Below are 56,938 nucleotides of genomic sequence, written 5' to 3'. Positions count from 1 at the left end.
GGTCAGCAATATCCGCGCGATGGGCCCGTGGGTCAACGTGCTCGATCCCGGCTTCAATCTGCATCTGCGTGGCGACCTGATCGCCAGCGCGTGGGTGGTGCGCAAGCCGACCAGCGACGGCATCGTCACCTCGCTCGAACTGTTCGACGCGAACGGCGAGAACATCGCGATGCTGTTCGGCGCACGCAAACCGGGTCAGCCGGAACTCGCCGGCTGGCGCGAACTGATCGACGGCGTCGCGCGTCTCGACGACGGGGCGGCAGCGTGAACGCCGCCCGCCTGAACGGGCAGCGGCGGCGCCTGATGCTCGGCGGCGGCGCCTTTTTGCTCGGCGCGTTGGCGCCGCGCGCATTCGCGCAGCCGCCGCGGCGCGTGATCGTGGTCGGCGGCGCGCTTGCCGAGATCATTTACGCGCTCGGCGCCCAGGGCAACGCAACCGGCACGGCCAGCGTGCTGGTCGGCGCGGATACGACCTGCAGCTATCCGGCCGCCGCGCGCGCCTTGCCGAAGGTCGGCTATCAGCGCGCGTTGTCGGCGGAGGGTCTGCTGTCATTGCGGCCCGACCTGATCCTCGCGTCGGCGGAAGCGGGGCCGACCAACGTGCTCGCGCAGGTCAAACAGGCGGGGGTGTCGGTCGTGTCGTTCGCTGAACAGCACAACGTGGACAGCGTGCGCGACAAGATCACCGGCATCGCCAAGGCGCTCGACGCGAAGCCGCAGGGCGACGCGCTGCTGAGCCGCTTCGATGGCGAATGGCAACGCGCGCGCGAGGCCGTCGCGGCCTCGCCGCTCGCGCGCCGGGCGCAGCCGCCGCGCGTGCTGTTCGTGCTGAATCACACGGGCAATGGCGCGATGGTCGCCGGCCAGCACACCGCCGCCGACGCGATGCTCGCCTATGCCGGCGCGCGCAACGCGATGCAGGGCTTCAACGGTTACCGGCCGCTGTCGGCGGAAGCACTGATAACGGCAGCGCCCGATCTGATCCTGACTACCGACGAAGGCCTGAGCGCGGTCGGCGGCGCAGCGGCGATGCTGGCGAGCCCCGGCTTCGCGGCAACGCCAGCGGGACAGAACAAGCGCGTCGTCGCGCTCGACGCCTTATTCCTGCTCGGCTTCGGCCCGCGCCTGCCCGGTGCGGTGACCATGCTGAACCAGAAGCTGCAGGAGGCGTGATGGAGTCGGACCTCGCGGCGTCCTCACCAGGGCCGGGGCCAGCATCGGCAGACCGCTATCGACCGAACTCTGCCACGCTGGCGGAGCGGCGCCGGCGTACCGCCCGTCTGCTGCTCGGGGCGCTGGGCATCTCGCTCGGTTTGGCGACGCTCGCCGCGATCTGCATCGGCGCGTATCGCATCGGCCCCGCGCTGGTGTGGTCCGCCTTGCTCGCGACACCCGCCGAGCTGGCCAACGATCCGGCGCTTCAGCAGGCGCGCGCGGTCCTGCTGCAAATCCGTGTGCCGCGCGTCGTGCTGGCGCTGCTGGTCGGTGCTGGTTTCGGCTCGGCTGGCAGTGCGCTGCAGGCGCTGTTTCGCAATCCGCTCGCCGACCCTGGGTTGATCGGCATTTCGAGCGGCGCGGCACTGGGTGCGTCCACGCTGATCGTGCTCGGCCCGATGGCCGGCGCACTGAGTCTCGTCTGGCTGCCGGCCGCCGCCTTTCTCGGCGCGCTGACCGTGGCGGCGCTGGTCTACCGCCTCGCCGCCGCGCGCGGCCGGCTCGCGCTGCCGCTGCTGCTGCTCGCCGGCATCGCCATCAATGCGCTGGCCGGCGCCGCGATCGGCCTGCTCACCTATCTCGCCGACGACGCGCAATTGCGTTCGCTGACCTTCTGGAGTCTCGGCAGTCTCGGCGGTGCGCAGTGGCCGGTGCTCGGCGCGGTCGCGCCCTTCGTGGCGATCGGTGCGCTGGTGATCGCGCGCAACGGCCACGCGCTGAACGCGTTGCAACTCGGCGAGACCGAAGCGCAGCATCTCGGCGTGCCGGCTCAGGCGGTCAAACGCACGGTGCTGGTGGCGTCGGCGTTGGGGGTCGGCGCGCTGGTGTCGTGTACCGGCGTGATCGGTTTTATCGGTCTCGTCGCGCCGCATTGCGTGCGGCTCGCCTGCGGTCCCGATCAACGCGTGGTGATGCCCGGCGCGATGCTGCTCGGCGCGACGCTGACCGTGCTCGCCGATCTCGCGGCACGTACCGTCGCCGCGCCTGCCGAAGTGCCGCTCGGCATTCTGACCGCACTGCTCGGTGCGCCCTTCTTCCTCGCGTTGCTGTGGCGCAGCCGCAGTCAACTCGGTCTGTGAGCGATCCAGACTTCCCGACGGAGAGCATCCCATGCTCATGACCAGCCATCTCTCGATCACCCGTGGCGACCGGCCGATTCTGCGCGATCTCTCGCTGACGGTTCAACCCGGTTGCCTGACCACGCTGCTCGGTTGTAACGGGGCCGGCAAGAGCACCTTGCTGAAAGCGCTGGCGGGCGAGTTTCATGGCAGCGGGTCGACGCGTACGCCGCAGTTGCGCGGCACGACGACGCTCAATGGCGAGTCGCTCGACGGCATGTCGTCGAAGCGTCTCGCGCGCTTGCGCGCGGTGTTGCCGCAAGCGTCCAACCCGGTGTTTCCCTTCACGGTCGAAGAGATCGTGCTGCTCGGCCGCTATCCGCACGCGGCGAGCGGGTCCGTGTCTCGTCACGATCGGTGCATCGTCGACGAAGCGTTGACGTTGGCGGGTGCCGAAACGCTCGCCGGCCGTGACATCACCACGCTGTCCGGCGGCGAGTTGGCGAGGGTGCAGTTTGCCCGCGTGCTGGCGCAGATCTGGCCGCGGCAAGACGACGCGGCCGAGACGCGCGATGCATCGGCTCAACCGACCCGCTATCTGCTGCTCGATGAGCCGACTGCCGCGTTGGATCTGGCCCATCAGCATCGTTTGCTGGAGACCGTCAGGGCGTTGACGCGTGATTGGAAAATCGGCGCGCTGGCTATCGTGCACGATCCGAATCTGGCCGCGCGTTATGCCGATGCGATTGCGTTGCTGGCGGACGGCACCATCATCGCGCAAGGCACGCCACGGGAGATCATGCAGCCGGCGTTGATCGAGCGATGCTTCGGGTTTGCGGTGCGGATGCTGGATGCGGGGGATGGGTCGGCGCCGGTGGCGGTGCCGGCTTGAAATTGACGAAATATAAATAATTAAATCCACCTCGCATAAATCATTTAACAACTTGCAATTGCCGATCGTTTTTTAATTGCCTTCACATAATCGAAATACGTAATATCCTCGATATTCTTCAAGCGATTGAATAGGGATTTCATGGTGCGGATCAAACTAACTATCTGACTTCGCGTCGAGATTCAGACAGATCGAAACCCTACGTGCCGCCTGAAATCAAAAAAATCATCAATATCGAGGATAAAGAATGCCCGGAACCCCACGTATGACTGCCCGATGGACCACCCGTCTGATCTGCTGTCTCGCCGCACTATCCCTGATCGTCGTCGCACAGCACGCGCGCGCGGACACCGAATGGCAAACGAACCAGCATCTACGCACCGACTGGGTATTCGCAACGTTAAAAGAGAAGGACATTGGACCCACGCTCGACCACGCGCTACAAGATCAGTCGCGTTGGGCCAATCTGCCCGAGAACGCACCCGGCACATTCCGCTGCAAGAAGCTCGAGCTTGCTCCGCCCTCCCCAGCCGCGGTTGCCGCATTCGACGCAGCGCCCACAACGCGCGGCCCCGAGGCGGACAAGGCCTACGCGAAAGCCGCTTCGCTCGGATACTGGCGCGCGGCGGCGCGACTCGTGAGCAGCAACCTCGACGACGAAAACTGGGAAGGCGCCGCGCCGATCGTCGCATGGTTGCTCGCGCATCATGTGCCGGCCGGCTACAACAAGCTCGCGGACATTCTGCAGGCGCAGTCGGGCTACGACGGCGAAACGCCGGGCGACAGCACGCTCAGCATGATCGCGTCGCTGCGCTGGCGCGCGGCGCGCGAAGGTGATCCAGTTGCGCAGGCGCAGATGGCCGATATTTTCGACAAGCTCAACAAGCCTGCCATCGCTGCATCGTTGCGCGCTTGCGCGACCGAGCAGAACCCAGGTCTGGCGCGCTAACGCAAAGATAGCGGGGAGCGGCTGATCCATCGCGACTACTCCCCGCTCCCCAGAAACCCCACCAACGCCGCCGCGCTCGCACTCAACTGCTCGCGTGCTTTAAAAATCACGATCAACCGGCGCACCGCCCACGCATCGCGCAACGACAGTAACCGCACGTCGAGCGCATTCACGTAAAGCAGGCCCACCTGCTCCGGCACGATCGCGATGCCGAGCCCCGCGTGCACCATCCGGCACAACGCATCGAGACTGCTTACGCGGATCTTCACATCGAGTTGCCTGGCCTCCGCGGCCGCCTGGCGCGCGAGCATCTGCGTCAGCGCGCTCTCGCTGCGCAGGCCGACAAAACTATCGCCGAGCAAACCGTTGAACGTCACGCGCGCCATCCCGGCGAGACGATGACCGCCCGGCACCAGCACCGCCAACCGGTCTTGCCGGTACGGCACCTGCTCGAACGCTTCGCTGCCCGCCACCGCATTGCAGATGCCAAAGTCCGCCGCGTGCTCGCCGACCAGACGCAGCACGTCGGCGCTGTTCTCTTCTTCGAGTTCGATCGACACCTCCGGAAACGCGCGCCCGAACGCGGCCACATCTTCCGGCAGAAACTGCACGATCGACGACAGATTCGCCACCACCCGCACACGGCCTTTCGCGCCCGACGAAAAGCGCGACAACTCCGCGCTCATCTGTTCGATGTTGCCGATGATCGCCAGCGCATAGCGCAGCACGGTCTCGCCGACCGGCGTCACCGTAATGCCGCGCGATTGACGCTGGATCACCGGCAGGCCGATCACCGTCTCGATTTCGGCGATGCGCCGGCTCACCGCCGACGGCGCGATGAACTCGCGTTCGGCCGCCCGCGCGATATTGCGCTCCTGGCAAACGGCGACGAACAATCGCAGCGAAGTCAGGTCGAGTTTCTTGAGCAGGTTTTCCATTGAGCTTCCGTCACCGTAACGCCAAACCGGCCCGAACCGACCGGCCCCGACCCGACCGCCTCGCCGGCATCCGCGAGCGTCAATCGGTCGAATTCATCCTCGGCGCGCGCGCTTTGTTTTCGCGGCGTTATCCGCTATCTTTCCGCACGCCGCTTGCCGCGCGCTGCACGCTGCACTCCGTACGCCGCGCAGTGCACACCGCACCAAAGCGCAGCCACTCATCGCCGACTGGAGACCCATGACCACCGTTCGACTCAGCCGCGCAAGCCGCGCCGATGCCGCCGACCTGATCGCCGCCAACCGCGCGAATCAGCACTACCACTTGCCGTGGGTCGCCTCCTTCACCGATCAGGCCGGTTTCGACGGCTGGTTCTCACGCACCCTGACCGGACCCAACGTCGGACTGGTCGCGCGGGAAATCGCGTCGAACGAGATTGTCGGCATTATCAACGTCAACGAAATCGTCGCGGGAGTTTTTCAGAGCGCTTATCTCGGCTACTACGGCATGTCGCGTTTCGCGCGCCAGGGACGGATGACCGACGCGCTGCGCGCGGCGGTGAGCCATGCGTTCGAGGAAATGGGATTACATCGGCTGGAAGCCAACATTCAACCGGGCAACGAGGCGTCGATCGCGCTGGTGCGGCGGTTGGGCTTTCAGAAGGAAGGGTATTCGCCGCGCTATCTGCGCATCGACGGCGAATGGCGTGATCACGAGCGGTGGGCGCTGCTGGCCGACAGCCCCGCCAGCAACGCGAGCTGAGCCCCTAGCGCGGGCTATGCACTGTCGCGCTGCGCGGCGGCCAGCGAAGCGCGCCGGTTCGACACCCGAGCCATCGACTTGCGGGCCGGCGAATGCCGCGCGCCGTCCGGCACGAACACATAGCCATGACTGCGCACGGTCTGGATGAACCGCGGCGCGGACGGGTCGGCCTCGAGAATTCGCCGCAACCGCCACACCTGCACGTCGACACCGCGATCCGTCCGCTCGTCTTCCGTGCCGTACAGCAACTCGAGCAGGCGCACCCGCGTCAGCGTCCGCATCGGGTTCTCGACGAACACCTTCAGCAAGGCGAACTCCGCCGCGGACAGAAAGAACGCGCCGCTGTCCATCTCCAGGGTGCGCAAGCGCAGGTCCAACGTGAACGGACCAAACACGACCGCACGCTCCGCTTCCCGGGCGGCGGCCGGCAGGCCCGTATTGCAACGCCGCAGCACCGCGCGCACGCGCGCGAGCAGTTCGCGCGGATTGAAGGGTTTGCCGAGGCAGTCGTCCGCACCCATTTCGAGGCCGATGATGCGGTCGACGTCGGTCGGTCTGGCCGTGAGAATCACCGGCACCTCGTTGCCCGCCGCGCGCAGTCTGCTCAGCGCGTCCAGACCTTCGGCGCCGAACCGGATCTGATCGAGCACGACCAGATCGGGCGACGTCTGTTCGATCTTTTCCGCGAGCAAACTCGCGTCGCGCAGGACGGACACTCCCATGCCGGCCCGTTCCAGCAGAGCGGTGAGCACCTCGACGAGTTCGACGTCGTCGTCGACGATCAGTATTTGTGCATTCATATCAAAGAGTCTGACGCGCAAGATGGCAAGCGGGTTTGCAATCACGCTAGCGGTCGGCTCGCAGTGACCGGACCTTGAAATTGGCTTTCACCGCCACTTTCAAAACCGCCAGTCAGGTGCAATCGCTACGCCAACGTGCTGCCCAGATCTCTTGAACGGAGCGAACGGAGAGAATCCGTCGCTGACTGACTAATTATTTGAGTGGCGTCGCGCTGCTCTATACAGTAAGGCGCGCTATGGTCGCTCGAAAGCCGTCGGTAAGGGTGGCCGACAAGCGTGGTCAATAAGCCTTGCCGATAAGCGTATTGTCAGGCGGCGAGCAGGTCGGCCGAAGCAGCGACCGTGATCGCATCGCGTTCGTCATGCGCGTCGATCAGGGCCGCCACGAAGCGGGCATGACGCGACGCGATCTGCCGCACGTCTTCCGTCCCGCGCAGTTTGTCCGCAGCGTAAGCGCGGGTGGATTCGAACAGCCGGTAGACGGCTTCCGACCCATCCAGGCTCACGTTGACCAGCGATTTCGCCACCAGTTCGCCGATGCCGTCGATCACGTCGTCTTCCGTCAGCGCCGCGTCGCAAACCACGGCGCGCATCGAGTCGAACGTGAACGGCGTGTTGAAAATGGCGAGCCGCTGAAACAGGCAGCGTGCGACGTCGCCCAGCAACGTGAAGCTCGCGTCGAAGGTGGCGCGCAGCGTCTGATGGCGCGGCATCGCGGTCCGATAGCCGCCGGTCAGAATCGCCAGACGATCGTCGAGGCGGCGGCGCACGCCTTCCACGCCCAGCACGTCGACACGGGCCGCGGCCAGTTCGATCGCGAGCGGGATGCCATCCAGACGGCGGCAAATTTCGCCGATCAGCCGGATCTCGTGATTCTCCGCGCCGACGCCGGCCGGCAACGCATTCGCGCGTTGCCGGAATAACTCGACGGCGGGACTTTGCAGCATCTCGGCATCGCTGGCCTGCGCCGTCGGGGTCGCGAGCGGATCGACTTTGAACAGCGCCTCCGGGCGAATGCGCAGCGGTTCGCGGCTCGTGACCAGCACGCGCAACGTGGCGCTCGCCGCGAGCAACGGTTCGACGATCTCGGCGACAGCGCCGATCACATGCTCGGCGCTGTCCAGCAGAAGCAGGCGCGGCGTGCGGGCAAGTTCGGTCGTCAGAGCGGCAAGCCCGGGGGTTTCGTTTTCGGCGGGCAGACCGCAGCACGTCATGATCGCCTGGAGCACCGCTTCCCGGGTGTTCAGCGTGGCCAGTTCGACGAACGCGACACGATTGTCGAACTCGCCCGCCATCCGGTGCGCCACTTCGATCGCGAGACTGGTCTTGCCGACGCCGCCCGTGCCGGTCAGCGTCAGCACCGGCGCGTCGGCCAATGCCGCGCAGAGCTGGCCGATCACGGCCTCGCGTCCCACCAGCGACACGCGCCGGGCCGGCAGGCCGACGCGGACCACGGACCGCGCGGGCAGCGGCTTCACCGGCACTTGCGCCAGTTGATAACCGCGGCCGGGCACGGTGATGATGAGATCACGGTCTGGGCCGAGCGCTTTGCGCAGCGCCGACAGGTTCACGTCGATATTGCCTTCTTCGACAATGGAACCCGGCCAGACGGTTTTCATCAGCTCGTCGCGCGTCACGAGGCGGCCACCGGCGGCCGCGATGGCGGCAAGAATGTCGAAAGCGCGGGAGCCCACCCGCACGGCTTCACCGTCGCGGAGCAAACGCCGCATGCCCAGATCGAGTTCGAAACGGCCCAGTTCCATCATGTTGTATCCCCAGTAAGCAGAGTGAAGCGCGTGGCGACTAGCGAATCGAACGGCCCGCGCAATGGCAACGCCTGACGTACGCGGTCCGGTCGGATTACGCGTTGCGTGCGCCGCATTGGCTGCGTGGACGGCCCGATTTGCGCAGCGCGGCCTTCAAGGCAGCGCAAGCTTGAGCGAGCGCCGCTGTCGTGGGAAAGGTATGCGCGAGCCCATCGAATACGACAAAGTCATGGATCGTGCCAAGGTAACGTGTCGCGCTGACCTCGACGCCCGCACGCATGAGCTTGCGTGCGTAAGCCTCGGCGTCGTCCCGCACCACGTCGTTTTCCGCGGTGACGATCAACGCGGATGGCAGACCTTCGAGGTCGTCCGTGGTGGCATTGAGCGGCATCGCCAGTTTGTCGGCCACGCATCCGGCGGGAAATTGCGCGTGAATGGACGCCTGCACGGCGCTAGCCGTCAAACCGGGGCCGTCGGCGTATTGCGCGTAGGACCGGGAATGCGCACCGGCCGAGAGAATCGGGCACAACAGCACCTGAAGCGCGATACGCGGTCCATGCCGCTGCTTCGCCAGCAGCGTGACGGCGGCGGCCATGTTGCCGCCCGCGCCGTCGCCGGCCACCGCGATCGCAGACGGCTCGACGCCGAGCGCCTCGGCGTGCTCCACGACGTACGTCAACGCCGCGTAGGCCTGTTCGTTCTGCACCGGGTACCGTGCGTGCGGCGTCAGCGTGTAGTCGACGAACACGACCGCGACTTCGGCTTGCACCGCGAGCTTGCGGATCAGGCGGCCATGCGTGATGCGGTCGCCCATGCGCCAGCCGCCGCCATGAAAGTACATCACGACCGGCAGGGGCACCGAAACGCCAGCCGGACGAACGATTCGAACGGCAACCGAGCCGGTGGGACCAACGGCGAGCGTCAGATCGTCCGTGACGACAGCGAGGCCGTCAGCAGGCGTCGCGGTTTGCTCGGACCCGTCGATGGTCGGCGGGTCGTTCAGAAGCAGGTCATCCGGATGCAGACCGGCTTCGGCGATCACGTCGAGAAACTGCTGGGTCTCGGCGTCGAGAACCGGGTGTGCCGAGGACGGGGTCACCAGGTTCGCTGCGCAATGCCGCGGTTCGCCAGGGCGGGTGAGTGGATTCATGAGGCCAGGTTCCGATGGAGTCAGCAGGAGAGATACGTTCGTCGCCGGCACCGCGCTGCGTGGCAAGCGGCGTGGTCAGGCTCGTGTCACGAACATTCCGTTGCTGCCAATTCTCGGGGAGACCCGGCCAAAGGCGTCAGTTAAGCTTTGCTAAGAACCGTTAGCGCCCCGCCTGGCGGGCCTTGGCAAGGATGGCGGGGACTTCGCGAGCGCGCCGGTCCCGCCCGGCTTCAGGAGAATTCGCGCGGCGTGGCCGCCGCCGCGTTGCTGGCGTCGTGCCGCTCGGCCAGCAGGTCGCGACACCACGAAGGCTGATCCAGCCGTCCCGCCGCAATCAGTGCGTTGACGCAGGACGGCGACCCGGCGCTGGCGAAGACCTCCAGTTGCATGAGGGTGGCGCCGTGCGGCGCCACGGGTCGCGCATTGGCCAGCGCCGCGAAACTTTCGGCCCATTTATCCCAGTACGACAAACCGCGCTGGCGAGTCCGCTCGCGCAACCTGCCGGTCAGTTCGCGCGCCATCGCAAGGTCGTTGGCCCAGATCGCAACCGGAATCGAGCCGATCGAGAGGCCGTAGCAGATCGACAGATCGTGATCCACCTCCAGCGCCAGCGCGGCGCATTCGCGAGCGAGCGCCAGCGCGCGGTCCCTGTCGCCTTGCAGCCAGAGAATGCGCATCAGCAGCGACATGCTCGCAATGCGGCCGTCCACCTGCGCATGATTCGCGTGATTCGCGCGGATCGGATCTTCGTCTCGCGCGATCACGTCTTCGATCAGCGAGCGCGCCTCGCGCTGATCGCCGAGGAAATGATGCGAGAGCGCCTTCATGTGATCGGCGGTCTGCACGGCGGACAGATCTCCCGTGCCGGCCGCGAGCCTGCTGAAATGCTCGGCCAGCGGCAAGCTCTCCGCGTAGCTGCCCGCGAGAATGCGTTGCGCCCAGATGCCCCACAGCGTGCGCATCTCCATGCCCAGATCAGCGAGACGGCAAGCCGCTTCATAGGCGTGTTCGAACGCCTGCGCCATGGCCGGCGTCGGTCCGCGCGTGTGCCACAGCGCGTGGCCGTAGGCGGCAAGCAACTCGACGTGCTCGGGCGTGCCGGCCAGATCGCTGCCTTCCACCGCGGCGATCGCGTGTTCGGCCAGCCCGAGAAACTCGTGCGGCAACGACAGGTGGAACCACAACGGTGCGGTGACGATAACCAGCGTGATCGCGATGTGGCGCTCGCCGCCTTCGCGCGACGCCCATTCGAACGCCGCGCGAATGTCGTCGATCCGCCGGCTATGGATCGCGAGCCATTCGCGCGGCGCTTTACCTTCCCATGCCGCAGCCGGATCGGCAAACACCTGACAGCAATGCTGGGCGTGACGCCGCCGCACTGCATCGGTCTCGCCGGCTTCCACGAGGCGCAGGTGCGCATAGTGACGGGTCGTGTCGAGCAGCCGGTACGGCAAAGGCGAATCGCCCACGTCGCACGAGATCAGCGACTTGGCAATCAGACCGGTGGTGGCGTCGAACACCGCGAGTTCGTCGAGCGCCTCGCAACGGGCGACCGCCGCCGCTTCGCTCATGTCGAACGACGCGCGCATCACCGACAAACGCCGCAGCACCTGCTGCTCTTGCGGCTGCAGCAGTTCATAGCTCCAGTCGAGCGTCGCGCGCAGCGTCTGCTGGCGCGGCAACGCGGTGCGGCGGCCTTGCGTCAGCAGCGCGAAACGGTCGTCCAGCCGCGCGGCAATGGCATGCACGTCCATCAGGCCGACGCGCGCCGCCGCGAATTCGATCGCGAGTGGAATGCCGTCCAGCCGGCGGCAGATATCGCCGACCGCCGTCGCGTTGGCTTCGGTCAGTGCGAACGTATCGTTGGCGGCGTTGGCGCGGTCCACGAACAACGCAATGGCGGGATACTCGCTCGCCTGATTCGTACTGAGCGCGGTACCCGAGTCGGGCGACGGCAGCGCCGCGAGCCGATGCACCGACTCGCCTTCCGACCGCAGCGGCTCCCGGCTCGTCACCAGCAAATGCACGCCGGGCGCGGCCTGCAACAACTGCTCGGCAAGTTCGGCGACCGCGTCGATCAGATGCTCGCAGTTGTCCAGCACCAGCAGCACGGGCGCGTCGGCCAGCGTTCTGATCAGGTCCGGCACCGGGTCGCCGGTGGACACCGCGACGCCGACCGCCGACGCCACCGTACTCGCCGCGTTCGAGGCGTCCGAGACCGGCGCGAAGTTGACGAACAGCGCGCGCGTGCCGGTCTGTTCGGCAAACCGGTGCGCGATGGCCAGCGCGACCGTGGTCTTACCCATGCCGCCGGGTCCGGTGATGGTCAGCAAACGGCGTTTGGGCAGTTGATCGGTCAGCCCCGCGATCACCTCGTCGCGACCGATCACCCGCGCCAGCTTCACCGGCAACGTACGGGCCCCGCCCGGCGCCGGGGCCGCAAGCGGGCCGGCCGACGACTTGCTGACCGGCACCGCGAACCGATAGCCGCGGCCCGTTTCATTGACGATATAGCGAATTCCGTCGACGCCGTCGCCCAACGCCTTGCGAAGCGCGGACAGATGCACGCGCAAAGCGCCCTCGTCCACCACGTTGTCCGCCCACACGCGGGCGCACAGGTCGCGCGTCGGCATCAGCGTGCCGGCGCTTTCGACCAGCACCACGAGGATATCGAGCGCGCGGCTGCCGAGGCGCACCGGCTCGCCATTTTTTGTCAGCGCGCGCTGCGGGAAATGCAGTGTGAACGGACCGAACGCGATGCTGTACGGGGAGATCATCAAACCACCTTGATTGTGTAGCGGGATTCACGGCAGCACGGTGCTGTCGGAACGCAAACGGCACACCACGCCAAAAATACCGAATGATCGCGTACTACGGTTTCAACGCCAACTTAATCGATGTTAATTCGACGCACTCACCCGCGCCCGAGCGTTGCATAGCGGCGCATAGCAACGTTTAACAGCACGTAACTCGATTTGCAGCGCCCGTGCGTCGATCATTCAGTCCATGCAACCTGTCCATCGACGCGGAGAAAATCATGGAACGTCTGAAAGCACTGGAGATATTCAAGGCCGTCGCGGATCACGGCAGTTTCACCAAGGCGGCCGATGCCGCTCACGTGGGCGTGCCGTCCGTCAGTCGCGCGGTGCAGGATCTCGAAACGCTGCTCGGTGTGCAGCTGTTCAACCGGACCACGCGCAAGGTCACGCTGACGCCGGTGGGACATACCGTGCTCGAACATGCCGCCGGCGTGCTCGACTGTTATGAAGATCTGGCTCGCGTGAGCAACGATATCGCGCTCGACGTGTCGGGCGATCTGCGTCTCGAAGTCCCGGCGCTGTTCGGCATGAGCCGCCTCGCGCCGATTCTGGCCAATTTCACGCGTGAGCATCCGAAGGTCCGTGTCGATACGCGGCTGGTCGACCATCAGGGCGAGACGCTGGGCGACCTGGCGGATCTCTCCATCGTGGTCGGGCGCGCCGCGCCGGCTTCCTGTGTCGCGCGGCAGCTTGCCGCGACGCGCTTCGGGATGTATGCGAGCCCGGCGTTCCTGAGCGGCGCCGGCATGCCCCGACATCCGGACGACGTGCGACCCGAGCATTGCATGACGGTGATCGCCGGGTCGCACGATGCCACGCTAGCACTGACTCACGCCGTGACCGGCGAGCGCTCGGCATTGCGCGCCCGCAGCGCGTTTCGCACCAATTGCCCGAGCGCGCTGATTTCCGCGACGCTGGATGGCCTCGGCATGGCGGTCTTGCCGGAATCGATCGCCCGCCTGTCGGAGTCGCGCGGCGAACTCGTACGGGTGCTGAACGACTGGCGCGCGCCGTCGCTCGATACGCTGCTGGTTTATCGAACGCGGCGCAATCTGCCGTTGCGGGTGCGCAAGCTGATCGATTGTCTGGTCGCAAGTTTCGGCGACGACGAAGCAGGTTCGCTGTCGCCCCTCAGGATGCCGCCGAACGTGCCCGCTGTCGCTCATATCAAGGCCCATGCACACGGCGCGCGTTGGGCAGCGTGATCATGATTGGCGGGTGAAACGCAATGGCCTTGCATGCGCCGCTATTTTTGCGAGGTCGCGGCATCGATCGCTTTCGCAACCGCCGGGCGAACCGGATCTCGCCCTCATCGCCACCGGGCATTTAAACTTCGCCGGTGGCTTTCCGGTCACGAATCGCTAGCTGATTCCATTCACCCAGCGCTGCTATCGACGTTAGAAGCGCCACGCCCCGCGGAGAGATCCATGCCGTTGCACCTGTCGAGATTGATTCTTTATGTCCACGACGTCGCGCTGCTGAAGTCCTTCTATCAAACCCATTTCGCGCTGCCCGTCAGCGAGGAAATCGAACACGAATGGGTCGTGCTGCAAGCGGGTGCGGTCGAGATCGCGCTGCATCGGGTCGGTGAACCGTATCGCGCGCTGTCCGCCAGGCCCAATCATTCGAATGCGAAGCTGGTCTTCTCGGTCGCGTCCGGACTGATCGAGCTGCACGACACGCTCACGCGCGCCGGCGTGCCGATGCGCGGCCTGAAACGCTACGACGGGTTCCCCCACCTGATGTGCGACGGCGAAGATCCCGAAGGCAACGTGTTTCAGCTTTCGCAAGCGGATTGACCGGGCGTCGCGGCGCGCTGTTCGCTGCTGAACCCTGTCGATTCCGCTCGCGTTGCGATCAGGTTTCGCTCACGCGCAACCGCTGATATCGCAACTCGGCCCACTCCTCGACGCCGACGATGCCGTAGCGAACGCCGACGCCCCGCTGGACACGCCGGTCAGGCGCGCAAGCTCGTGCGCCCATTCGACCGGCCGGCCGAGATACGCGCGAATGTCGACGACACCGACGCGACCCTGCGCGTCTTCCAGCGCGAACGTCGGAAAGCCGTGGCCGCCCACCTCGTCCAGCAGACGACGGCTAGCGTCGATATGCTGTTGCGTCGTCGCCCCGCTGTGCTGCGCGAACGCCGCGCGAAACTCATCCGCCGGCAAGCCGATCTCGACGGCGAGTTCGTGCAGCACGGCGGGGTCGCTGATGCGCTTGCCTTCCTCGTAATGCGCGCGCTGCTGGCGGTGAATCATGTCGAGCCCACGCGCCGCTACCGCTTGCGCCGCCAACGCCGCCGTAATCGGCGGCTCCGAATCCATCATGGCGTGCTCGTCGCGCAACAGGCCGTCGAAGTAAGCCGCGCCGAACGGCTGGCCGGTCAGCTCGGCAATCCGCCGGTCGTGCGGCATCACGTAGTCGCGCCATTGCGGCGTCACGCGACGGCGCTGCGAGCCCGCGAGCATGCCGCCGCCGTGAAACGCGAGCGCGAGACCCGGCACGGCGCGCGCCGCCTCGACGAGCGGCGCGGCGCCATAGCACCAGCCGCACAGCGGATCGTAGATGTAGTGAAGCGTCGCCATCAAATGGATTCTCCAGGAACGGGTTCTGAAACGATACCGCCATTGTAAATTTCCTGAATCGATCTAAAAGCCGCTTATCGTGCGCATGTTTTTTGCAAGGACGCCGCGCCGGCACCTCAATTGTCGGGACTAAACCCGCGCGCGTAGGCCAGTGCTTCGGCCAGCACGTCGATTTCCAACTGTTTTTCCCGCAACCGCGCACGCAGTTCGACGATCTGCTGAACCGCGTCCAGCACGCTCGCGACGTCGACCGGCTCGTGACCCAACGCCGCGCCGCCTTCATGCGAGTGAGGACGACCCTGGGTTTTCCATCCGTCGAGATTGCTCGACCCGGATAGCGTACCCACGGGCCGCTGCCGGCGCGCCCGGCCGCGGCCGGCCGCGGCCGGCATCGTGTTCCTGACGGCAGTCGCTTTCCGTGGCCTCGCAGGACGCACGGCGCCGGGCGACGCGGGTGTGACGCGTAGCAAACAGCATGTTCTTCTCCGTTCTGGGGTAAGACCGAGCCGCGCGACGCCGCGCAGGCCCAAGCCTACCCAGGCATTTATTTACGTTACTGGAACTGATACAGATACCCGAGGCGCGCGGCGGGAATGAAGCGCCGGCCGACCAGCGGGCTATCGGCGATACCGCTGCCGAGGTGCGTGACCTGCAGATCGAGGCTCACCGACTGACGCGGCGCGAGCTGATACGCAACGCGCGTACCGAGGGTCGCGTTCACCGTCGCACTGCCGTCATACGCAGGCCGCCCGGCGCGTGCTTCCGACGAGGTCACGCCATAGTAGTAGTCGACGTATTTACCGGCGAGCCAGGTCGCATCCGCATGCGGTTCGATGCTCCAGCGCCCCATTTCGAAGGCTTTTTTGAATTCGAGGCTGGCTTGCTGACCCTTGTTGCCGCCCAGCAGATAGCTGCCGGTCAGCGTGCCGAAGGCCGTATGCCAGCCCACCACCGGGCCGTACCAGAAGGTCAGATCGTCGCGATTCGGCAGGCCGTTCAGGATCGGCGCATCCGAGGCCCGATAGCCTTCGAGAATCCCCACGCGGGCCCGCAATGCAACCGTTACGCCGCTCCATTGTCCGACCTTGAGATCGAGCCGCGTGGCGTACGCGTTAATCCACTTATTGTCGATGTAGAACAGCGGAATCGGCGTCACGCGCGCTTTATCGCCGCGGTAGGGCGACGCGTCCACGCCCACGCCGGCGCCCAGGCCCCAATGCGTCACGTTGGTCGCGTTGCTCAATACGGTGAAGCCGGAATCGGCCTCGCTGTCCACGCCGCCCGCCCACGCGAGGCGGGAACTCATCAGCAGCGTGGCGGCCAGCAGCACCGGGTAATCGCGGCAACGGGCCTTCTTCGGCACATCGGTAACACGACGTGGGGATTTCGACGAACTCGCCATTCAGTAACCTCCGATCAGAAGCGGCGAGAGTACTCAGGCGATTCGACGCCATGATGTGCGCGATATGTCGAGCCCGATACAATGTGTCAGCCCTGAAATATTGCCGGGGCACGGCTGACATAGATTGTGGGCCGTTCAGGTTTAGCATTTGGGAATGACTTATATGCCGCACGTACTGGTGGTCGACGACGAAGAGGACATCCGGTCCTTATTGACGGGTTTTTTTCGCCGGCATGGCCACGAGGTCAGTATCGCGACCGACGGCGTGACGCTCTTCGACATGCTCAACAGCCGGCCCATCGACCTGGTGATTCTCGACGTCATGCTGCCCGACGAAGATGGCTTCAGCCTGTGCCGGCGTTTGCGGGCTACCTCGAAAGTGCCGGTGATCATGCTCACCGCGGTGGCCGATCATGTGGATCGCGTGGTCGGCCTCGAGATCGGCGCGGACGATTACCTGGTGAAACCGTTCGACGCGCGCGAATTGCTCGCCCGCGTGAAGGCCGTTTTGCGCCGCACGACCCAGTCCGATGTTGCGGTGACGAGCACCGGCACGCGGCCGATGCTGTCGTTCGCCGGCTGGCGGCTCGATATCGCCCGGCGCGAACTGCGCTCCGCCGACAACACGCTGATGATCCTGTCCAGCACTGAATTCGACCTGCTGCTGGCGTTCGCGGAGCACCCGCAGCGCGTGCTGTCGCGCGAACAGTTGCTCGATCTCGCGCACGGCGCGGCGCACGAGGTGTACGACCGCAGTATCGACGTGCAGGTCGCGCGCCTGCGCCGCAAACTCGATCTCGACGAGAAGGAACCGCCCGTCATCCGCACGGTACGCGGCGGCGGCTACATGTTCACCCCCACGGTGCGGCGCGGATGAAAATCAGCCTGCGGCCGCCCGATACCATCGGCTGGCGTATCGCGCTCACGGTCGGCTCAGCGATCGTCGGCGTACTGTTGCTCAGCGTGGTGTTCAATCACTTCGCGGGCGTGTGGGCGCGGCCGTCGGTCGAGGAAACCGCGCTGCTCGGCCGGGCCAACGACATCATCCTGATGGTCGAGACCGTGCCGGCAAACTATCGTCAGCCGGTGGCCGGCGCGTCGCACATTCCGGCAACCTCGGTCGACTGGTATCCGGCCGGCTCGCCGACCGCGCACGTGCTCGCAAAGGCGCCCACCACGAGCCGCACCGACGCGGAGCTCACCCAGTGGTTCGCGGCAAATGGCCACCCGCGCACCGTCTTGCTGTTCAAATCGAACGACGACGTATCGCGCAGCTTGCCGAACTACGATCGCGCCCGCCATCCGCACGCCTATTTTCTGGCCGCCGGACTGAACGACGGCAGTTGGCTCGTGTTCACCGCCACCCGTCGCGCGTGGGGATTGCCGCGGCCGGCGCAGATCGCGATTGCGCTGGGGTTCGTGGTGTTGTCCATTCTGGCGGCCTCGGTCGTGGCCACGTATTTTCTGTCCAAGCCGCTACGGCGTTTTGCCGACGACCTGCGCCGTTTCGGCGGCGATCCGCGTTCCGGCCCGGTGCGCGAAGCGGGGCCGCGCGAACTGCGCGCCGCGATCGCGGCCTTCAACGCACTGCAGGCGCAGTTGCGCAAATTCGTCGAAGACCGTACCGCGATGCTGGCGGCCATGTCGCACGATTTGCGCACGCCGCTCACGAAAATCCGGCTGCGCGGCGAATTTATCGAAGACGACGATCAACGCGAGCGTTTGTTCCGCGATGTCGACGATCTGCAGGCCATGGCGGATTCCGCGCTGTCTTTCTTTCGCGACGACTACAAGAACGAAGAAACGACCGTGTTCGATTTCGCCGGCCTGCTGCGCACCATCGCCGACGATTACAGCGATCAGGGCAAGCCGGTTTTCTACGCCGGCCCCGAGCGTTTCGCCTTCAGCGGACGACCGTTTTCATTCCGGCGCGCGTGTGCGAACCTGGTCGACAATGCGTTGAAATACGGCAACCGTGCGGAGCTGGAGCTGAAATGCTCGGCCACCCAGATCCACCTGAAGGTGATCGACTACGGCCCCGGCATTCCACCGTATGCGCTCGAAAAAGTGTTCGCGCCGTTTTATCGCCTCGAACAGTCCCGCAACCGGTCGACGGGCGGCATGGGGCTGGGGCTGACATCGGCGCGCGCGGTGATTCAGGCGCATGGCGGCGACATTTCGCTGAGCAACCGGCACGGCGGCGGGTTGGAAGTGAATGTGACGCTGCCCGCCATGTCCTGAGCGATCGACGGCCGCGCAGCACGCGGGGCAGCCCTCTACGGCAACCCCGCGCCCCGCTCGCGCTACGACAGGTGATGCACCTTCTGCAGCCCGAACACCGGCGTCGCAAGCCCCTCCATCCGCGCCTTGATTTGCAACGACAGGTACTGCGAGTAATGCCGCGACTGATGCAGGTTGCCGCCATGAAACCATAGCGCCTGCTGCTGCGTGGGCTTCCACATGTTGCGCTGCTCGCCCTCCCACGGGCCTGGGTCTTTCGTCGTGTTCGAACCGAGCCCCCACACCTTGCCCACCTTGTCGGCGACTTCGCGCGAAATCAGGTCGGCGGCCCAGCCGTTCATCGAGCCGTAACCCGTTGCGTACACCACCACATCCGCCTCGAGCTCGGTGCCGTCGCTCAGCAACACCGAATGCTCTTTCAGTTCGACCACATCCACGCCGCTATTCAGTTTGATCTTGCCGTCGGCCACCAGTTGCGACGCGCCGACGTCGATGTAATAGCCCGAACCGCGCCGCAGATACTTCATGAATAGTCCGGAATCGTCGTCGCCGAAATCGAGCAGGAAGCCGCTTTTTTCCAGCCTGGCGTAAAACTCGGCGTCGCGCTCGCGGATCGCGTTGAACACCGAATCTGGAACTCGTGAAGAATCGCGTACGGGATCGACGCAAAAGTCAGATCGGCCTTCGCGGTCGTCATGCCGGCGGCGACCGCGCGCTCCGAGTACAGATCGCCGAGTGCGAATTCCATCAGCGAATCCGACTTGACGATGTGGGTCGACGAACGCTGCACCATCGTCACATCGACGCCCGCCTCCCAGAGCGCGGCGCAAATATCGTGCGACGAATTGTTCGCGCCGATCACCACGACCTTCTTGCCGCGATAGTTGTCCGGCCCCGGATGCTGCGACGAGTGATGCTGCTCGCCCTTGAACACGTCCATGCCCTTGAATTTCGGCAGATTCGGCTTGCCCGACATCCCGGTGGCGAGTACCAGCTGCTTCGGGTGCAATACGATCGTGCGGTCGCCGCGCTCGACTTCCACGGTCCATACGCCCTTGGCTTCGTCGTACACCGCGGACTTGCAGGTCGTGCCGCCCCAGTAGTTCAGTTCCATCACTTTCGTATACATTTCGAGCCAGTCGCCGATCTTGTCTTTCGGCGTGAAGACCGGCCAGTTGTCCGGAAACGGCAGGTAGGGCATATGGTCGTACCAGACCGGATCGTGCAGGCAGAGCGTTTTGTAGCGCTTACGCCAGGCATCGCCGGGCCGCTCGTTTTTATCGACGATGATGGTCGGCACGCCGAGTTGCCGCAGCCGCGCGCCGAGCCCGATACCACCCTGGCCGCCGCCGACGATCAGGCAATACGGTTGCGTGGAGGTGCCCAGCGCGTCGAGTTCGGCTTCGCGATTTTCCTTCCAGCTCGTGCGGTTCTGACGCGCACCGTGTTCGGCGCCCATCGGCCGCTTCGCGCCCTTCGGCTCTTCGTAACCCTTGAGTTCGGCCATGGTGGTCAGCAGGGTCCAGATGCGGCCGTCCTTCAAACGAATGAAGCCGCTACCGCGCGCCACCTCGGTTTCGAACGTGATCCAGCCTTGCGTCACACGGTTCGCGTCGGTAGCAGGTTCAGGCTCCGCGAGCTTGAAATTCGACGGCTTGATCGCGCCTAGTTGTGCGCTCAACATTTCCGCGATCGGCTCGCGGCCTTCGAGGGTTTTGATATTCCACGTGAACGCGACCAGATCGCGCCAGTAGCAATCGGACTGGAACAGCTCGACGGCGGCCGCGACGTCGCCGCGTTTCAGCGCGCTTTCCAGCGTCTCCAGCACGCCGGATATCGCAGGTGTGACGTTATTTTCAGGCATGGTTGCTCCTCCATACAGAACGGATAATCGAACTTCGATGGGAAACGCGGGTTCTACGCCCGCTAAAGAAATCGGTGCCGCGCGGCTAACACTTGTGCGGCGGTTTGATGTCCAGCCGCGCAATGCGCCGGTACAAGGTCGCGCGCGAAATACCCAGCGCCTGCGCGGCGAGTTCGGTGCGCCATTTCGCGTCGCTCATCGCGGCGACGATGCGGCTGCGTTCGAGCGCATCGTCGTCGGACAGGGGCGGCGTGGTCTGCGCCGTGGCCTTTGAAGCAACCCGCGCCGCCGCGAGATCGCGCGGCATGTGGGCCGGCCGTCTTGCCGTGCGCGCGAGCAACGGCGCACGCACCCGCGCATACAGCGGCGAACCGCTATCGTTCAGTCTGAGCGAGACGAGACCGCGCGCGGCCTTGGCCTCGAACAGGCGTTCAGCCGGAATATCGAACAAGGCCGTCACATGACGCGGCAATTGATTGAGCGCGGGTACGCATTCGCGCGCGCGCCGGTTCGCGGCGATCGCATTGCCGCAGGCGTCGACGGCAATCAGGATTTCCGGCTGCGCTTCCACGTAGTGGCGATTGCGGTGCGCGAGCAGCACCCAGCAGTCGGTCGCGGCGTTGAGAAAATACGCGTCCTCGATCAGCAACGCGCTCTGCCGCACGATGTGATTGACGAGCCGCTGGCTCTCGCGTTCGTCGGGGGAACGCACGGCGGAGGCGTCGAGCACGCCGAGCAGTTCGCCATGCAAGCCGAAGATCGGCGAGGCGCTGCAGGTCAGCGTGGTGAACGCGGCACGAAAATGATCCATGCGATGCACGGTGATCGGCTCGGCGTCGAGCAGCACGCTGGCCACGCCACAGGTGCCCTCCTCGCTTTCCGACCAGCACGAACCGAGGTACAGGCCCGCGCGCTTGAAATCGTGACGGCGTTCGCGGTCCACGCGGTAGTCGATCGTCACGCCCTGTGCGTCGGTCAGCATCACGCAGTAATCGGCTTCGCGCACCATTTCATGAAGCCGCGACAAACACTGCCCGGACGCGCGCAGAAACGATTCCTCGCGATGCTGGACGTCGCGCAATTCGGGCACGGTGAGTACGCGCGGTCCGACGGTCGCGCCCGGATCGAGGTGATAGTGTTCGAGCGAACGCCGGTACGAGGACGCGAGCCGCGCACCGTCCACGCCTGGACGCACCGTGCGCCCCTCGATGACGTTGCACACGCGGTCGATGTGTCGGGTTGACGGAACGTACGGCATCGCGAGTCTCCGGCGAATTCAGCGCTTGTCGGGTGCTGGAGGCATTGTGCGCCACCTGAGGCGCCGCATCGTCTCCAAAGCTGAAACGTATGGGACGATTTTTAGCACGCGCGCTTCAGGAGATCACACCGCAGTGCACCATCGGCGTTGGTGAGAATTTTTTCTCAGGGGCGACGGCGGTTCAGCGGAAGGGGTCGGTCTTGACGGCGCAGGTCCCGTCCGCGCACTCGGCAACGGCGCGCACACCGAGCCATCTCGAGATGTGCATGCGATTGCGGGCAAACCCGCGATACAGCGCCTTGAAAGCCGGACGCATCACCGTGATCCGCAGCGGCGCGACCATCCAGCCGCGTCCGACCAGCGTGTAGGCGGCAATGAAACTATCGATTCCCACGACACATTCACCGCCCGCGGTCCACCCGTGCAACTGACGGTTCAGGTCCGCCAGCTCGACGCCGAGCGGCGCGGGATCGAAGCCCGGTTGCGCGATATCGACGAAGCCCAGCCAGGCATGCCGATCCCATTGCCGCAGCCGGTTCCACTCGGCAACGCAAAGCGGACAGTTACCGTCGATGTAAAGCGTGAGTTCAGGATGCGTCATGATGGATCTCCTTCCGCCGATTCCGGCTATTCCGTTGTTTCTGTTAGAACAGAAATTAGATCGGTACGGCTTGTCCGTCAAGCTATATTTCTGTCTTGACAGAAATAACCGAAGGAAATAGAGTCCCGGACATGGAACTCACACCGATTGCTGAACGATTCATTCTCCACTGGGGCGAAATGGGCTCGCGCTGGGGCGTCAACCGCACGGTCGCGCAAATCCACGCGCTGCTGTATCTGCTGGGCCGCCCTATCGCGGCAGACGAGATCGCGGACACGCTGGGCGTCGCCCGCTCCAATGTCAGTACGAGTCTGAAGGAACTCCAGTCGTGGCGCCTCGCGAAAGTGGTACACGTCATGGGCGACCGGCGCGATCACTTCGAGACCTCCACGGATATCTGGGAACTGTTCAAGCTGATCGTCGAGGGGCGCCGGCAGCGCGAGATCGATCCGACGCTCACGGTGCTGAAAGACAGTCTCGACAGCCCGGAAATGGCGCAGGAAAGCCGCGACACCGAGCAACGGATTCGCGACACGCTGCAGTTTCTCGAAACCTTGACCACCTGGTCCGACGAGATGCTGCGCATGAAACCCGAAACGCTGATGAAAACCCTCGGCATGGGCGCGAAACTCAGTCGAACGATGAGACGGACGAAGAGCTAGCACGAAGGCGCGGACGATCGGATCGTCCGTTTTTTTGACCTGTTATTTCTGTTAATACAGAAATAACAGTAATTAAGAGAATGAAAATGGAACAGCCCCTGACGTCCGCTTGCCTGTCCGCTCGCCCGTCCGTCCCAGCACGCAGCATGAACATCCTCGTTTGCGGCGCAGAAGGTTTCATCGGCTGTGCGCTGTGCGACGCGCTTGCGAGCGGCGGGCATCGGGTGCGCAAAGGCGTGCGGCACGCCAGGCACGACGACGAAGTCGCGATCGACTACACCGCCGATCTCGACCCCGCAGTCTGGCTGCCAAGGCTGCGCGATATCGACGTGGTGATCAACGCGGTCGGCATTCTGCTCGAACGTGGCGATCAGACCTTCGAGCGGATCCATCGGCGCGCGCCGGTCGCACTGTTCGAGGCGGCGTTCAACGCCGGCGTCCGGCACATCGTGCAGGTTTCAGCGCTCGGCGCGCACGACGGCGAGACGGCCTACTTCACCAGCAAGCGCGCCGCCGACACCTATCTGCTGTCGTTGCCCGTCGCGCATCATGTGCTGCGGCCGGCACTGGTGTACGGGCCGCGCGGTGCGTCGGCGCGCTTTTTTCGCAGCGTCGCGAGCTTGCCGATCCATCCGCTGCCGGCGGGCGGTCACCAGGTGTTGCGACCGATTCACCTCGACGAACTTGCCGAGGTCGTCGTGCGTCTGGTCGACGGTAGCAGGACAGACCAACCGGTGCTCGATCTCGTCGGTGGCACGCAACTCGAGTATCGGCAGATGCTGGCGACGTATCGTGCGTCGATGGGACTGCCGCCGGCCCGAAGCCTGGGTATTCCCGCCGCGGCGGTCGGCTTGAGCGCGGCGCTGCTCGATCGCGTGCCGCACTCCATGCTCACTCGCGACACGTGGCGCATGTTGCAATCGGGCAGCACCGCGCCGGTCGCGACGACCGCGAGGGTGTTGGGCCGCCAGCCCGCCGGTATCGAAACCTTCATCCGCCCCGCCGACGCGCTACCGGTGCGCCTCGAAGCGCTAGCCGCGTGGCGCCCGGCGGTGTTGCGTGGCGCGCTGGCCGTCACCTGGATCTGGACGGCGCTGTGCAGCGCGTTCATCTACCCGCGCGCGGCCAGTCTTGCTCTGCTCGCCCACGTGCACCTGCATGGCGCCGTCGCCATCGCCGCGCTCTATCTCGCGTCGGCGTTGGATCTGGCTTTCGGCGTGGCCACGCTGGTCCGGCCGGGCCGGCGGCTCTGGGCGATGCAGGGCGGACTGATCGCCGCGTACTCGCTGGCGATTGCGGTCGCCATGCCCGAATTTCTCTGGCATCCGTTCGGCCCGTTGCTGAAGAACCTGCCGATCCTCGCACTCCTGCTCGTTCTGTTTAGCGAAGAACCACAACCATGAACCTTTATCTCGCGATCAAGACCTTGCACATCATGTCGTCGGTGCTGTTGGTGGGCACCGGCTTCGGTACGGCGTTCTATCTGTTCTTTACGAACCGCACGCGTTGCGTCCCGGCCATCGCGACCGTGTCGCGGCTGGTGGTGCGGGCCGACCTCTGGTTCACCACGCCGGCCGTCGTGTTTCAGCCGCTATCGGGCATGTGGCTCGCGCACACGGCCGGCTGGCCGTGGAGCACACCGTGGATCGTCACGGCCGGCGGCCTGTACCTGGTAGCCGGCGTCTGCTGGCTGCCGGTAGTCTGGCTTCAACTGGAGATGGCAAAGATCGCCGCCGGCGCGGACACGAGCGGCGTGGCTGCCTTGCCCGAGCAGTACTGGCGCTATGCGCGCTACTGGGAATGGCTGGGCTATCCCGCGTTCGTGGCGATGGTGGCGGTCTACTGGCTGATGGTGTTCAAGCCCGCGCTCTGAGCGCCTGGCCCCTCGCGCCGAGCCATCGACGCTACCGGCGAAATCGCCGACGATCGCGGCATCGCGCTTTGCGGCTCGGCCCGCGTGCCTCCAATCGATGCAAATGCATCGACACCATGAGAAAGGCGACCGTTGCCCGCGCATCGTTGCCGTCCCCACCGAGACGATCGACCTCATGCCCGTTCTGCCCGAAAACCTTGGACTCGCCACCGATCTCCTGCTGCATGCCGAAATCGGCAGCGTGGAATCGACGGATCGCTACCTGGTGGTTCGCACGCCGCAGGCGCCCGACTACTTTTTCGGCAATATGCTGGTGTTGCGCGACCGGCCTTCGGCAGCCGATATCAACCGGCTGGAGGACGACTTCGCGCGGCTCGTCGGCGTCCCGCCGTCGATCGCGCATCGCACGTTTACGTGGTCCGAAAAGGATGCGGGCACCGTGAATCTCAACGCGTTTGTGGAGCGCGGTTACGACGCCACCTTGTGCCGCGTACTGAGCGCCACGCCCGATCAAATCCGTCCGGCTGCGGCCCACGCGAACCTCGAAGTCCGCGCATTCCACTCGCAGCATGACTGGGACGACTGGGCCGCCATGCAACTCGCGGATATGCCGGACCCGGCCAACCCCACTTCGCAGCGCTATATGGCGCATCAGCAGATCGCACATAAAAGCCTCATTGACCGTGGCTTCGGCGCGTGGTGGGGGGCGTTTATCGACGGCGAGCAGGTGGGCAGTCTCGGGCTGTTCTTTTTCGGCCGTATTGGACGCTTTCAGGCGGTCATTACCAGCAAGCAGCATCGCAACCAAAGGATCTGCAAAACGCTGGTCAGCGCGGTGATCCGCGCGACGGCCGGTTCGGCCGATCGCCTGGTGATGGTTGCGGACGAGAACTATCACGCCGGAAAAATCTACGCATCGCTCGGCTTCGCGCAGCACGGCCGGCTTGGCAGCGTGTGCCAGGAGCCCGCGCCGGCGTGAACCTCCTGCGCCCGGCACGAACGTTCCGGGCGCCAGGCCTGGCGCCGCGCCACGGCCAAATCCCACACCACCCCAATGCTACAATCCGCCGCGCCGAGGCCGCTGTCCCGCCTCGGGCAGCACCGCGCGCCTGGGCCGGCGAGTGGATCACCATAAAAAGACTGACGCCGTATTTCGGGGAGGTGCCTCGAATGTTGGATCCCGCCGTGGCCGTCGCCACCGCCGCGCTGATGAGCCTGGTACTGCTGGTGCTGCTCGGCTCGCTGCTCCGTTCGGGCATGCCGGGCGTGCGCGAATGGTTTGCCGCCAATCTCGGCATCGTCGTCGCGTTGCCGCTCATCCTGATGCGCGGCAGCATTCCCGAATTCCTGTCTGTCGTGATCGCGAATCTGGTGATGGCCTTGTCGGCCGTCACGTACTACGCAGGTTGTGCCCAATTTCTGGGGCGCCCGGCACGCTGGCCGCTGTTGAGCGCCTCGCTGGCGCCACTCGGTATCGCGCTGATTTACTGGCGTTACGTGGTCGACAGCATTCCCGTTCGCGTGCTCGCCACCACCCTCTTCACGGCCGCCGTTTGTCTCGCGACCGCCTATCTCGTCGTTCGATACCGGCCGCGCGGCCGCTCGGCTTATCCGTACTGGGTGACCGCGGCGATGGCCCTGCTGTTTGCGCTGTGCCAACTCGCGCGGGGGGTCTATTTCATGACGCTGAACGGCGTGTCGAACCCCGTGATGTTCGCTTCCACAGGGAGCGTGATATTGCTGGTCGCGGCCACGGCGATCATGCCCACGCTTTCCATGTCGGCCATGATGATGGTGCACAACGTGCTGCTGGCCGACGCACGCGACGCGGCGAATCGCGACTTCCTGACCGGTGCCCTGTCACGCAAAGGCTTCGAGGCGATCGCGCGAACCCGGCTGGAGGAAGCGGACCGGCACGGTCTGCCCGTCTCGCTGCTGATCGTCGATCTCGATCATTTCAAGTCCATCAACGACACCTTCGGCCATGCCGGCGGCGACACCGTGCTGCGCGAATTTGTTCGGGTGGCGCATCTGCAGTTGCGGCGAAGCGATGCGCTAGGTCGCCTGGGCGGCGAGGAATTTGCCGTGCTGCTGCCCGCCACGCAGCCGGACGACGCATTGCGATTCGCGGAGCGGTTGCGTCAGGCGGTCGCCGCACAGCCGGTCACAACCGTTGGCGGCCCATGCGCCTATAGCATCAGCGGCGGTCTGGCAGGCTGGATGCCGGGCGAAACACTCGACCGTCTGAGCGCTCGCTCGGACCTGGCGCTGTACGACGCCAAGCGCGCGGGACGCGACAGGATCTGCGTGCATCAGCCGGGCACCCATGCCGCGGGCAAGCCGTCGCGCGACAGCGCCGAACCCGCGCTCGCCCGCTGAACCGCCGTGCGCGAAGTCCGGGCGAAATCAGGCGCGGGGACCGACCTGCGCCAGCTTGTCGTGCAATTCCAGCGTCAACGCTTCAATGCGTTCGCTCATCTGTTTGGTCAGCGCGGTGAGCTGCGTGTTCTGCTCGAGCAACGCCACCAGTTGCTCCGTCTGCCGGGCGGCCAGCGCCTGACGCTGCTCGCTCGCCGTGGCGATATCCTCACGATGACGCGCGTCGGCATCCGCATGGACCTTGTCGCGATCCGCCTGGCGCGTTTGCGCGAGCAGGATCAGCGGCGCGGCGTACGCGGCCTGCAGACTGAAGGCGAGATTCAGCAGGATAAACGGGTAGACGTCGAACTTGGTCCAGCCCAGCATGTTCACGAGAATCCACACCGCCACGATCAAGGTCTGCGCGATCAGGAAAGTCGGCGTGCCGAAGAAGCGCGCGAAGGCTTCCGCCTTCAGCGCGAACCAGTCGTCGCCGAATACCGACGTAAGATGAACATGCGGCAAATGGAATCGATAATGATGATTGCCCTGCGCGTGGGATGGCTGCGGCTTCTCGTGTTTCGCGTCGCTCATGATGATGATCCGTTGACTGAAGGGATAAGGTCCATACCGGCTGTGGGCATTGGCGCGATTTTGCGTCTACTGTGCGGCGGCTCGGCGTCGATTTTGTGTCTACGCCTGTCGCGACCGACTATACCGGGCCGACCTATCGATCCTCTTACACGGCGAGCGGCGTGCTACGCGTCGCGAACATCTACTATTACGATATCGACACGCCGTTAAAACGGTATGTGCTATCGCGCCCCGCACTCGTTCGACACTGCGAAGCGATTCATGCGCGGATCGAATCGACGCCCGGCAGCGCCCAGAAGTCCAGCGGCACTACGACCAAACCAAGCTGATTTTCACGGAGTCTCTCCTTGCACGAACTTCAGATCGAAACGTTGCAGGTCGGCGCGCTGCGCATGCGCGCCGCCAGTCAGGGCAGCGGCCCGCTCGTGCTGCTTTGCCACGGGTTTCCCGAGTCGTGGTCGGCGTGGCGGCATCAATTGGCGGCGCTCGCCGCCGCGGGTTTTCGTGCGGTGGCCCCGGACATGCGGGGCTACGGCGGCACCGATGCCCCGCCCGATGCGGACGCATACACGCTGCTGCATCTCGTCGGCGATATGGTCGAGCTGGTGAATGTTCTCGGTGAGCGCGAGGCGGTGATCGTCGGTCACGACTGGGGCGCGCCGGTCGCCTGGCATGCGGCCATGTTGCGGCCGGACCTGTTCCGCGCGGTGGCCGGTATGAGCGTGCCGTTTTATCCCCCTGCACGGGACGATTTGCTCACGGCGTTGGAACGGCAAGGCGTGCACACCTTCTACATGCAGTACTTCCAGACGCCCGGGGTGGCCGAAGCCGAATTCGAAGCGGACCCCGAAGCCGCAATTCGGCGCGTGACGTTCAGCATGTCGGGCGATGGGCCCGATCGTATCGTGGCGGGGATATTGGCTCCGGGCGCGGGGTTTCTCGACAGCACGGTCGACCCCGAAACGCTGCCGGCATGGCTCGATCGAGAAGAGATTGCTTATGTGGCCGGCGAGTTTGCGCGCACCGGTTTTCGCGGCGGCCTGAACTGGTATCGCGCGATTCGGCGCACTTCGGAACTGATGGCCCCGTGGCGCGGTTGCGTGATCCGGCAGCCGTCTCTGTTCGTGGCCGGCGCGAAAGACGACGTGCTGAAATTTCCGGGCGCGCAGGCCCGCATCGAGCATCTCGCGAGCGTGCTGCCCGGTCTGCGCGGCTGCCATATTCTCGACGGCGCGGGCCATTGGGTCCAGCGCGAGCGCGCAGCGCAAGTGAGCGAGTTGCTCGTGGCGTTTCTGAAGGGATTGTAGATTCGCAGGCGGGCTGCGGGTTACGGCTCATCTTGCCGCGACACGACAACCGCCCGCTTCACTCAACCCCGCGCGCGTCAGTCGGCGAAATAATCCAGACCGAGCGCGCTCTTTACTTCGGAGAGCGTCGCGCCGGCCACTTCCCGCGCGCGCATCGTGCCGGCGCGCAGCATGGCCATCACTTCGCCGCGATCCGCTTCCATCTCGCGACGGCGTGCGGCGATCGGCGCCAGCATGGCTTGCAGGCGCTCGTTGAGCGCGCGCTTGACGACGCTGTCACCCAGGCCGCCGCGGCGATAGTGGGCCTTGAGTTCGTCGACCTTGGCGACGTCCGGTTCGAACGCGTCGAGGAACGAGAACACCACGTTGCCTTCAACCTGGCCCGGATCGCTGACGCGCAGATGGTTCGGGTCCGTGTACATGTTGTTCACGGCCTTGGTGATTTCGTCGGGCGTGGCGCCGAGCGGAATCGCGTTGCCGAGCGACTTGCTCATCTTGGCCTTGCCGTCGATACCCGGCAGCCGCGTGACGTTCGACAGCACCGCTTCGCACTCCACCAGCACCTGGCGCTCGACCGTGTTGTTGAAGCGCCGCACCAGTTCGTTGGTCTGCTCGATCATCGGCAACTGATCGTCGCCGACCGGCACCTGAGTCGCTTTGAAAGCCGTGATGTCCGCGGCCTGGCTGACCGGGTACGTGAGGAAGCCGGCGGGAATGTCGCGCTCGAAACCGCGCAGCACGATTTCCTGCTTGATGGTCGGATTGCGTTCGAGGCGCGCGACCGTCACGAGATTCAGCAGGTATTGCGTCAGTTCGGCGAGTTCAGGCACCTGCGACTGGATGAAGATAGTCGACTTCGCCGGGTCGATGCCGACCGCGAGATAGTCGAGCGCGACTTCAATCACGTTTTCCGTGACCTTCTGATGCCGGCCGACGTTGTCGGTCATGGCCTGCGTGTCGGCCAGCAGCAGGAATTGCTGCGCTTCGTGCTGCAATTGCACGCGGGCGCGCAACGAGCCGATGTAGTGGCCGAGATGCAGCGGGCCGGTCGTGCGGTCGCCGGTCAGAATGATGCGTTGCTTAGCGGTTTGGGTTTCTTGGGACATGATCCGAGTGTTCCGTGTTGACCGACACTACCAGTTTCTAGCGCGCCAAAACGACGATGCCGCCAGTCTGGCGGCATCGTCGTTTTCAATGTGTGTTGGGAAACGGGCCGCCTCGTTCAGGCGCGCCACCAGCGCTTCGATTGCAACGGGACCCGTGTCGTTTTCATCGCGCGAGTATACCGTCGCTGGCGCCGATGTGCCACCCGGGCATGTATGCGGGCGGGTTTTGCTGCGCTCTGCCGCGTTTTCCCGCTCCAAACGGCATGGGCACGACTAACGGCGCCAGACGCAAGCGCCTGATCCGGTCCGCGAGCAGGCATGCGAATGCGCCGTCCGGACCGTGGGCATCGTAATGCTCCGGCAACTCGGAATTAGCAAGCACCAGCTCGCGCAGCAATGGCGGCGTGACTGTGCGCGCTCACCGTGCCATTGCCCGGTATCACGACCGCACGCACGAATGGCGGTCGCGAGAGCGCCGTTTCCCTTGCCCAGGTGATCCGGCAGTCAGGGGGCGACGTTTATTGTGTCCAGTGGCCTATGCGATCGATCACTCGCTCGGGACAGCCCCATCGCCATGTTTGTACGGTAGCAGTGAAGCCATCGCACCAGCCCAAAGGATCAGCCCCGTGCATAAGGGACCGAAAGGACTCGCGGGTCCCGCATCCGTCAGGTGAGGATAAACCAGCGCCACCAGCATCAAGATAATTCCAATCACGTATCGCGCCTTCGACTTGAAGACGACACCGACAGGAATGAAATGCGCGCCGATCGTGAAGATCACAAGCGGCATGATCCAGATACTCTCGTTCAGTTCGGCAAGCACTGTCGCCCCGCCGATAATGATCACCCACTGCGCCGCGTTGATGACGTTAAAGGCTCGCGATTGTTTGAGCCTGCGCGGTGTGCGTTGATTCGCACGATAGGCCGATTTATTACGCCGGAACTGCGAAAACGAGAGCAGCAGAAGAGCAACGCCCGCTGTCGCGATGATCAGCAGGACACCGGGCGCCGCACCGTACATCTGCAGGCACCATAAAACCAGCCACGCCGCGCCGAATACGGTAAAGAAAATCGCACCGATCGCACGGCTTGCGCGCACCTCGGATTGCTGCGATCTCTGATCGGTGTCGAGATGCTGAACAGCGCTCATATAGCACCTATGCATTTTGACTTGTTATTGGCAGAAAGCATCTTTAAGTCGATCGATAACAGTTTAGTTTTTTATTAGATCGAAAGACTTGCTGATTGTACACATCGCAAATTGTTCTCCTAACTCGCCCGCAGAAATTCCGCATGTCTTGGCGTGTCTCAGCGGCAATCGTTTCAGACGCATCTTCGAAATAGCGACGGCCCGCACCATCCAGCGGACGCGTTGTCCGATGTTGCTTGCCTCTCCCATTGTGCTGCTCGCTGCGTATGTGCGTGTCCTGAACACTTACGAAGAGCGTCCATGACCCGACATAGACGCATGCCCTCGTGTGGTGAGTCATTGACTCATTCGTGAAGCGGAGTCAAAAGAGCGCTTATGGCTAATCCATTTCGCATCGTCTTTATTCCCGATGCGAGTCGATGCGATTAGAAGTGCCATTGGCCGCCCCATCGCTTGAACGGCGATAAATGCGCTAACGCGCATTGAACCCGACGCCTGCATTGATCGCCATGTCACGTTACGCCGAGTCGGAACATGCTCCTGTTCTCGCGTGACATGCGACACGGGCAACGCGGATACATTCCGTTCGACCCGGCTTTAACCCCGTTGTAGCGATGCCCCGCCTCGCCGCGATGACGAAGTGGCAATTGGCACGTTCTCTGCAGATAGACGCCTCGCATTCACCTCAGCGGCACTAACCAACACAGAGAGGCAGGGCGATGGAAAAGAACTTTGCAGGGACCGCGGTTACCGCAATAGCGTTGTGCGCGGCTGCGGCATTCGGCATTGCTGCAAGCGGCACGGCCATGGCAGACTCGACGGTGCCGAGCGCCGCGCTGACTCTGGGCCTCGGTGCGGGTGTGACGCCCGGCTCGATCGCGTTGAGCGTCATCGGCGGTGGCACGGCCACGGCGAATGGCGTCACGGTGACGGTGGGCGGCGCGGGCGGCGTCGCACTCAATTTCGGCAACCAGCCGCTTGCTCCGCTGACGGGCTTGCTTGGGACGGTGACGGGTAATTTGCCGGGCGTGGGCGGGACGGATCCGTTGGCGCCAGTGACGGGGGCGATCAGTTCGGTCACGGGCGCGTTGTCGGGTGCTGCAGGTAGCAACCCGCTGGCGCCGGTGACGGGTGCAATCAATTCGGTGACAGGCGCGCTTTCCGGCGCCGCTGGAAGTGATCCACTCGCGCCAGTAACGGGCGCAATTGGAACGGTCACGGGTGCGTTGTCGGGTGCGGCAGGTAGCAATCCGCTGGCGCCGGTGACGGGTGCAATCAATTCGGTGACCGGGGCGCTTTCCGGCGCCGCTGGAAGCGATCCACTCGCGCCGGTAACGGGCGCAATTGGAACGGTCACGGGCGCGTTGTCGGGTGCGGCGGGTAGCAATCCGCTAGCGCCGGTGACTGGCGCAATCAATTCGGTGACAGGCGCGCTTTCCGGCGCTGCTGGAAGTGATCCACTCGCGCCGGTAACGGGCGCAATTGGAACGGTCACGGGCGCGTTGTCGGGTGCAGCAGGTAGCAATCCGCTAGCGCCGGTGACGGGTGCAATCAATTCGGTGACCGGGGCGCTTTCCGGCGCCGCTGGAAGCGATCCACTCGCGCCGGTAACGGGCGCAATTGGAACGGTCACGGGTGCGTTGTCGGGCGCAGCCGGCAGCAATCCGCTTGCACCGGTCACCGGTGTCGTCAACACCGTCACGGCTTCGCTCGCCAATGCCACCAGTGGCAATCCGCTTGCCCCGGTGACCGGTGCGGTCACATCGGCGACGGGTGCGCTGACCGGCGCGATCGACTCCGGCACGGGCAGCCTGTCGAACACGATCAACCTGACCACTGGCGCACTCACCGCAGCTGTCGATTCGACCACGGCCAACGTCGCAAACACCGTCAACGGAACGACAGCCGTCGTCGCTAACGCAGTGGACGCAGGTGCGAGCACGGTGTCAAACGCCGTTAATTCGTTGACCGGCATCGCCACGAACGCAGCGGGCAGCAATCCGTTGGCGCCTGTCACCGGTGCGGTGAACGCTGTGACGAGCACGCTCGCTGGTGCTGCTGGGAGCAACCCGCTGGCTCCCGTCACGGGCGTAGTCAACTCCGTGACGAGCACCCTCGCTAGCGCTGCTGGGAGCAACCCGCTGGCTCCCGTCACGGGCGTAGTCAACTCCGTGACGAGCACCCTCGCTAGCGCTGCCGGGAGCAACCCGCTGGCTCCCGTCACTGGCGTAGTCAACTCCGTGACGAGCACCCTCGCTAGCGCTGCTGGGAACAATCCGCTGGCTCCCGTCACTGGCGTAGTCAACTCCGTGACGAGCACCCTTGCTGGCGCCGCCGGAAGCAACCCGCTGGCTCCCGTCACAGGCGTAGTGAACTCCGTGACAAGCACTCTCGCTGGTGCAGCGGGCAGCAATCCGCTGGCTCCCGTTACAGGCATCGTCAACTCCGTGACCAGCACGCTCGCCGGCGCCGCCGGCAGCAACCCGCTCGCCCCGGTGACGAGCGCCCTTGGCTCGGCGACCGCGCCGATCAACGGCGTGGTGAACAGCGTGACGAGCACCCTTGCCAGCGCCAACCCGATCGTGCCGATCACCAGCGCGCTCGGCACGGTCACCGGAACCGCCGGCTCGTTGACGGGCACCTTGTCGGGGATCGCGAAGAGCAATCCGATCGTGCCGCTGGCCACCACCGTGACGAGCACGCTCGGCAACACGCTCGCCTCAACGAGCGGCATTACCGCGTCGGTCACGGGCCTGGTCAATGCGGGTGTCGGGGTATCCAGTAGCGTCGTCAATGCCGGCGCGGGCGCCGCGGCGACGACAAGCGGTTCGACGAGCTCGGCGGCATCGGGCTTGCTCGCACCCGCAACCGGTCTGGTTGCCGGGTTGACCTCAGCCGCTTCTCACACGGGCAGCGGCACGAATGCGCTCGCACCGGTGACGAACCTGCTCAGCTCCGTGACCGGCGCATTGCCCAAGTAACCGGACAGCGCCATCGAAGCGGGGCTGGCTTCGCTCTCCTGCAAGAGGAAGACGAAGCCGGCCCCGCAACACCATCCATCACGAATTAGTTTGCCCCGCGCCCCGACACGAGAACCAACGCCGCGCTGTCTTCGGTGCATCGGCAACCTCGACGACCTCGACCACCTTGCGCCACCACCGCTCGCCGCGATGTGGCGCGGCGAGATCCAGCCGCTCGCCCATGCGCGGCGTCGACAGCGCAATGCCGCGCACGGCGGCCAGGCCGATCACGCGCTCGAACGGTTCGTACCACCGATGCATCGCCAGATCGAACGTGCCGTTATGAATCGGCACCAGCCAGCGGCCGCGCAGATCGATATGCGCCTGCACGGTGTCGTCGGGCTGCATGTGGACGTAAGGCCAGAGCTTGTCGTAGGCGCCGGTTTCGACGAGCGTCAGGTCGAACGGCCCGAGCCGCTCGCCAATCGTTTTAAAGCCGTCGAAGTACCCGGTATCACCGCTAAAGAACACGCGCAGGTCGCCGTCGACGATTACCCACGACGCCCACAACGTGCTGTTGCTATCGAACAGGCTGCGACCGGAGAAATGCTGCGCGGGCGTCGCCGTGAACGCGATGCCGTCGATTTCCACGCCCTGCCACCAGTCGAACTGGCGCACCTTGCGTGCGTCGATGCCCCATTCGATCAGCCGGTCGCCGACACCCAGCGGCGTCAGAAACACCTGGGTCGTGGCGGCGAGCGCCAGCACCGTCTCGCGGTCCAGATGGTCGTAGTGATCGTGCGACAGAATCACGCCGGCTAGCGGCGGCAGATCGGCCAGCGCAATGGGCGGCGCATGAAAACGCTTCGGCCCGAGCCGCCGGAACGGCGACGCGCGCTCGGCAAACACCGGATCGGTCAGCCAGAACTGCCCGCGCAGCTTCAGCAGCAACGTGGAATGTCCGAGCCGGTAGAGGCTGCGGTCGGGCGCGGCCTCGAGCTGTGCGCGTGTCAAGGTGTCGACCGGCAACGCGCCCGTCGGCACGGTGCCCGACGGTTTGTTGACCAGCACGTTCCACGCAATGCTCAAGGTCTTGCCGAGCCCTTCCACCGGCCGCGGCTTGACGTTGCGAAAACGCTCGCCGTCGTGCTGCGCCGACCCTTGCGAACGCTCGCGCCCGCGCCTCGCGGCGGTGAAACCCAAAGCATGGCGGATAGAACCGATGAGCGAAGTCATGTAAGACGCCCCAACGCTAAAAGTAGACTGCTCAGTGTAGTTTATTTTTGAGAAAAGTAAACTGCCCGGTGTAAAATTTCACGATGGACCCGAACGACACGCCTCAACGCCTGACCGACCGCAAGCGCCTCGCCATCATCGGCGCGGCGATCGAAGAGTTTCTCGCGGCCGGTTTCGACGCGACCAGCATGGATCGCATCGCCGCCAGTGCGAACGTCTCGAAGCGCACGGTCTACAACCATTTCCCCAGCAAGGAAGCGCTGTTCGCGGAAATCCTGCGGCAGTTGTGGGAAGCCAGCCACGAAGGCGAGCCGCCCGCCTATCGCGGCGACCGGCCGTTGCGCGCGCAACTGCTCGCGCTGCTGTCGCGCAAGCTGAAGCTGATTAACGACGACGCGTTCCTGTCGCTGGCGCGGGTCGCCATCGCGGCGGGGATTCATTCGCCGGAACGCGCGCGGGAGATGGTGGCGCGGCTCGGCGAACGTGAGGAAGACCTGACGGTCTGGGTGCGTGCGGCTGCTGCCGACGGACGTCTTGACACGACCGATCCGCTGTTCGCCGCGCATCAGTTGCAGGGTCTGGTGAAGTCGTTCGCATTCTGGCCGCAGGTGGCGATGGGGCAGCCGCCGCTAGGTCCAGACGAACAGACGCGTCTGGCGGAATCGACGGCCGATATGTTTCTCGCCCGCTACGCGCGCCCGTCGGTTGGAAAACAGGACTGATGCCGCTCAACGCACGCGGCCGAAGCGCTGGAACTGCCTGAGCGCCGCCCTGAAATAAGCCTCGTCCTCGACTGACGAAGACGCCGACGTCGCGCCATGCTCGCGCGCCAATCCCGAAAGCGCGGTCCATGGCAGCGTGGGATACCGGTGATGCAACTGGTGCAGATGATGATTCATCAGCACCGCTTGCCAGACGGCCGGCACGCGAAAATTGCGGGCCCGCTGCGGGGTGTCGAGCGAGACGTCGTAGTGCGGCAGGTTGTCCGCCATCGAGAGCCACACGCCGCGCAGATACATCGTCACGGCAAGCGCCGGCCACCACGCGCCGTACAGATAGAACGCGCCGCCATGCAGCACGATCGACAGCAGCCAGTCGCGCCGTATGCGGCCGCGCCGCTCCGGATTACCGGCAAAGCCGACGAACAGGCGCTGCACGTCGTCGCCCGCCGGGCCTGCGTTGCCGATCTGCGCGGCGACCAGCCGGCAAGTCCACCGCGCCGGCAGAAACGATAGCAGCGGCAATGCCATTTCCGCCAGATACAAACCACCGAGCAGACGCAGCGTGTAGCCGGTACGCGCGTAGGCGCGAGGTGTCGCGCCGTCGTGTACGTCCGGCTGATCGTAGGGCTCGCGCGTAAAACGATGGTGCATCAGATGACCGAAACGCACGGCGTCGAACGGCAACAGGTAGGCAATGGCCAGCCATCTGCCGAGCGCTTCGTTGAGGCGCCGCTGCGGTAGCAACTGGCCGTGAATCGCTTCGTGGATCAAGCCCCAGTGCGTCGGCGCCAGCACCACGAGCGGCACCGCGAGACATAGCGCCGCCCCGCCCCACTGACGCAACAGGAACGGCCACGCGACGAACTGCAGCACCATCGCCGCGCCGACGAGCGCCAGCAGCGTCAGATTCGCGCGGCGGTCGATCGCAACCCGGTGCGGCGCGCGCCGCACGTGTGCCGCCTCGGTGGTATCGGGTCCTGCCGTGGCGCATGCCTGTGAGTCCATCGGTTCTCCGTCGACGACAAGTCGTCGCAGAACTTAGCAATGCGTTGTGACAGTCTGAAGAATCGCGCCGCGCCGCCGATTGCCAATTCTTACGCGCCGATCCGGCGGTTACGTCGCCCGTTTATCCCGGCGCGCGCTCGCAGGGTGGTTGGGTGGTGCCTGCATGACACCTGCCCCGCCGTGCCGCTGTCGCAGCGACCTCCACGCCTCTGTACGCCCGGCCACACAGGGCCGGCAGGCCTCCATGCACAATCGGGGCGATATCCGTTCGGCCGCCTACGCGTCGAGCTACGCCGCCCCTTTTCGCGTGGAGAAACCATGGGTTGGAAGAGTTGGAAAAGCCTCGTCGTCGAAACGCCGGTCTGGCTGGCCGGCCGCTTCTATCCGCCGCGTTTCGATCCGCGGCGCACCACGCCGCGCGAGATTCTCGTGCTGCGCCCCAACGACTTCGGCGAACTTCTGACCACCACCCCGCTGTTCGAGGCACTGCGAAAACGTTTCCCGACGACGCGCCTGATCGCCGGCATCGGCGCGTGGGGACGGCCGATTCTCGAGAACAATCCGTTCGTCGACGAAATCGTCGAACTCGACGCGCCCTGGAACAACAAGCTGGTCGACGACCGCTCGCACCGCAACGTGCTGCGCTTTCTGTGGCGCTCGCCGCAAGTCGCCGCGCTGCGCGCGCACGGCGGCGTCGATGTCGGCATCGACGTGCTCGGCAGCTACATGGGCGCCGTATTGCTGATGCGCGCCGGTGCACGTTATCGCATCGGCGTGCGCGGTTATCGCGGCGGCTGGAGCGGCTGTCAGGCGCACATCGAATTCGCGGCGCGCCAATGCGGACGCGCGGCACTCGCGCAAGCGGAGTTGCTGGGCGCGACCGAACTGCCGGAAGCGCGCCCGCAACTCTTCCTGACCGACGCCGAGCGGGCTCACGCCACGCGCATCTGGAATGCCTGTGCGGATGCTGCGGGCCGCCGGATCGTACGGATCGTCGCGGGGGTGGGCGCCGGCGTGGCCAGCAAGGCGTGGGATGCGCGTCAGGCGGGCGCCGCGCTCGCGCAGATCGCGCGGGCCATCGGCAAGAATGGCGATCTCTGCGATATCGTGATCGTCGGCAGCGCGGCGGATCAGGCGCGCGCCGCCGAAGCGATCACCACGGCGGGCATGGGCGTGTCGATCCGCTCGGTAGCGGGCCAGGCGCCGATGCGGATCACCTTCGCGCTCACCGAACAGGCCGACGTCGTGCTGACCAATTCGTCGATGCTGATGCACGTCGCGGCGGCGTTTCACCGTCCGACGGTCGCGGTGATCGGCGGCAGTATCACGAGGCCCGAGCGCCACGACGCGATCTGGGGTTATCCGCCGCCGTATCGCAGCGTGTCCCCCGAGCAGATCGTGACGGACGACCCGGCGCGCAACTGGCCGGGTGTCGAGCGGGTCGTGCAAGCGGTGCTGGAATCCATCGGCAGGCAACGCACGCAGGCGGCGGACGCAGCGGCTTGACGTGATCGAGTCAGGCCGAAAAGCAAAAGGGTTGCGTCGAGATCGACGCAACCCTTCAGCGCTGACCTGATCTGCTCACGGCCCGCTACACAGCGGGCGGCCCTTCATCACTCAAGGCTTGTACCCGTCGTTCAAGGTCTTCAGGAACGCGATGATGTCCTTGATATCGGCGTCCGTCATTGCCGGTTTATCGCCGAATTTGCGGTCGAACGGGGCGTCTTTATCGTCGATGTTCGCCTGGTACCTGACCGGCAGATCGTCGTACTTCTGGACCTTGCCGTCCGGGCCGAGCGGATAGAACTTCTTCGGATCGGTATTGCGATCGTTGTAGAACGCCATCACGTCTTCGAGCGTCTTATACACGCCGTTGTGGAAGAACACCTGACGCGTCGACACATTGCGCAGCGTCGGCGTGAGGAACATGCCGCAGTACTGCGTCTGGTCCTTCATGTCCGTGCGGAACGGACCGCAAATACCCATATCGTAGAAGTTGTGATCCTTGTTGACGGCCAGGTGCGGATTGCGCGGCACGCCGAGCGCCTCGTACTGGTAGTCGGTGAACATCGGCGGCAAACCGTCCGTTCCCGGTTTCGACAAATGGCAACCCGCGCAATTCGCCTTGTTCGGGTCGTTGAACAAACGCAACCCGTGCAGTTCGGCTTGGCTCAAGCGCGCCTTGCCTTCCAGCCAGTAATCGTACTTGCTGGTGTACGGATGGAACGCCTGCTCTTCCACCTGATAACGCGCGATGGCGAACATCGCTTCCGACATCGCCAGGTCCTTGTTCTGGAACACGTTGGGACCGAACAATTGCAGGAAATCCTTGCGATAGTCGGTGTGCTGAAGTTTGGTCAGCACATCGGCGGCATTCGCGTTGGCCATCTCGACCGGATTGAGCAGCGGACCGGACGCCTGCAATTGCAGCGTGTCGGCGCGACCGTCCCAGAACAATCCGCCTTGCGGCACCATCGCGGGTGCGGCCGGCGCCACGCCGGCATTTTTTTGCGCGCGGTCCACGCCGGCGGCCGCACTCGCCGCCGCCGCCAGATCCGGCGCGACGTCCGCGTCGCCCTGATCCGGGCCGATGCTGAAGTTCGGCTGACGGTACAGATACATCAGCGATTGCGGCGGCCGGTAGCCTTCCAGCGTCAGATGCGCGCCGCCCAGTTGCACCGCCAGATCGTTCGGCGGACCAAACGCATGGTCGGGGCTATGACACGACGCGCACGACTGACGACCCGACGCGGACAGCGTCGGATCGAAGAAAATTTTCCTGCCCAGTTGCGCGACGGCACTCAACTGAGGCGGCACAGCAGGACGTTGAAGCACGATCGGCGTGGCGTTCGCGCCAGTGAGGTCCTCGACCATCATGCCGACGGCCGCGGGCACGCGCGACGGATACAGCAGCGCCCACACACCGAACACGACGGCGGCGAGAATCACTGCAACGACAAGCTGCACGAGCAAACGCCGGATACCGGATCCGGGCGGGTTCTGAATAGGACTTGTTTCCGTTGGGCGAGCTGAAGAGGCGGGCATATGAGCGACGACAAGGGAAGCTGAAAACGAAAAATGTTGCCAGCCCAAACGGGCTGGCAACACGGGGATACTGCCTGCTTCGCATCGACGCAAGCGCGCCGATGCGATTCACGACTTTTAGATAGCCGGGACCGACGAGACCACCGTGCCCAGATTCGGGTCGACGAACACGGTCGGGTTGTTGCCGCTGCCGCTGAAGTTGAACATGCTCATGATGCTGCCTGCCGTCGCGTCGAACGAACCGCCGCCGAGGCGTTGGCCGCCGAGCCAGTTGTCTTCGATGAAGCGAACCACGGATGCCTGGCTGATCGGCGTGTGGTCGACATAGTTGACCTTGGCCCACGGCGAGATCACGAGGAACGGGATACGCGTGCCCGGGCCGCAACGGCCGTTGACCACGCCACCACCCACGCCCACCGGAGCCGTACCCGTGCCGCACTTGCCGGCGCCGTTCAACTGGTCAGCTTGCGAGTCGAACGACGAGCTCGTCGTGTTCGCGAACGCATGGTCGTACCAGCCGTCCGAATCGTCCCACGCCACGATCACAGCGGTGCTCTTCCAGTCCGGCTGTTGCTGCAGGAAGTTGACCACCTTGGCCGTGAAAGCCTGTTCGTCCAGCGGATCCGAGTAGCCTGCGTGGCCGTCCTGGAACGCCGGCGCCTTGATGAAGCTGACCGACGGGAAGTTGCCTGCCTTCACCGAAGCGAAGAAGTCGTCCGTGTCGTACTGGTGGTTAGCCGGTTCCGGCGTCTTGCCGTCCGCTTCCAGCGAGTAGCCGATCTGGGCCGTCGCGCTCGGGCGCAAGTGTTGCGGATTGGCCGTCGATGCGAAGTACTGGAACCAGTTGTGGTGCGGGATGTAGTCGTTGGTCGGCTGACCGACCACCGGCGACAGCGTGTTACGCGTGCAACCCGTCGAGTTGTTCGCGTTGACCGTGCTCAGGTTGAAGCCGCCCATGAAGCCGCCCCACGTGAGGTTCTTCGCGTTCAGCAGATCGCCGATGTTCTTGCCGGTCATCTGGATCTGGTCGGTCGCGCTCGAGCAGGTATCGCCAGCCGGGTCCGCGTCGTTGATCAACGTGAAGCCGCCCTGGCCGTCGTTGACGTAGTACGAGCTCGACGCCGTCGTCAGGTTGAACACCGGGTGCGAGGTCTTGACGAGCTTCACGCCGTTGTTCTGACCGGATACGACTTCGAGTGCGCCCGGCGTCGACGGACCGAACGTGTCCGTGTACGCGTTGTCGCTCATCGCGAAGTTCTGCGCCCAGTTCCACATTGCGCCGACGGTGTTGCCGTCGTAGTAGCCCATCACCTGGCCGCTCGTGCCGAATGCGCCCGCGCCGCCGCTCGAACCCTTACCCGTGTACTTCGGGAACAGGTCGGCCAGACCGTTGTCGTAGGCTTGCTGCTCTGCCGTGTACGCGTGGTTCTGGTCGGCCGTCGCCGCTTGCGTGCGGTCGAGGCGGAACGGGTTCGCCGCGCCGGCGCCGTTCGCCGTGTTGGTCAGGTTGGGGTTGGCGCTGAGCAGCGTGCCGCTCAGACCGTTGACCGTCGGCGTGCCTGCGGCTGCCTTGAACGCCGGTTCACCCGCCGGGTTGCCCGCCACCGGGTAGGTCGCGAAGTAATGGTCGAACGAGACGTTCTCGTTATAGATCACCACGACGTGCTTGATCGGCGTGGACGTAGCGGCCTGGTTCTGCACGGAGATCGGCGACAGCGTATTGCCGTTTCCGTTGTTGCCGCCGCATGCGTATAGCGAGACCGCTAACGCGATGCCGGACACGCCAAACAGGAAAGCTCGGGAAAACATAGGTGTTAACTCCGGATGTCGTTCTGCTAGTTATTCTTTAACCGCTGTTCTATTGCACATGAGCGGTCGTGTGGGGAGCGTTTCAAAACCCGACGACATTGGAACATCGCGCCGTTACGGGGAAATGGCGCTTTGCTTACCCAGACATTACGTATTTTGCGTGACTGGAGGCAGATTGAAGGGTTCGGGCGAGGCACGCTCTGCGCGGAACATAAGCGATGCTGCCCTGTCCGCAGGGTGCGCTAACGATGTAAATCGATTGTGAACGCAACCTTCCTGGCGCCTGTTTTTTTGAAGCGCACATTTGAATCGTCTATATGAATTGCCGCCAATCTCCCGCCGCTATCCAATACAAATAATTGAATTGTTACGTCATCCAGAATGTTCATAGGATTCCGAAAATACCTCCTATGATGGGAAAACCAACTTCGGGGGAGACAGAACGATGTGCACCGACTTTCTTCTTAAAGCCGCTGATGGCAGCGTAGTGAATGGCCGCAGCATGGAGTTCGGCGCCGAGCTGAATTCCAGAATTCTCGTGGTGGGCCGAGGTACGCCGATGCACAGTACGACGCCGGATCTTTCGCACGGTCTACGTTGGACCTGCAAGCATGGCATCGTCGCGATCAACGCATTCGGCCTGCCCATTGCAACGGATGGCGTGAACCAGGCCGGCTTGTCGGTCGGCGTGCTGTGGCTGCCGGGCATTACGGAATATGCAAGTACCGCAAGCGATCCTTCGCGCGCGCTCTTCGTCGGGCAACTCGCGAACTGGCTGCTCGCGAGTTTCGCTACGGTGGGCGAAGTGAGAGAGAGTCTGGCAGGCGTCGATATCTGGGGTGGCGGCAAAGCCGTGGAGCAACGGCTTCCGGTCCACTTCGCGGTGCACGACCGGCACGGCCATAGCATCGTCATCGAGTTCACCGACCCGTCCGGCAAACCCACGGTCTACGATAACCCCGCAGCCGTGCTGACGAATGCGCCGGCGTTTCCGTGGCATCTGTCGAATATCGATAACTTCGTGGGCTTGCGTGCACGCGACGCGGAACCGCTCGAAGCGGCACACACGGCGTTCAATCCGTGCGGCCACGGCAGCGGCATGCGAGGTCTGCCGGGCGATTCGACGCCGCCGTCGCGCTTTATCCGGGCGTTCTATCTGAAGCGCTTTGCGAGTCAACCGGCCGACGCGGCGGCGGCGCGCAACCTTGCGCTGCATCTTCTGAATACCGTGGATATTCCGCTGGGCACCAGCCGCTCGCTGCCGGAAAACGGCAAGACCGAAGACGACTACACGCAATGGGCGGTAGTCAAGACGCTTACCGCGCCGTCACTCGGCATCCGCACCTACGGGAACACGACGCTGATGGAAATCGACCTGAAGCAGATCGATCTGGAGACGCCCGGAGAGCGAACCTACCCGGTGCCGACCGAGCCTGTCGCGATCGATATCAGTGCGACGCTTCGGCCCCGGTAACGCAGTTGCCCGTGGCAGGCCGCGCAGGGGTATGTGCGCGGCCGCGTCGATTACGCCGGCTGCGCGAACAACTCCGCGATATAACCCGCTGCCTTGATCCCCGTGCCGGTCAACAACACGACCGTTCGCTCGGTCGCCTTGATCGTGCCGCGGCGAGTCAGCTCGTCGAGCGCGGCAGCGGCGTGCGCGCAGGTCGGCTCGACGAAAATGCCTTGAATCGCGAGCTTTTTTAGCGCGGCGACCATGTCGTCTTCGGTCACCGCAACCGTCGAGCCGCCGCTGTCGCGCAGGGCCGCGACCATTTCCCGCAAGCGCAGCGGATGCGCGATCGCGGTGCCTTCGGCAACGGTCTTCGAAACAGCGCGCGCCACGGGCACGTCCACGCCGGACTGGAACGACGCATCGAGTGGAGAACAATTCAGCGGCTGCGAGGCGAAGAGTCGCGGCAGTTTTTTGATCTGCCCCGCCGCCAGCAATTCCTTGAAGCCGATATCGCAACCCAGCAGATTGCTGCCGGCGCCGACCGGAATGATGATGTTGTCCGGCGCTTCGAAGTTGAAGTCTTCCCACAGTTCATAGGCGATCGACTTCGTGCCTTGCAGGAAGAACGGCTGCCAGTTGTGGCTGGCATAAAAGATCTCCGCCGACTGCCGGATCGCCTCGGCCTGCGATTCCTCGCGCGGCCCGTCGACCAGTTGAATCTGTGCGCCATACGCGCGCACTTGCGCGACTTTGGCGGGCGACGTATAAGCCGGCGCGAGAATCTTCACGCCCATGCCACCGGCCGCGCCAAACGCCGCGACCGAGGCACCGCCGTTGCCCGAACTGTCCTCCAAGACCGCGTCGACACCGATCCCGCGCAGGAACGACAGCATCACGGCCGTGCCCCGATCCTTGAAACTGCAGGTCGGATTGAACCACTCCAGTTTGAAGAACGGGCGTAGATCGTTCCACTCTTTCTGCACGAGCGGCGTGCAGCCTTCGCCCATCGAAATCGGTTTGGCGATGTCGACCGGCAGCGCCGCGCGGTAACGCCACAACGAGCGATGAGTCCGGTCGATGTCATCGCGCCCGATGCCTGGCTGGGCGGTAATCAGCAGAGGCGTCTGCGTATCCGAACACCAGCGCGGCACGTCGAACGGATAGCGGGTTCCGGTGAGCGGATCGATGTATTGAGCTTGAGACATGGGTTCTTCCGGTATGGATCGTTACGCTGCGCGGATGCAGTAAGCGGTGGCGGCCTGGCGGGCTCACAACCGAACTACCAAGGCCATGGAATGCTGGAGCCCACCCGCTCGGCAAGCGCCCGGCGATACAACCCGCGCGCCACGGTCAGATCCTGCAAAGCGAGCCCGGTCATGTCGAACAGCGTGATCTCCGTCGGCTGCCGGTGGCAGGTCTCTTTGCCCGTGAGCAGGTCGCCGAGTTCCACGCTGGGCGTCGATGGCGCCCACTGCGTTTCGCCAATTCGCTTCGCCTGTTCCCGGTCGTCCACCACGAGCGTCACACGCGCCAGCAGGCCGTCGGGCAGCTCGCGTTTGCCCTGCGTGTCGGCGCCGACGCAGTTCAGATGGGTGCCCGCCTGTACGGCTTCAGTGTCGAACAAAGCGCCCGCGCCGGGCGTTGCGGTGATCACGATGTCGCTGGTCGAGACGGCCTCGTTTTTATCGGCGGCGAGCGAGATAGCGCACCGCGCTGAAAATGCGGCCTCGAATGACGCGTTCGGCTGACCGTCATGGGTGACGTAACGGACTTTCCCGAGCGTGGGCAGGTTATCCAGCGCGAAGCGCAACTGGATCGCCGCCTGCACGCCGGCACCGAACACGCAAACGCTCGTGCTGTCGGCGCGCGCCAGCGTCTGCAGTCCCCATGCGCCGGCCGCGCCGGTACGCAGGGTGGTAATGGCGTTGCCGTCGATCATGCAGAGCGGTCGGCCGGTGGCCGGATCCATCAACATCACGGTGGCCTGATGCGGCTCGCCGCCCCGTTTGCGGTTATCCGGCCAGAAGCCTGCGGCCTTGAAGCCGAGCAAACCCTGCGACGGCACGTCGCCCGATTTGATCCCGAAGATGCCGCCCGTTGCGAGCGATTCCCGTACGACCGGAAACACGCGGCCTTCGCGATTGCTGTGCAGCACGAAGGCTTCCTTGACGGCCTCCATGACGTCGGCCGGCTGCATCAAACGCTCGACCTGGTCCTTGTCGAGCAACAGAAGGTGCGCGTCGATCGGCATTACCGGGTATCGCTATAAACGGTGGCGCGCGAGACGCCCAGATATTGCGCGGTCACTTCCATGGCCCGGCGGATTTCCATGATTCCCGACTCCTTGAGTTCCTTCAGCAGCGCGCGACGGTCTTCGGTTTTCAACGCGCGCGGCGTGGTGGCGAGCCGCGCGGCGAACTGGTCGATCCGCGCGCGGATCAGATCGGCGCCGGCGGGATCGAGCGACTCCTGGGTCGTTGCACCCGCATCGACCCGGACGAATTGCCCGACCGCGCTTTGCAAACCTCGGAACAGTGTCAGGTCGATATTCATGCAGAGCGCGGCCACGTATTTCCCGGATGAGTCCTTGATCCCGATCGACGTGCTCTTCGCGGGACGGCCGTCGGCGAATTGATTGGCGTAATTCGCGATCACCTGCGGATAGTCCGGGTCGGCGATACGCGCGAGGCCGAGTTCCGTTGCCGGATGACCGGCCTCACGGCCGGACAGATTGTTGTGGATCGCCAGCACGGCGTGCTTCGGGTCGAGCAGGTCATGCACGACCACTTCGCAGAATGGCGCGAACGTCTGCGCCAGTCCGTCCGCGATCTGGCGGACCTGGTCCAGCAGCGCTCGCTGCTCAGCGGTATGTTTCGTCATCTGGACATATTATCCAGAATTGTACATTCTGTCAAAAAACAGAAAAAATGTCTGGAATGGCCGTGCACGGACGTGTGGCGGACATGCCGAGGCACGTGAGCGCCACGCAACGAATGGGTGAACCGCGGGACCGAGGGCCTGGAAAAACCGGCAAAGGAAGCAGGGATGCAGCGCCGACGGCGCGCCGCCGCGCCGTCGGTCGTGCTATTGAAAATTACGCGCGCGCGTCGCCGTGGCGCAGTTTGAACGTTCCCACGATGCCCGCCAGGCCATGCGCCTGCTCGTTGAGCGTCGCGGAGGCGGCAGTCGATTGCTCGACCAGCGCGGCGTTCTGTTGCGTGGCCTGATCCATCTCGGCCACACTGCGGTCGATCTGGCTGATGCCGGCGCTCTGCTCGTGCATCGCGCCGTCGATCTCCCCGATCACGCGATTCACGCGCTCGATGCCATCGACGATCTCCTGCATCGCCGCGCCGGCCGCCTGCACGCGCTGCGCGCCGGTACCCACGCTCGCTTCCGACGACTGGATCAGGTCCTTGATCTCGCGCGCGGCCGTCGCGCAGCGTTGCGCGAGCGTGCGCACTTCGCCGGCCACCACCGCGAAGCCGCGGCCGTTCTCGCCGGCCCGCGCCGCTTCGACCGCGGCGTTCAACGCCAGAATGTTGGTCTGAAACGCGATGCTGTCGATCACGCTGATGATTTCGGTAATCCGCGCCGACGAGCGCGCAATGTCGTCCATCGTGCTGACCGCGCTCGTCACGACCGCGCCGCCGCGTGCCGCCGCCTGGCTCGCCGAGGTCGCGAGCCGCGACGCCTCCACCGCGCTTTCGGCCGACTGTTTGACGCTCGCCGTCAACTGCGTGAGCGCTGCCGACGTATGCTGCAGATTGCTGGCCGAGGTCTCCGTGCGTTGCGACAGATCGCGGTTACCCATTTCGATCTCGCCGGTCGCGGTCTTCATGTTCTCCACACCGGCCCGCACGTCGAGCAACACGGCGCCGATCTTATCGACGAACGCGTTGAAGGACGCGGAAATCTGCGCCACTTCATCGTTGCCGACCACCGGCAGACGATGCGTGAGATCGCCGCTACCCGAGCCGATCGTGTCCATCGCATCGCGCACCTGCGAGAGGCTACGGAACGAATGCGACGTGAAGAATGCGGCGACACCGACCGCCGCCAGCGTCAGCAGCACCATCGCAATGCCGAGCGCCTGCAGCACGTTGGCGAGGCCCGCCGTCGCTTCCGCCTTGTCGAGCGCGATCACCAGATACCAGTCGGTGCCGGTAACTGGTTGCGCCTTCAACAGTTTAGGCACGCCGCCCAGTTCGACTTCCATCGGCGCGCCCGCCTGCGCGAGCGAAGCCAGTGCGGCCGGCGTGAGCGCGGCGGAGATGTCGGTGGCCTGCTTGAGGATCAGCTTCGCGTCCGGATGCGCGATCACCTGGCCGTCGCGCGTCACGACGAAGGCGAGACTCGACGGCGTCGGGTGCACGGTTGCGACCACTTCGCGCACGCCTTCGAGCGGCACAGCACCGCTCACCGCACCGGCCGGCTGGCCATTGCGGATCATCGGCGCGGCAAACGACACGAACGGCACGCCGGTCGACGCGTCGCCATAAGGCTTCGTCACCACCAAGCCACCCGCGGCGATGGCCGCCTTGTACCAGGGTCGTGCGGTCGGGTCGTAATCCGGCGGGGTGCCGCTGGTGGAGAAAAAGGTCTTGTCGGTCCAGCCGACGGTGGTGATCGGGAAGCCGTCCGCGCGGCTCATATGCTTGACGAAGCCTTGCGGATCGCCGTGCTCGACATCGTCGGCGGATGCCTTGACGGCCTGCGCCTTGGCGTCGACCCATTTGTCGATCGCCAGCGTATTGGCGCCCGCAATGGCGCTCAGATTCTGCGCGATGGTCTCCATCGTATTGGCGCGCACGGTGACGTAAGCGGCGGTGCCCGACAACGCGAGCGCGCCGATGACCGTGGCGGAAGAAATGATCAGGATGCGGCTTCGGAGTGAGGAAATCATGTTTTCGTGAAGAGAGGATGGGTACTGCACGAATCGGAATGCCTGCTGCAATAGCTTGAAACAGCGCCTGAAACAACGCTTGAACCAACGCCTGAACCAACGAACGCCGGGCCGCACTTCTGAAGCCACTTTCACGGTCTACGGCGGGAATGGGAAAAACTTGAGGTGGAGTGGGATGCGGGGCGTGTCGCGAGGGGAAATAGCGGCGGGCGGCGGGTTTCGGCTACCACCCGCCTGACTGCAATCGGTCACGCCGCGTTCAGCGAGTTTCTCAGTCTGCGGTTCAGCGGCTCCGAATAAAGCCGCGCCACGCCGGCGCTCAACAGGGCGGACAACGCGAAGAACAGTGTCAGCAACAGCAGTTTTTCATCGCCGATCACGGCACGCGGTGGCAATACCGTACGTATCGCCCCGAGCACGATCAGGTGAAACTGGTAAAGCTCATAGCTGCGCCGCCCGAACCATGCAAGGGCTGCCGTCGTCCTGTACCACACGCCGTATTTTCGCGGCGCGTCGTACCGGTCATACGCGGCCAACAACAGCACCGCCGTGCCTGACGCCATTGCGGTCACACCGAGTACATTCGTTTCCCCAATGGGCCGATACAGATACAGGTACGTCATGCATGCCGCCACGACACCTTGCAGCATGACGGCCGCACGCCCTCGCAGCACGAATCGTTTAGCGAATACCGCCGCGCAGCAGCCGATCGCGATGCCGTCGAAGCACGCGAAATACGCATAGAGGAATCCGCTTTCGTCGCTCTGATGCGTGAAGCGATACCACGGGCCGATCGCGGCGATCGCCAGCCAGAAGGCAAGCAGCCGCGACTCGCGCCGGAGCACGACGCACAGCAGCGGAAACGCCAGATAAAACACTTCCTCCACGGACAACGACCACAGCACGCCCAAGGGATAATTGACCCAGCCGTGCGCGCCGATCAGCACGTTCATCCAGAAGGTCAGCGACGCCAGGTTCACGATCCAGAAAGAAACCGGCGTGCCGGCTGGCGCGTGATTCTGGAACATCGCCAGCCCCGCAAGCGCGGCCGCATTGACGACGACAAGCAACAGCAGCAAACAAGGCACGATGCGGGCAACTCGCAGCGCGTAGAACGTCCGCATGTCGACATGGCGGAATTCCGCCCAACGCCGCGCGGCATGCGAGGTGATCAGAAAACCCGAGATCACGAAGAACATCGTCACGCCGTAATTGCCGTTACGCGCAACCGCGCGAACGGCATCCCAACCGAATACGCCTGCCAGTGTCGTGTCGTTCAGGTGGTAAGCAATATTGAAGTGATGAAACAACACGAGCAGGATCGACACGCCGCGAATCAGGTCGATCCGCCGGTTGCGCTGAACGGCTTCGCTCATGCACTCGTCCTGGCCCATTCCACGAAACGGTGACCGGCTTCGCGCAACACGGTCTCGCGAAGCTCCATGCTGACGCCCGGCGCATCGTAATAAACCGCGACGAGCAAGGGAGCCCGACCCGGTGGGCGCACGATTGCGTAGTCGTTGGTTTCGCGTTCCACACTCGTGCCGGGACGGTCGCCTGCCAGCCAGTCCGCGGGCAAGCTTGCGCGGATCCGGTTCAGTCCCGGCTTGCATGCGACCATCCACGCATCGAGTTGCCGGCGCGATTCCGGGTTCAATACGTCACCCAAAAGAATGCGGGCGGCCGATGTCGCGATGGCCCTCGGCGTCGTGGTATCGAGCACACCGCTAGCCTGGTTCGACTCGGGCTCGTAGCGATCGGAGCGCGTCACGCTGTCGCCGATATCTCGCATGAATCGGGTCAGTGCCGCGGGCCCGCCGGTGCTTCTCATCAGCAGGATCGCGGCGGTGTTGTCGCTCACCTCGACAGCGGCCTGACAGAGCGCGCCGACCGACATGGCGCCTTGCGCCACATTCGCCTTGGTAACAGGCGACGTGAAAACGAGATCACGCTCGGTGTAACGCACGAGGCGTTCGAGATTCTCCTTGCCGGCGTCGACGCGAGCGAGCACCTGTGCAACCAGTAAACCCTTGAAGGTGCTGCACATCAGGAACCGCTCATCGGCGCGATAGGCGAGCGTTCGTCCTGAAGCCGGATTGATGGCGAATACACCAAGACGGCCGCCATAGCGGCGCTCGATTTCGGCGATGGGGGATTCGGTCGCGAAAACGGGCGTCGAGACGACGTTGCCGATACCGACGCCGAGCAACAAAGGCAATCCAAAGCTTAAATGCCGGCGTATTCTGGAAATCGTCACTGTACTGTCCTATCTGTTTGAGTGTGCATGTAGTCCGATGCGACATTGCCAGGCGGCGACGGGTTGATTGTTGGAATCAAGATTGACAGAGCCTGCAGGCGTTCCGAGAATGACTTCCCAGTCAGTGCCACCGGCCAGGATCGTCAATGGAACATCGCAAGCATTGCATCGTAGCAAACGACGCCGCTCCGCGGACAAAGCCGTCCAACTACCCCGAACCATTCGCGTCGCGAATGAATGGCAGGACGAAGAAGTCGCTCGGCGATCCGTTTGGACTCAGTCAGTTCGGCGTCAATCTGACCACGCTCGAACAAGGCGCGGCAACCGCTTTGCATCATCGGCATTCATTGCAGGACGAGTGGGTGTATGTGCTGCAGGGAGAGGTCACGCTTCACATTGGCGGCGACGAACTCCCCATGAAAGCAGGCATGTGTGTCGGCTTTCGCGCGGGAAGTGACGCGCACCATATCGAGAACCGGTCACCCGTGCATGCGGTCATCCTCGAAGTGGGCAGTCGCACGCAAGGCGATGAAGTCAGTTACCCCACCGACGACCTCGTCGCGGTAATGAACCCGGCGGGCAAATGGGTCTTTGAACATAAGGACGGCCGGCCGTATTGACCGCATGGAAGGCTAGCCGGCTTTCGTCTTATCGAATAGGGATGTCGAACACGAGGCAGGTTGTCGTGGCGTGCGCGTAAAGCGTGCCGTCGGGGCCAACCAGACGCGCTTCGGCGGTCGCCAGTTGACGGCCGCAGTGAATGACCTTGCCCTCGGCGCGCACACGCTGCACTCTCGGAAGTACCGCCTTCACATAGTTCACGCTCAGTTCGGCGGTGGTATAGCCGCGCCCGACCGGCATCAAGGTGTGGACCGAGCAACCCAGCGCGGAGTCGAGCAGCGTCGCCATCCAGCCGCCGTGAACGGTGCCCAGCGGATTCAGATGCTGGGCGAGCGGCGTGCCCTGAAACACCGCCTGACCGGCCGCCACTTCGATCAAGGTGAAGTCGAGCGTTTTGGCGATCGCGGCGTAGGGCAATTCGCCGGCGAGCATTGCCTGCAAGACTTCGAGTCCGGTCTTGCCGGCAACCTGCTCCGGACTCGCGAGACCGGGGCCCGGCCCGGCGTTGACTGCGGCAAGGACTTCCTGTTCTTTCGCCAGCCAGCGCTCGAGGGTTTGTTCGTGAGTCAATGCATGTCTCCCAGATGAATGAAAATCGAAAGCATCGATTAAATCATCATTTGGTGGACACTGCTGGGGACGATACAACGGACGCGAGAGACAATCGTCACACTCGAATATGCGACAATCCTCAACCATTTTGGGGTGCACGCATCGCAATAGATGCATTTGCCTTTAATCGGCTTTCATTTATATTCACGCACAACGATCAGACAACTTCCGACCTGTGAAAAGACGCGCACACGTCGATTGAAAAGAAAAGAGTGCACAAAAACATTGGGCACGCGGAGACACTGTCAATGACAACGAGAACCGTACATCGCGCGGCGGCCGAACACGTCTGCGCACTCACTGAAATCCTGAACGACGCGGTCGCATACAAGCTCCGGCAAGGCGATGCGGCGTGGGGCCAGACGGGATGGACCGAGGCCGGTGTGCTGCAAACCATTACGCGCAGTGAAGCCTACGTCATCGAGCAGGACAGTGTCTGCGTCGCGACCATGTCGCTCTCGTGGCAAGACGAAAAGTACTGGGGGATTCAGGAACCGGTCGCCGGTTATGTCCATCGAATTGCCGTACGAGACGGTTGTCGTGGCCTCGGCATTGGTCGCTTCGCAATGGATTGGTGCGCGAATCAGGTCAGCGCCCGAAACCGGCGTTTCCTTCGACTGGATTGCGACCAACGAAATACGAAGCTCTGCGCTCACTATGAGTCGCTCGGTTTTACGCGGGTCGGGACCCGGCCCATTCCGGCGTTGAGAGACTACGTCGCATCGCTCTACGAGAAAGCGGCGCGTTAGAGCGCCGGGCGCCGGGCTTCCTACGGAGCGACATCGCAGGTTCCAGAACGAAGACGTTGCACCCGCAACGACCCTCTACCGAACAGCACCCGCTTGCGGCTCGACATGCTGCTCCGACGCCAGCCCGCGCGCCACGACACGGCGTGCCCGCGCCCAGGCGAGCGAGATCCGCTTCTCGTAGTCGATCACAATGGCATCCAGTTCATCGTCGCCGCACGCTCTGCGGCCATTGATCGTATCGCGCAGATCTTCCAGTTCGAGAAGCTCGCGCAACGCATCGAATCCATCGGATGACGCTGGCGCGTCCATGTCGCCAGCACGCCGCTCCGTCGGGGCGGCGGCGACTGCGCCCTCGTCGGAAAACGCCGCCCCGTCACTGATCACCGCCGCCAACCGGTCGGCGATTTCCCCCAGCGCAAAGGACCGCTGCCACTCTCCGCCGAACGAGTAAGCGGTATCCGCCTGCCGCCAGATCGCCGTCAGTTCACGCATCAGCATGGGATGAACCCCTTGCTCGCCGCCATCGCGCCGCGTCACCTGCGCGCCGGCCGGACCCCGCGCAACGGGGCGCGCGTTCAGCGCCTCCGCGACACGTTTTTCCAGCGCGCCGTCGCCGCAGACACGCCGTTGCGAAGCTCTCGTGCCGTTCGATTGATTCGCCCTGCCGCTGATCGTTCGCGGCTCACCGGCCAGACCATTCGTCGCACAACTCCACTTCTGAGCCATAACGGCCTCCGAGTCAGGCATTCTCATGTAAAGACCGCAGCGTCGCGGTGTGACTGCCGGCGATTGGCTCCGCAGGAGCCTCGCCGGAAATGCGCATGGCCACCGCGGTGGCGACCGTGCTCGCATAGACGTTCAGTGCGGTACGACCCATGTCGAAGAACGCATCGAGGCCGAGAATCAGCAATACGGCCTCGGGCGGCAAGCCGACCGCCGACAGGATCGCCGTGATCGCCACGATCGCGCCGGAAGGTACGTTAGCCGCGCCGTCGATCGTGATGATGGTCAGCACGATGATCGTGAACACCAGCGGCCAGGTCCATGCGAGGTGATAGGCATCCGCCAGATAGCCGACGGCTAGCGCCGTGTAGAGCACTGCGCCGTCGCGATTGAAAATGTACGACAGCGGCAAGATGGTCGACGCGACCGACGACGGCACACCCATTTCCGTCAGCCGTTTCAGGTGGACCGGAAACGTGATTTCCGAAGAACGCGTACTGAACGCGAGAATCAGCGGCTCGCTGACACGCCTGATCACGGCGCGCGGCGAAAGACCCACCACCTTGATGATCAGCGTGAGCACCACCGCGAGGATCGCCATACCGAGGTAAGCGACGCCCAGCAACTTGAGGAGCGGCGTGATGGAAGCAATGCCTTTCGACGAGACCAGCGCCGCCAGCCCGGCGAACACGGCAAATGGCGACAACGCGATCACCCATTCGATCATCTTGAAGAGCGCCGCCAGCAAGGATTCGAACACCGCGACGAGCGGCGCCGCGCGATCTTCGACCACCGACAGCGCCGAACCCAGCAACACACCGAACACCAGCACCGGCAACGCATTCCCCTCAGCCAGCGCCGCGACGATATTCGCGGGCACCAGGTCGACGACGAATTTTGTCCAGTCGATTCCCGGTGCGAGATTCTTCGGCATCACGGCGGTTTGCGCGAGGCTCGCGCCGAGTCCCGGCCGGAACAACATATTGAGCCCAAGGCCGAGCGCACTGGCCAGCAGCGTCATGAGCAGGAAAAAACCGATGCTCAGCATTGCCGTCTTGCCCAGATGCCCGCGCTGGACGCCCGCGCGAAACGCGCCAAGCGTCACGGACAACAGAATCAGCGGCATCACGACCATCTTGATCGCGTGCGCGAAAATCGCGGAGATGAACGACAACTTGCCGCTCAGGTCCGGGACATAAATACCTGCGAGGATACCTAGCGCGAGACCCACCAGCATCTGCACCGGCATGGAGATCCGCTTACTTGACGGTTTCATTCTGAGCCCTTATTAGATTGATTCTTGCATCAGTGCCATCAATGATGTGATTCCACATATGAAGTCGCGCCGCCTCCGGCTCATTGGCCTTGATCGCGGCGTAGATGTTCAGGTGTTCCAGCGTGCCGCGTCGAACCGTCGCGACGTCGTCGCGATGCAGTTCGTTCAGCGCCAACCCCGTTTGCGCGCGGAGCACCTTGTAGGTGGTGAATAAACGTTCGTTGCGCGAGGCCTCGAACATCTCCTGATGAAACACCCAGCCCGTGCGCTGCTCGACCGACAGATTGACGGACGATTGATCGAGCAGCTGCTGCATTTGCGCGGCCGCTCGCGTCAATCCCTCTGTCGCACCGTTGACCGCAGCCAGATACGCCGCCGTGCTTTCCAGCGCGAGACGAACCTCGAAGATTTCCCGCAGATCGTTGTTCGTCGGCGCCGAGACGTAGGTGCCTTTTTTAGGAATGACCTCGACCAGCCCCTCGACAACCAGCCGTTGAATCGCCGAACGCACAGGCGTGTGCCCGAGCATCAGATCTTCCGCCACGTTGCGAGGCGAAAGCGGATGACCCGGCGCCAGCCGCCCGTCGAGAATTCTCGTGCGAAGCTGGACATACGCGGACTGCGTATCGGATTGAGTTTCCTCTAACATCTGAGATCTCAGTTGGCTTTCTCGGATAAACTGTATTTACAACGTTGGCGATGATTGCTCTAATGCGAGCACCGCGCAACTATTATTTTTGATAGGTACTCACTCTATTCATTCCAGATTGTCGATTGATCTGAAGCGCATAGATAAGGCATTCCAGGTTGTTCTTTCTATCGATCAGGGATACCTGGATCAACGTATCGAGGTGCCTCTCAAAGTAATATATTTACCCCCCTTTCAGGCACCACTCACTTTGCAGGCACGGACTCAATTTATGCTGCGTGATCGCTCGCTCTTCGCCATTCGCTCCGTTCCGGTCGAGCGGGTCTATCCGATTCGGAGTGCGGTTCTGCTGGACGGCGACACCTCGCAGTGCCGATTTCGTGGCGACGATCAGGACTCGACCTTGCATCTGGCGATCTGCGACGGCGACGCTATCGTTGCGGCAGCAACAGTGTGTCAGGAGACTTTTCCCGGCGCGCCCGGCGCCCCGGCGTGGCGATTACGCGGCGTGGCTGTGGAGCCGTCAATGCAGCGCTACGGCTTTGGCCGGATGCTGATCAAACTGTGCGTCGATCACGCGCGCAAGGAAGGCGGACATCTCGTCTGGTGCACGGCGCGGGAAAGTGCGCGCGGCTTTTATGAGGCGCTCGGATTCGTCTCCGCGTCCCCTCCTTTCACATTGCCGACGCGGGGCGACGTCCTGTTCTATGAAATGCGCTATGTATTGCCGGAAGAACCTGTTGCGGATGTCGAATAGTCAACCCAGGCCGCATCGGCAATGACGCGGAGATAATCTGATATTTCTCAATCGCAATTGAAGACAAGGACTCGATAAATAGGCGCCCAAGAGCGGTAGCCTGACGAATTTCGCTTAACGCAGGTCAACCGGACTATTTCTCGACCGTTGTGTGAGTACCGGTGTCGTGGCGGAGATATACCTCGACTACAACGAGAAAGACAAAGGAGCGGTGCAATGCGGCAAAGCGTTAAGGTAGTCGCGGGCTTCATCCTTGCATTGTCCTGTGCGGCAGCGCAGTCGGACGCCGTGTTCTCCAACACGGGCTATGCCGCCGACGCTTACGGCGCCGCGGATCACTATCCGCTACCCGTGCCGGGCCAAACCAGAACGCAAAAACAGTTTGTCGGCTACTACACCCATTTCGACGAGGTTCGCCCGAGCGATCCGATTGCCCGAGCCGGCGTGACGTCCCCACTCAAAACCTCCGAACACGAACTGGTACTGAACTACCCATACGGTGGCCAGTATCGAAGTGTCGACGATTACCTTGATCGCAATCCGGTGACCGGCCTGCTGATCGCGCGCGGCGACACGATTCTTTACGAGCACTATCGCTATGCCCGGAAAGACACGGACCGTTTCATGTCGCAATCCATGGCGAAAACGATTGTCGGCATGCTGATCGGCATTGCCCTGTCGGAAGGCGCGATTCACTCGATCGACGATCTCGCGGACGTGTATGTGCCGCAGTTGGCGGATACCGCATACGGTCAGACTTCAATCCGCGATCTGCTGCATATGTCCTCCGGCGTTCATTTCTTC

General features: G+C 64.0%; 51 protein-coding genes and 2 pseudogenes (2 of these 53 cut by a window edge). 25 read left to right on the top strand and 28 right to left on the bottom strand.

The annotated features are described in order from the left end of the window. The 5 genes from BX591_RS20615 to BX591_RS20595 all read left to right on the top strand — a co-directional run. On the top strand, window positions 1–268 hold the 3' end of the coding sequence (locus tag BX591_RS20615; RefSeq protein ID WP_111933163.1) for a hemin-degrading factor. It extends 809 nt beyond the left edge of the window; 268 of the gene's 1,077 nt are visible here — the last part of the coding sequence; its start codon lies off the left edge, out of view; the stop codon is at window positions 266–268. Window positions 269–303: 35 nt separating this feature from the next. Next, window positions 304–1,173: a heme/hemin ABC transporter substrate-binding protein gene (locus BX591_RS20610; RefSeq protein ID WP_111933207.1), complete on the top strand. Its 870-nt coding sequence runs from the start codon at window positions 304–306 to the stop codon at window positions 1,171–1,173. Continuing rightward, window positions 1,173–2,294: a FecCD family ABC transporter permease gene (locus BX591_RS20605; RefSeq protein WP_111933162.1), complete on the top strand. Its 1,122-nt coding sequence runs from the start codon at window positions 1,173–1,175 to the stop codon at window positions 2,292–2,294. The genes BX591_RS20610 and BX591_RS20605 overlap by 1 nt, the downstream gene beginning before the upstream one ends. Window positions 2,295–2,325: 31 nt before the next feature. Continuing rightward, a complete protein-coding gene (locus BX591_RS20600) occupies window positions 2,326–3,165 on the top strand; it encodes a heme ABC transporter ATP-binding protein (RefSeq protein WP_111933161.1) in 840 nt (279 codons plus the stop codon). 265 nt (window positions 3,166–3,430) lie between these two features. Next, entirely contained in the window at window positions 3,431–4,114 is a 684-nt protein-coding gene (locus BX591_RS20595) for a hypothetical protein (RefSeq protein WP_111933160.1), read from the top strand. Between the two features lie 35 nt (window positions 4,115–4,149). On the opposite strand, the gene BX591_RS20590 is transcribed toward BX591_RS20595, so the two are convergent. Then, window positions 4,150–5,052, bottom strand: coding sequence for a LysR family transcriptional regulator (locus tag BX591_RS20590; RefSeq protein WP_111933159.1), 903 nt, complete (start codon window positions 5,050–5,052; stop codon window positions 4,150–4,152). A gap of 238 nt (window positions 5,053–5,290) precedes the next feature. Here BX591_RS20590 and BX591_RS20585 point away from each other — a divergent pair, with 238 nt between their 5' ends. After that, window positions 5,291–5,812, top strand: a complete 522-nt coding sequence (locus BX591_RS20585; protein ID WP_111933158.1) for a GNAT family N-acetyltransferase — start codon at window positions 5,291–5,293, stop codon at window positions 5,810–5,812. An 80-nt stretch (window positions 5,813–5,892) separates the two neighbouring features. On the opposite strand, the pseudogene BX591_RS20580 reads toward BX591_RS20585, so the two are convergent. The 4 genes and pseudogenes from BX591_RS20580 to BX591_RS20565 form a co-directional block, all read right to left on the bottom strand. Further along, window positions 5,893–6,612, bottom strand: a pseudogene (locus tag BX591_RS20580) (winged helix-turn-helix domain-containing protein); the annotation flags it as partial. A 308-nt stretch (window positions 6,613–6,920) separates the two neighbouring features. Beyond that, entirely contained in the window at window positions 6,921–8,378 is a 1,458-nt protein-coding gene (locus BX591_RS20575; RefSeq protein ID WP_111933156.1) for an ATP-binding protein, read from the bottom strand. Between the two features lie 94 nt (window positions 8,379–8,472). After that, window positions 8,473–9,528 carry an alpha/beta hydrolase gene (locus tag BX591_RS20570; RefSeq protein ID WP_111933155.1) on the bottom strand — a complete coding sequence of 352 codons (1,056 nt, stop codon included), beginning with the start codon at window positions 9,526–9,528 and terminating at the stop codon, window positions 8,473–8,475. Window positions 9,529–9,758: 230 nt separating this feature from the next. Next, the gene (locus BX591_RS20565) at window positions 9,759–12,305 is read right to left on the bottom strand and encodes an ATP-binding protein (protein ID WP_111933154.1); all 2,547 of its coding nucleotides are present in this window, start codon (window positions 12,303–12,305) and stop codon (window positions 9,759–9,761) included. A gap of 260 nt (window positions 12,306–12,565) precedes the next feature. On the opposite strand from BX591_RS20565, the gene BX591_RS20560 reads away from it, so the two are divergent. After that, on the top strand, window positions 12,566–13,552 hold the full coding sequence (locus BX591_RS20560) for a LysR family transcriptional regulator (RefSeq protein WP_111933153.1): 987 nt from the start codon (window positions 12,566–12,568) through the stop codon (window positions 13,550–13,552). Window positions 13,553–13,774: 222 nt separating this feature from the next. Continuing rightward, window positions 13,775–14,146, top strand: coding sequence for a VOC family protein (locus BX591_RS20555; RefSeq protein WP_111933152.1), 372 nt, complete (start codon window positions 13,775–13,777; stop codon window positions 14,144–14,146). A gap of 69 nt (window positions 14,147–14,215) precedes the next feature. Here BX591_RS20555 and BX591_RS20550 read toward each other — a convergent pair whose 3' ends face one another. From BX591_RS20550 to BX591_RS20540, 3 genes are all read right to left on the bottom strand, one after another. Continuing rightward, window positions 14,216–14,935, bottom strand: a complete 720-nt coding sequence (locus tag BX591_RS20550; RefSeq protein ID WP_111933151.1) for a DsbA family protein — start codon at window positions 14,933–14,935, stop codon at window positions 14,216–14,218. A gap of 116 nt (window positions 14,936–15,051) precedes the next feature. Further along, the gene (locus BX591_RS20545; protein ID WP_146749801.1) at window positions 15,052–15,282 is read right to left on the bottom strand and encodes a hypothetical protein; all 231 of its coding nucleotides are present in this window, start codon (window positions 15,280–15,282) and stop codon (window positions 15,052–15,054) included. Between the two features lie 206 nt (window positions 15,283–15,488). Then, window positions 15,489–16,337 carry a MipA/OmpV family protein gene (locus tag BX591_RS20540; RefSeq protein ID WP_111933149.1) on the bottom strand — a complete coding sequence of 283 codons (849 nt, stop codon included), beginning with the start codon at window positions 16,335–16,337 and terminating at the stop codon, window positions 15,489–15,491. Between the two features lie 154 nt (window positions 16,338–16,491). Here BX591_RS20540 and BX591_RS20535 point away from each other — a divergent pair, with 154 nt between their 5' ends. Both BX591_RS20535 and BX591_RS20530 read left to right on the top strand, forming a co-directional pair. Further along, the gene (locus BX591_RS20535; protein WP_111933148.1) at window positions 16,492–17,214 is read left to right on the top strand and encodes a response regulator; all 723 of its coding nucleotides are present in this window, start codon (window positions 16,492–16,494) and stop codon (window positions 17,212–17,214) included. Beyond that, complete coding sequence (locus tag BX591_RS20530) at window positions 17,211–18,578, top strand: sensor histidine kinase (RefSeq protein ID WP_111933147.1); 1,368 nt, start codon at window positions 17,211–17,213, stop codon at window positions 18,576–18,578. The genes BX591_RS20535 and BX591_RS20530 overlap by 4 nt, the downstream gene beginning before the upstream one ends. Window positions 18,579–18,640: 62 nt before the next feature. Here the strand turns inward: BX591_RS20530 and BX591_RS20525 are convergent. From BX591_RS20525 to BX591_RS20515, 3 genes and pseudogenes are all read right to left on the bottom strand, one after another. Then, a pseudogene (locus tag BX591_RS20525) lies at window positions 18,641–20,442 on the bottom strand (NAD(P)/FAD-dependent oxidoreductase). Window positions 20,443–20,527: 85 nt separating this feature from the next. Continuing rightward, a complete protein-coding gene (locus BX591_RS20520; protein WP_111933146.1) occupies window positions 20,528–21,700 on the bottom strand; it encodes a sigma-54-dependent Fis family transcriptional regulator in 1,173 nt (390 codons plus the stop codon). A gap of 181 nt (window positions 21,701–21,881) precedes the next feature. Continuing rightward, complete coding sequence (locus BX591_RS20515; RefSeq protein ID WP_111933145.1) at window positions 21,882–22,301, bottom strand: thiol-disulfide oxidoreductase DCC family protein; 420 nt, start codon at window positions 22,299–22,301, stop codon at window positions 21,882–21,884. Between the two features lie 131 nt (window positions 22,302–22,432). Here BX591_RS20515 and BX591_RS20510 point away from each other — a divergent pair, with 131 nt between their 5' ends. From BX591_RS20510 to BX591_RS20490, 5 genes are all read left to right on the top strand, one after another. Then, entirely contained in the window at window positions 22,433–22,963 is a 531-nt protein-coding gene (locus BX591_RS20510) for a GbsR/MarR family transcriptional regulator (protein ID WP_105506175.1), read from the top strand. A gap of 146 nt (window positions 22,964–23,109) precedes the next feature. Continuing rightward, window positions 23,110–24,366 (top strand): SDR family oxidoreductase, encoded by a 1,257-nt coding sequence (locus tag BX591_RS20505; protein WP_111933144.1) that lies wholly within the window; start codon window positions 23,110–23,112, stop codon window positions 24,364–24,366. Continuing rightward, the gene (locus tag BX591_RS20500) at window positions 24,363–24,836 is read left to right on the top strand and encodes a DUF2269 family protein (protein ID WP_111933143.1); all 474 of its coding nucleotides are present in this window, start codon (window positions 24,363–24,365) and stop codon (window positions 24,834–24,836) included. The genes BX591_RS20505 and BX591_RS20500 overlap by 4 nt, the downstream gene beginning before the upstream one ends. A 175-nt stretch (window positions 24,837–25,011) precedes the next feature. Continuing rightward, on the top strand, window positions 25,012–25,815 hold the full coding sequence (locus tag BX591_RS20495) for a GNAT family N-acetyltransferase (protein ID WP_111933206.1): 804 nt from the start codon (window positions 25,012–25,014) through the stop codon (window positions 25,813–25,815). A gap of 191 nt (window positions 25,816–26,006) precedes the next feature. Then, complete coding sequence (locus tag BX591_RS20490) at window positions 26,007–27,215, top strand: GGDEF domain-containing protein (protein WP_111933142.1); 1,209 nt, start codon at window positions 26,007–26,009, stop codon at window positions 27,213–27,215. A 27-nt stretch (window positions 27,216–27,242) separates the two neighbouring features. Here BX591_RS20490 and BX591_RS20485 read toward each other — a convergent pair whose 3' ends face one another. Continuing rightward, window positions 27,243–27,788: a DUF1003 domain-containing protein gene (locus tag BX591_RS20485; protein ID WP_111933141.1), complete on the bottom strand. Its 546-nt coding sequence runs from the start codon at window positions 27,786–27,788 to the stop codon at window positions 27,243–27,245. 95 nt (window positions 27,789–27,883) lie between these two features. On the opposite strand from BX591_RS20485, the gene BX591_RS20480 reads away from it, so the two are divergent. Together BX591_RS20480 and BX591_RS20475 are read left to right on the top strand one after the other, a co-directional pair. After that, on the top strand, window positions 27,884–28,117 hold the full coding sequence (locus tag BX591_RS20480) for a hypothetical protein (protein WP_146749800.1): 234 nt from the start codon (window positions 27,884–27,886) through the stop codon (window positions 28,115–28,117). A gap of 18 nt (window positions 28,118–28,135) precedes the next feature. After that, on the top strand, window positions 28,136–29,095 hold the full coding sequence (locus BX591_RS20475) for an alpha/beta fold hydrolase (protein ID WP_244147064.1): 960 nt from the start codon (window positions 28,136–28,138) through the stop codon (window positions 29,093–29,095). Between the two features lie 77 nt (window positions 29,096–29,172). Here BX591_RS20475 and trpS read toward each other — a convergent pair whose 3' ends face one another. Both trpS and BX591_RS20460 read right to left on the bottom strand, forming a co-directional pair. Then, a complete protein-coding gene (gene trpS, locus BX591_RS20470) occupies window positions 29,173–30,201 on the bottom strand; it encodes a tryptophan--tRNA ligase (protein ID WP_111933139.1) in 1,029 nt (342 codons plus the stop codon). A gap of 547 nt (window positions 30,202–30,748) precedes the next feature. Further along, on the bottom strand, window positions 30,749–31,351 hold the full coding sequence (locus tag BX591_RS20460; RefSeq protein ID WP_111933138.1) for a hypothetical protein: 603 nt from the start codon (window positions 31,349–31,351) through the stop codon (window positions 30,749–30,751). An 806-nt stretch (window positions 31,352–32,157) separates the two neighbouring features. Between BX591_RS20460 and BX591_RS20455 the strand changes: the two genes are divergently transcribed. Beyond that, window positions 32,158–34,332 (top strand): beta strand repeat-containing protein, encoded by a 2,175-nt coding sequence (locus tag BX591_RS20455; protein ID WP_244218697.1) that lies wholly within the window; start codon window positions 32,158–32,160, stop codon window positions 34,330–34,332. A gap of 78 nt (window positions 34,333–34,410) precedes the next feature. On the opposite strand, the gene BX591_RS20450 is transcribed toward BX591_RS20455, so the two are convergent. Continuing rightward, window positions 34,411–35,547: an MBL fold metallo-hydrolase gene (locus BX591_RS20450; protein ID WP_111933136.1), complete on the bottom strand. Its 1,137-nt coding sequence runs from the start codon at window positions 35,545–35,547 to the stop codon at window positions 34,411–34,413. A gap of 83 nt (window positions 35,548–35,630) precedes the next feature. On the opposite strand from BX591_RS20450, the gene BX591_RS20445 reads away from it, so the two are divergent. Next, the gene (locus tag BX591_RS20445) at window positions 35,631–36,269 is read left to right on the top strand and encodes a TetR/AcrR family transcriptional regulator (RefSeq protein ID WP_111933135.1); all 639 of its coding nucleotides are present in this window, start codon (window positions 35,631–35,633) and stop codon (window positions 36,267–36,269) included. A 6-nt stretch (window positions 36,270–36,275) separates the two neighbouring features. Here BX591_RS20445 and BX591_RS20440 read toward each other — a convergent pair whose 3' ends face one another. Continuing rightward, window positions 36,276–37,274: a fatty acid desaturase family protein gene (locus BX591_RS20440; RefSeq protein ID WP_244147066.1), complete on the bottom strand. Its 999-nt coding sequence runs from the start codon at window positions 37,272–37,274 to the stop codon at window positions 36,276–36,278. A gap of 318 nt (window positions 37,275–37,592) precedes the next feature. Here BX591_RS20440 and BX591_RS20435 point away from each other — a divergent pair, with 318 nt between their 5' ends. Further along, entirely contained in the window at window positions 37,593–38,780 is a 1,188-nt protein-coding gene (locus BX591_RS20435; protein WP_111933134.1) for a glycosyltransferase family 9 protein, read from the top strand. Window positions 38,781–38,891: 111 nt separating this feature from the next. Here BX591_RS20435 and BX591_RS20430 read toward each other — a convergent pair whose 3' ends face one another. Both BX591_RS20430 and BX591_RS20425 read right to left on the bottom strand, forming a co-directional pair. Further along, window positions 38,892–40,319 (bottom strand): cytochrome-c peroxidase, encoded by a 1,428-nt coding sequence (locus BX591_RS20430; protein WP_111933133.1) that lies wholly within the window; start codon window positions 40,317–40,319, stop codon window positions 38,892–38,894. A gap of 117 nt (window positions 40,320–40,436) precedes the next feature. After that, on the bottom strand, window positions 40,437–42,128 hold the full coding sequence (locus BX591_RS20425) for a phospholipase C (protein WP_111933132.1): 1,692 nt from the start codon (window positions 42,126–42,128) through the stop codon (window positions 40,437–40,439). Between the two features lie 445 nt (window positions 42,129–42,573). On the opposite strand from BX591_RS20425, the gene BX591_RS20420 reads away from it, so the two are divergent. After that, window positions 42,574–43,602, top strand: coding sequence for a linear amide C-N hydrolase (locus tag BX591_RS20420; RefSeq protein ID WP_111933131.1), 1,029 nt, complete (start codon window positions 42,574–42,576; stop codon window positions 43,600–43,602). Between the two features lie 50 nt (window positions 43,603–43,652). Here the strand turns inward: BX591_RS20420 and BX591_RS20415 are convergent, their stop codons facing one another. From BX591_RS20415 to bla, 6 genes are all read right to left on the bottom strand, one after another. Beyond that, entirely contained in the window at window positions 43,653–44,789 is a 1,137-nt protein-coding gene (locus tag BX591_RS20415) for a threonine synthase (protein WP_111933130.1), read from the bottom strand. A gap of 74 nt (window positions 44,790–44,863) precedes the next feature. After that, complete coding sequence (locus BX591_RS20410) at window positions 44,864–45,835, bottom strand: ornithine cyclodeaminase family protein (protein ID WP_111933129.1); 972 nt, start codon at window positions 45,833–45,835, stop codon at window positions 44,864–44,866. Beyond that, window positions 45,835–46,464, bottom strand: coding sequence for a helix-turn-helix transcriptional regulator (locus BX591_RS20405; RefSeq protein WP_111933128.1), 630 nt, complete (start codon window positions 46,462–46,464; stop codon window positions 45,835–45,837). The genes BX591_RS20410 and BX591_RS20405 overlap by 1 nt, the downstream gene beginning before the upstream one ends. A gap of 214 nt (window positions 46,465–46,678) precedes the next feature. Further along, entirely contained in the window at window positions 46,679–48,490 is a 1,812-nt protein-coding gene (locus BX591_RS20400) for a methyl-accepting chemotaxis protein (RefSeq protein WP_111933127.1), read from the bottom strand. Window positions 48,491–48,738: 248 nt separating this feature from the next. Further along, on the bottom strand, window positions 48,739–49,866 hold the full coding sequence (locus BX591_RS20395) for an acyltransferase family protein (RefSeq protein ID WP_111933126.1): 1,128 nt from the start codon (window positions 49,864–49,866) through the stop codon (window positions 48,739–48,741). Beyond that, window positions 49,863–50,702, bottom strand: a complete 840-nt coding sequence (bla, locus tag BX591_RS20390; RefSeq protein ID WP_244147067.1) for a class A beta-lactamase — start codon at window positions 50,700–50,702, stop codon at window positions 49,863–49,865. Before bla ends, BX591_RS20395 begins: the two co-directional genes overlap by 4 nt. A gap of 278 nt (window positions 50,703–50,980) precedes the next feature. Here bla and BX591_RS20385 point away from each other — a divergent pair, with 278 nt between their 5' ends. After that, window positions 50,981–51,367 carry a cupin domain-containing protein gene (locus BX591_RS20385; RefSeq protein WP_244147068.1) on the top strand — a complete coding sequence of 129 codons (387 nt, stop codon included), beginning with the start codon at window positions 50,981–50,983 and terminating at the stop codon, window positions 51,365–51,367. Between the two features lie 28 nt (window positions 51,368–51,395). Here BX591_RS20385 and BX591_RS20380 read toward each other — a convergent pair whose 3' ends face one another. Beyond that, window positions 51,396–51,938, bottom strand: a complete 543-nt coding sequence (locus BX591_RS20380) for a PaaI family thioesterase (RefSeq protein ID WP_111933123.1) — start codon at window positions 51,936–51,938, stop codon at window positions 51,396–51,398. Window positions 51,939–52,228: 290 nt separating this feature from the next. On the opposite strand from BX591_RS20380, the gene BX591_RS20375 reads away from it, so the two are divergent. Next, window positions 52,229–52,729, top strand: a complete 501-nt coding sequence (locus tag BX591_RS20375; RefSeq protein WP_111933122.1) for a GNAT family N-acetyltransferase — start codon at window positions 52,229–52,231, stop codon at window positions 52,727–52,729. A gap of 75 nt (window positions 52,730–52,804) precedes the next feature. On the opposite strand, the gene BX591_RS20370 is transcribed toward BX591_RS20375, so the two are convergent. Genes BX591_RS20370 through BX591_RS20360 form a run of 3 tightly spaced genes read right to left on the bottom strand, consistent with a single transcriptional unit; the run spans window position 52,805 to window position 55,377 of the window. Further along, window positions 52,805–53,476: a hypothetical protein gene (locus BX591_RS20370; RefSeq protein WP_146749799.1), complete on the bottom strand. Its 672-nt coding sequence runs from the start codon at window positions 53,474–53,476 to the stop codon at window positions 52,805–52,807. Then, complete coding sequence (locus BX591_RS20365) at window positions 53,469–54,728, bottom strand: dicarboxylate/amino acid:cation symporter (RefSeq protein WP_111933120.1); 1,260 nt, start codon at window positions 54,726–54,728, stop codon at window positions 53,469–53,471. The genes BX591_RS20370 and BX591_RS20365 overlap by 8 nt, the downstream gene beginning before the upstream one ends. Then, window positions 54,712–55,377, bottom strand: coding sequence for a GntR family transcriptional regulator (locus BX591_RS20360; RefSeq protein ID WP_111933119.1), 666 nt, complete (start codon window positions 55,375–55,377; stop codon window positions 54,712–54,714). Before BX591_RS20360 ends, BX591_RS20365 begins: the two co-directional genes overlap by 17 nt. A 118-nt stretch (window positions 55,378–55,495) precedes the next feature. Between BX591_RS20360 and BX591_RS20355 the strand changes: the two genes are divergently transcribed. Both BX591_RS20355 and BX591_RS20350 read left to right on the top strand, forming a co-directional pair. Further along, complete coding sequence (locus BX591_RS20355; protein WP_244147069.1) at window positions 55,496–56,134, top strand: GNAT family N-acetyltransferase; 639 nt, start codon at window positions 55,496–55,498, stop codon at window positions 56,132–56,134. Between the two features lie 216 nt (window positions 56,135–56,350). Then, window positions 56,351–56,938 carry the beginning of a serine hydrolase domain-containing protein gene (locus tag BX591_RS20350; RefSeq protein WP_111933117.1) on the top strand. Its footprint extends 651 nt past the window's final position, so the window shows 588 of its 1,239 coding nt (coding positions 1–588); its start codon is at window positions 56,351–56,353; the stop codon falls past the right edge of the window.

The organism is Paraburkholderia bryophila, assembly GCF_003269035.1.
Lineage (GTDB): Bacteria > Pseudomonadota > Gammaproteobacteria > Burkholderiales > Burkholderiaceae > Paraburkholderia > Paraburkholderia bryophila.
The sequence above is the reverse complement of the archived record's forward strand: the minus strand, read 5'-3'. Positions and strand labels throughout refer to the sequence as shown.

Excerpts from the sequence above, each read along its gene's own strand:
- BX591_RS20610 (WP_111933207.1), top strand. The coding sequence starts at position 304 with ATGCTCGGCGGCGGCGCCTTTTTGCTCGGCGCGTTGGCGCCGCGCGCA.
- BX591_RS20605 (WP_111933162.1), top strand. The coding sequence starts at position 1,173 with ATGGAGTCGGACCTCGCGGCGTCCTCACCAGGGCCGGGGCCAGCATCG.
- BX591_RS20600 (WP_111933161.1), top strand. The coding sequence starts at position 2,326 with ATGCTCATGACCAGCCATCTCTCGATCACCCGTGGCGACCGGCCGATT.
- BX591_RS20595 (WP_111933160.1), top strand. The coding sequence starts at position 3,431 with ATGACTGCCCGATGGACCACCCGTCTGATCTGCTGTCTCGCCGCACTA.
- BX591_RS20590 (WP_111933159.1), bottom strand. The coding sequence starts at position 5,052 with ATGGAAAACCTGCTCAAGAAACTCGACCTGACTTCGCTGCGATTGTTC.
- BX591_RS20585 (WP_111933158.1), top strand. The coding sequence starts at position 5,291 with ATGACCACCGTTCGACTCAGCCGCGCAAGCCGCGCCGATGCCGCCGAC.
- BX591_RS20575 (WP_111933156.1), bottom strand. The coding sequence starts at position 8,378 with ATGATGGAACTGGGCCGTTTCGAACTCGATCTGGGCATGCGGCGTTTG.
- BX591_RS20570 (WP_111933155.1), bottom strand. The coding sequence starts at position 9,528 with ATGAATCCACTCACCCGCCCTGGCGAACCGCGGCATTGCGCAGCGAAC.
- BX591_RS20565 (WP_111933154.1), bottom strand. The coding sequence starts at position 12,305 with ATGATCTCCCCGTACAGCATCGCGTTCGGTCCGTTCACACTGCATTTC.
- BX591_RS20560 (WP_111933153.1), top strand. The coding sequence starts at position 12,566 with ATGGAACGTCTGAAAGCACTGGAGATATTCAAGGCCGTCGCGGATCAC.
- BX591_RS20555 (WP_111933152.1), top strand. The coding sequence starts at position 13,775 with ATGCCGTTGCACCTGTCGAGATTGATTCTTTATGTCCACGACGTCGCG.
- BX591_RS20550 (WP_111933151.1), bottom strand. The coding sequence starts at position 14,935 with ATGGCGACGCTTCACTACATCTACGATCCGCTGTGCGGCTGGTGCTAT.
- BX591_RS20540 (WP_111933149.1), bottom strand. The coding sequence starts at position 16,337 with ATGGCGAGTTCGTCGAAATCCCCACGTCGTGTTACCGATGTGCCGAAG.
- BX591_RS20535 (WP_111933148.1), top strand. The coding sequence starts at position 16,492 with ATGACTTATATGCCGCACGTACTGGTGGTCGACGACGAAGAGGACATC.
- BX591_RS20530 (WP_111933147.1), top strand. The coding sequence starts at position 17,211 with ATGAAAATCAGCCTGCGGCCGCCCGATACCATCGGCTGGCGTATCGCG.
- BX591_RS20520 (WP_111933146.1), bottom strand. The coding sequence starts at position 21,700 with ATGCCGTACGTTCCGTCAACCCGACACATCGACCGCGTGTGCAACGTC.
- BX591_RS20515 (WP_111933145.1), bottom strand. The coding sequence starts at position 22,301 with ATGACGCATCCTGAACTCACGCTTTACATCGACGGTAACTGTCCGCTT.
- BX591_RS20510 (WP_105506175.1), top strand. The coding sequence starts at position 22,433 with ATGGAACTCACACCGATTGCTGAACGATTCATTCTCCACTGGGGCGAA.
- BX591_RS20505 (WP_111933144.1), top strand. The coding sequence starts at position 23,110 with ATGAACATCCTCGTTTGCGGCGCAGAAGGTTTCATCGGCTGTGCGCTG.
- BX591_RS20500 (WP_111933143.1), top strand. The coding sequence starts at position 24,363 with ATGAACCTTTATCTCGCGATCAAGACCTTGCACATCATGTCGTCGGTG.
- BX591_RS20495 (WP_111933206.1), top strand. The coding sequence starts at position 25,012 with ATGCCCGTTCTGCCCGAAAACCTTGGACTCGCCACCGATCTCCTGCTG.
- BX591_RS20490 (WP_111933142.1), top strand. The coding sequence starts at position 26,007 with ATGTTGGATCCCGCCGTGGCCGTCGCCACCGCCGCGCTGATGAGCCTG.
- BX591_RS20485 (WP_111933141.1), bottom strand. The coding sequence starts at position 27,788 with ATGAGCGACGCGAAACACGAGAAGCCGCAGCCATCCCACGCGCAGGGC.
- trpS (WP_111933139.1), bottom strand. The coding sequence starts at position 30,201 with ATGTCCCAAGAAACCCAAACCGCTAAGCAACGCATCATTCTGACCGGC.
- BX591_RS20460 (WP_111933138.1), bottom strand. The coding sequence starts at position 31,351 with ATGAGCGCTGTTCAGCATCTCGACACCGATCAGAGATCGCAGCAATCC.
- BX591_RS20455 (WP_244218697.1), top strand. The coding sequence starts at position 32,158 with ATGGCAGACTCGACGGTGCCGAGCGCCGCGCTGACTCTGGGCCTCGGT.
- BX591_RS20450 (WP_111933136.1), bottom strand. The coding sequence starts at position 35,547 with ATGACTTCGCTCATCGGTTCTATCCGCCATGCTTTGGGTTTCACCGCC.
- BX591_RS20445 (WP_111933135.1), top strand. The coding sequence starts at position 35,631 with ATGGACCCGAACGACACGCCTCAACGCCTGACCGACCGCAAGCGCCTC.
- BX591_RS20440 (WP_244147066.1), bottom strand. The coding sequence starts at position 37,274 with ATGGACTCACAGGCATGCGCCACGGCAGGACCCGATACCACCGAGGCG.
- BX591_RS20435 (WP_111933134.1), top strand. The coding sequence starts at position 37,593 with ATGGGTTGGAAGAGTTGGAAAAGCCTCGTCGTCGAAACGCCGGTCTGG.
- BX591_RS20430 (WP_111933133.1), bottom strand. The coding sequence starts at position 40,319 with ATGCCCGCCTCTTCAGCTCGCCCAACGGAAACAAGTCCTATTCAGAAC.
- BX591_RS20425 (WP_111933132.1), bottom strand. The coding sequence starts at position 42,128 with ATGTTTTCCCGAGCTTTCCTGTTTGGCGTGTCCGGCATCGCGTTAGCG.
- BX591_RS20420 (WP_111933131.1), top strand. The coding sequence starts at position 42,574 with ATGTGCACCGACTTTCTTCTTAAAGCCGCTGATGGCAGCGTAGTGAAT.
- BX591_RS20415 (WP_111933130.1), bottom strand. The coding sequence starts at position 44,789 with ATGTCTCAAGCTCAATACATCGATCCGCTCACCGGAACCCGCTATCCG.
- BX591_RS20410 (WP_111933129.1), bottom strand. The coding sequence starts at position 45,835 with ATGCCGATCGACGCGCACCTTCTGTTGCTCGACAAGGACCAGGTCGAG.
- BX591_RS20405 (WP_111933128.1), bottom strand. The coding sequence starts at position 46,464 with ATGACGAAACATACCGCTGAGCAGCGAGCGCTGCTGGACCAGGTCCGC.
- BX591_RS20400 (WP_111933127.1), bottom strand. The coding sequence starts at position 48,490 with ATGATTTCCTCACTCCGAAGCCGCATCCTGATCATTTCTTCCGCCACG.
- BX591_RS20395 (WP_111933126.1), bottom strand. The coding sequence starts at position 49,866 with ATGAGCGAAGCCGTTCAGCGCAACCGGCGGATCGACCTGATTCGCGGC.
- BX591_RS20385 (WP_244147068.1), top strand. The coding sequence starts at position 50,981 with ATGAATGGCAGGACGAAGAAGTCGCTCGGCGATCCGTTTGGACTCAGT.
- BX591_RS20375 (WP_111933122.1), top strand. The coding sequence starts at position 52,229 with ATGACAACGAGAACCGTACATCGCGCGGCGGCCGAACACGTCTGCGCA.
- BX591_RS20370 (WP_146749799.1), bottom strand. The coding sequence starts at position 53,476 with ATGCCTGACTCGGAGGCCGTTATGGCTCAGAAGTGGAGTTGTGCGACG.
- BX591_RS20365 (WP_111933120.1), bottom strand. The coding sequence starts at position 54,728 with ATGAAACCGTCAAGTAAGCGGATCTCCATGCCGGTGCAGATGCTGGTG.
- BX591_RS20360 (WP_111933119.1), bottom strand. The coding sequence starts at position 55,377 with ATGTTAGAGGAAACTCAATCCGATACGCAGTCCGCGTATGTCCAGCTT.